Source organism: Streptomyces sp. NPDC003248 (assembly GCF_055563235.1).
On record NZ_JBVHDT010000001.1, the window covers coordinates 1037443 to 1094738 of the forward strand.

Here is a 57296-nt window from a genome sequence, read left to right on the forward strand (position 1 = left end):
GTGCTCGACCGGCTCGCCGGTATGGGCGTGGAACACGCCGTCGTGGGCGGCGACCTCAACGAGGGGCCGGGCGGCCGCGCCTTCGCCCGCCTCACCGCCGGCCTCCAGGACTGCCGGGCCGCGGCCCCCTGGGGCGGCGACCTCACCTTCCCGTCCACCGGCCCCGACCGCCGCATCGACGCGATCCTCGCGACCAAGGGGGTGGAGGTACTGGGCTGCGGGGTCCCCGTAGGACACCCCGGGGTCACGGACGCCGACCTGAGGGCGGCCACGGACCACCTCCCGGTGCTGGCCGCCCTCAGAGTGCCGGGCGTCTAGTTCCCAGCTCGTCGTCCCGGGACGACGAGCGGTCGGGGCCGGGTCAGACCACCGCTCCGCTTCCCGGATCGCCGTCGTCCTCGTCGTCCGTCCGCATCCGCGCCACCAGCGTGACGAAGCCGCCGAGGAAGCCGCCGATGCCGACCGTCGCCAGCCACCAGGTCATCTCCCAGCCGAGCAGCACCGACAGCAGGAGCAGGAGAGGGCCGCCGACCACGCCGAGCCAGGCGAATCTGGCGGTCGTGTCGGCGGCGGGCAGCGGCGGCGGCTCGGGAGGGACGAAGTGACCCTCGTCGTCCTCGTCGAAGTCGGCCTCGGACGGCTTGCCGGGCGTGAAGTCGCGCGGGCCGACGCCGGGCGCGAAGGAGACCGAACCGCCCAGCGGCTTCACGGGCTCGGCCTCGTCCCCGGAACCGGGCACGGCCTCGTCCCCGGAACCGGGCTCGGAACCGGTGCCGGAACCGGCACCGGCGCCGGAGTCGGCGCCCGGACCGGCGCCGGAAGCCGGGCCGTCGGCGGCGCCCGTGCCGGAGCCGGTGCCGACGACGGCGGGACCGGAGCCGTCGTCGTTCGGCTCCGCCTCCAGAAGTGCCAGGTCCTCGACCGACTTGAACGGCTTGGCGCCCGGCGGATCCGCGGGCTCCTCGCCGTACCCCGCGACGATCGCCGCCCACGCGGCCTCCTCGTCGAAGGGCACGCTCTGCTCCTCCGGCTCGCGGCCGCGGCCGCCCGCGCGATCGTCGCGGTGCCCGTGGCCCTCGCGGCCCTCGCGGTCCTCGCGCCTCTCGCGTTCGCGGTCCTCGCGGTCCTCGCGGTCCTCGCGGTCGGAGTCGTGCTCAGCCACCTGCCGTCGTCCCTTCCTTGCCGACACTGGGTGCGAGCCGGCCGATGAACGCGACGCTCTCCTCGAAGATCCGGTCCGCGTCGTGGTCCAACGTCGCCACGTGATGGCTCTGTTCCAGCAGCACCTCGGTCACGTCCGTCGACGACACCCGGCTCAGGATCCGGGCCGGGTCGGCGGCCGGCACGACATGGTCGCGCGCGCTGCGCAGGAGCAGCAGCGGCTGGGTGACCTGCGGCAGCTCCTTGTCGACCAGCCGCAGGAAGACCCGCAGGGAGTGCGCCGCGTGCAGCGGCACCCGGTCGTAGCCGATCTCCTCGGCGCCCTCCTTCGCGATGTCGCTCGTGATCCCCTTCACCGTCCGCACCAGGTGGCGGGCGACGGGGAGGGCGTACGCGGACAGGCCGTGCACCTTGTTCGCCGGGTTGACGAGGACGACCCCGCCGACGCCGTCGCCGTGCCGTGCGGCGAGCCGCAGGGCCAGCGCGCCGCCCATCGACAGGCCGGCCACGAACACCTTGGCGCAGCGGTCGCGCAGGACGCGCAGCTCGCGGTCCAGCTCCGCGTACCAGTCCTGCCAGCCGGTGACCGCCATGTCCTCCCAGCGGGTGCCGTGCCCCGGCAGCAGGGGCAGGGCGACGGTCAGACCGTGCCCGGCGAGGTGCTGCGCCCAGGGGCGCAGTGACTGCGGGGAACCGGTGAAGCCGTGGCAGAGGAGGACTCCGACCTCTCCGCCTTCATGGCGGTACGGCTCGGCTCCAGCAAGGACCGGCACCTTCGGTCTCCCGTCTCGTCAGGTGGTCGGGTGGTCGGGTGGTCTGCATGGCAAGGGCGTGTGCTTCACCGTACGCGACCGCACTGACACCGACCAGGGTCGTCGGGACCATTGACGCCGCGCCGGGTTAAGGTCTGATCGACAGACACAGGAGGCACTCGGTTGTTGTACGGCGCGATGAAGGTTTCCATCGGGGGGCCACTGAAGATGATCTTCAGGCCCTGGGTGGAAGGCCTGGAGAACGTTCCCGCCGAGGGCCCCGCGATCCTGGCGAGCAACCACCTGTCCTTCTCGGACTCGTTCTTCCTGCCCGCGGTCCTCGACCGCAAGGTCACGTTCATCGCCAAGGCCGAGTACTTCACCACGCCCGGCGTGAAGGGCCGGCTGACGGCGGCCTTCTTCAAGGGCGTCGGCCAGCTCCCGGTGGACCGCTCCGGCGCGCGCGGCGCGGGCGAGGCGGCGATCAGGAGCGGCATACAGGTCCTGGAGAGCGGTGAGCTGTTCGGGATCTACCCGGAGGGCACCCGCTCGCCCGACGGCCGCCTCTACCGGGGCAAGCCCGGCGGCCTGGCGCGCGTGGCGCTGGCCACGGGCGCGCCGGTGATCCCCGTCGCCATGATCGACACCGAGAAGATCCAGCCGCCCGGCCAGGTGATGCCGAAGGTGATGCGGCCCGGCATCCGCATCGGCAGGCCCCTGGACTTCAGCCGCTACCACGGCATGGACCACGACCGCTTCGTGCTCCGCGCGCTGACCGACGAGGTCATGTACGAGATCATGAAGCTCTCCGGCCAGGAGTACGTCGACATGTACGCGACCGCCGCCAAGCGGCAGATCGCGGAGGCGGCGAAGGCCGAGAAGGAGGCCGGGAAGGCCGGCCGGGAAGCCGGCAAGGCCGCGAAGGCGGCGCTCGCCCAGGCGGAGAAGGACCAGGCGGACAAGGAGAAGTCCGAGAGATCCGAGTCCTAGACGGGCAGTCCGGGACAGGGGGGTGGGGGACGTGCCGAAGCGCGAGAGAGTCATGAGGATGTCGGTCGAGCTGCCGCTGTGGCGTGCGCTCACCGCCTACCGGGTCCTGACCATGCTGTACGCGGTCGGTCTCTTCGCCACCGCCTACGACCTGTTCGTCCGTCCCGGCCTCGCCATCGGCTACTACGTCGTCCTGTGCGGCTGGACCCTCGCCACCCTGCCCCGCGTGCAGAACGCGGCCGCCTGCACCAAGCGGTTCCTCGCCGTCGACCTCACCGTCGCGCTCACCGGCATCCTGCTGACCCCGCTCGCCGACACCCACCAGCGGATCGTCGAGGGCGGGCCGACCCTGCCGTCGATATGGACCGCCGGCTCGGTCCTCGCGTTCGCCGTCAAGGGCGGCTGGCGCTGGGCCGCGTTCGCCTCCACCGCCGTCGCCGTCGCCAACCTCCTGGAGCGCGGCGCCCCCGCCCGCGACACCGTCCACAACGTGATCCTCGTCTGGGTCGCCGCCATCGCCATCGGCTACGTCGTCGAGGTGGCCCGCGCCTCCGAGCGCACCCTCGCCCGCGCCCTGGAGATCGAGGCCGCGACCCGGGAACGGGAGCGGCTCGCCCGAGACATCCACGACAGCGTCCTCCAGGTGCTGGCCATGGTGCAGCGGCGGGGCGCGGTCATCGGCGGCGAGGCGGCCGAACTGGGCAGGATGGCCGGCGAGCAGGAGGTCGCGCTGCGCACCCTGGTCTCCGGCGGGCTCGTGCCCCCGTCCCGGGTGTCGCAGGACGAGGCCGAGGGGGCCGTCGTCCGCACGGTGGAGGTCCCCGAGGCCGACGGGGACGGCGACGGGCCCGTGGACCTGCGCACGCTGCTCGCGCCCTTCGCCGCGGCCCGGGTCAGCCTCGCCGAGCCCGGCGCCCCGGTGCCGCTGCCGCCCGCCGCCGCCCGCGAACTGGCCGCGGCCGTCGGGGCCGCGCTGGACAACGTGCGCCGGCACGCGGGGGAGGGCGCCCGGGCCTGGATCCTGGTCGAGGACGAGCCCGACGCGGTGATCGTCACCGTACGGGACGACGGGCCGGGCATTCCGGAGGGGCGGCTCGCGCAGGCCGAGGGCGAGGGACGGCTCGGGGTCGCCCAGTCGATCCGGGGCCGGCTGCGGGACCTCGGCGGCAGCGCCGAGCTGGTCTCGACACCGGGACAGGGCACGGAGGTCGAACTGACCGTGCCGAAACAGGACATGACGGACGCACGGGGGAAGGCGGGCACACGATGAGCGCGGAACAGGGCGGCGGCGCGGGAGCGCAGGGCCCGATCAAGGTCATGGTGGTCGACGACCACCCCATGTGGCGCGACGCCGTCGCCCGGGACCTCGCCGAGTCCGGGTTCGAGGTGGTCGCCACCGCCGGCGACGGCGAGCAGGCCGTGCGCCGCGCCCGCGCCACCACCCCCGACGTGCTCGTACTGGACCTGAACCTGCCGGTGAAACCGGGTGTCCAGGTCTGCAAGGAGGTCGTCGGCGCCAACCCCGCCCTGCGCGTCCTCGTCCTGTCCGCGAGCGGCGAGCACGCCGACGTGCTGGAGGCGGTGAAGTCCGGCGCGACCGGCTACCTGCTGAAGTCGGCGTCCACGGAGGACCTGCTGGACGCGGTGCGCCGTACGGCCGTCGGCGACCCGGTGTTCACCCCCGGCCTCGCCGGCCTGGTCCTCGGCGAGTACCGCCGCCTCGCCTCCGAGCCCGCCCCCGCCACCGGCGCCGACGAGCCGAACGCGCCCCGGCTGACCGACCGCGAGACGGAGGTGCTGCGCCTGGTCGCCAAGGGGCTGAGCTACAAGCAGATCGCCGAACGCCTCGTCATCTCCCACCGCACGGTGCAGAACCACGTGCAGAACACCCTCGGCAAGCTCCAGCTGCACAACCGCGTCGAACTGGTCCGGTACGCGATTGAGCGCGGCCTCGACGACGAGTGACCCCCGTCGGCACCGCCGCCGGCACCCCGGCCGACCGGCCGCGCGCACACCACCGCCGAGTCCCCCGTGCGGGTGCCGGTGGGGGAGGTGATGGGCCGTCACGCGGGCTGAATCGCCCCGCACCCGGGCCCGGCCGGCGGTGCCGACGTCGTCCTCGTCCGCGTGCCGCTCGCGGAGGCGACGGCCCGGCCGACGACGGTGGACCCGAAGCCGTACGCCGAGGTGGGGGTGTTCTTCGGCTGAAGCCCCGGCACGGGTCCTATATTCGGCCCGTCAGCCGACGGAACGCAGGCCTACGGAACGGGAGCGGCCATGGAGATCCTCGCCTTCGGCGTCCAGGCGGACGAGAAGCCCCTCATCGAGCAGGCCTTCGTCGCCCCCCACGAGGTCCGCTGCCTGGACGTGTTCCTCACCGAGGACACCGCCCCCATCGCCGCCGGCCACGAGGTGATCTCCACCAGCGTCAACGCCGACCTCGGCGGGCCCGTCCTGGAGGCCCTCGCGGCCGGCGGCACCCGGATGATCGCCCAGCGCTCCACCGGCTTCAACAACATCGACCTCGACGTCGCCGAACGGCTCGGCATGACCGTCGCCCGCGTCTCGTCCTACTCGCCGTACTCCGTCGCCGAGTTCGCGTGGACCCTGGCCCTGGCGGTCAACCGCCGGGTCGTCCGGGCCTCCACCCGCACCCGCGACTTCGACTTCCGCCTCGACGGCCTGATGGGCCGCGACCTGCACGGCCGCACGGCCGGCGTGCTCGGCACGGGCAAGATCGGCGAGGCCTTCACCCGGATCGCCCATGGCTTCGGCATGCGCCTGCTGGGCTGGGACGTCGCCGAGAACCCCGCCTGCATGGAACTCGGCATGCGGTACGTCACCAAGGAGCGGCTCCTCGCCGAGTCCGACGTGGTCAGCCTGCACGTCCCCCTGATGGCGGAGACCCGGCACCTCATCGACGCCGCCGCTCTGAGGACCATGAAAGTCGACGCCATCCTGGTCAACACCAGCCGCGGCGGGCTGATCGACACCGCGGCCCTCGTCGCGGAGCTGCGCGAGGGCCGCTTCACCGGCGTCGGCCTGGACGTCTACGAGGCGGAGGCGGGCCTGTTCTTCCTCGACAAGTCCCTGGAGGCCATCTCGGACGACACCCTGGCCCGCCTGGTCACCTTCCCCAACGTCCTGGTCACCTCCCACCAGGCGTACTACACCGCGGACGCCGTCGGCGAGATCGTCGACGCCACGGTGCGCAACGTCGTGGACTACAGTGCGGGCCGCCGCTCGGAGAACGTGCTGGTGCCGCGGAACTGACCCACCAGCTCCCGGACGACGGCCGCCCCGTTCAGCGAGAGCACCGACTCCGGATGGAACTGCACACCGGCGAAGCCCGGCCCGCGCAGGGCGTGCACCTCGCCGTTCGCGGCCCGGCTCACCTCCACCCGGTGCGCCGCCAGCTCCGCCAGGGCGTCGTCGTCGCACCGCGCCACGAAGCTGTTGTAGAAGCCGACCGTCTCCGGCCGCCCGAACAGGTCGATCTCCGTCTGCGCCCCCTGGTACGGCACCTCCTTGCGGACGATGTCCAGCCCCAGCTCCGCCGCGATCAGCTCGTGCCCCAGGCAGACGCCGAGCACGCCGTGCCGGTGCTCCCGGACCACCCGCGCGGTCAGGTCCCGCAGGAAGGCCATCTTGGGGTCGCCCAGGTCGGACGGGTCACCGGGACCGGGGCCCAGGACGAGCGGCCCCCCGTGCGCGAGCACCGCCTCCCGCAGCCCCGGCTCGTCGTACCGCCGTACCGACACCTCCAGCCCGCCCGACCGCAGCACGTGCGCCAGCATCGCGGTGAAGGTGTCCTCTCCGTCGACCACGAGGGCGTGCCCGTCCAGCTCCCGGGTCCGCTCCTGCATCCGCAGCCAGAACGGCGCCAGCGCGCCCCGCCGCCCGTCCAGCGCGGCCCGCACCCGCGGGTCGTCGGCGAGCCGGGGCCGCGCGGCCTCCGTGTGCGGCCGCCCCGGCCGCACCCCCAGCGCGGCCAGCACCCCCGCCGCCTTGGCGTGCGTCTCGGCGACCTCGCCCGCCGGGTCCGAGCCGCGCACCAGCGTGGCCCCGACCGGCACCCGCAGCCGCCCGGCCGCGTCGATGTCGGCGGTGCGGATCAGGATGGGCGAGTCCAGGGTCTGGGCGCCGCCCGAGTCCCTGCCGATCAGCGCCAGCGCCCCCGCGTAGTAGCCGCGCCCGCCGGTCTCGTACCGCTCGATCACCCGGCAGGCGTTCTGCACGGGCGAGCCGGTGACGGTCGCCGCGAACATGGTCTCGCGCAGCACGTCCCGCACGTCCAGCGAGGACTTCCCGCGCAGCTCGTACTCGGTGTGCGCGAGGTGCGCCATCTCCTTCAGCCGCGGCCCGACCACCACCCCGCCCATGTCGCCGACCGTGCACATCATCTTGAGCTCCTCGTCGACGACCATCGACAGCTCCTCGATCTCCTTGCCGTCGGCGAGGAACCGCAGCAGGTGCTCGGGGGCCGGGCCCCCGTCCGGGTAGCGGTACGTCCCGCTGATCGGGTTCATCACGACCGTCCCGCCGGACATGCGCACGTGCACCTCGGGGCTGGCGCCGACCAGGGTGCGTTCCCCGGTGTGCACCACGAACGTCCAGTACGCGCCCCGCTCGCCCTCCAGCAGCCGCCGGAACAGCGCGAGCGCGTCCGCCCGGGAGAAGCCGGCGACCTCCCCCTCGTACGTGCGCCGGATGACGAAGTTCGCCCCCTCGCCCCGCCCGATCTCGTCCCGCAGCACCCGGCCGACGATCTCCGCGTACTCCTCGTCGCCGACGTCGAAGCCGCCGCCCGCGACCCGGACCTCGTGCGCGGGGAGCTGCGCCAGGGCCTCGGCGAGCGGGATCCCGTACCGCTCCTCGGGGACCAGGACGGTGAGCGGGGTGCCGTCGTCCCGGACGTCGAAGCCGCGCTCGCGGATTTGCCGGAAGGGGACCAGGGCGAGGCCCTCGTCGGGCAGGTCGGCGAGGCGGTCGTGGTCGGCGACCGGGCCGATGAGCAGGTCGACGGTGTGCTCGTCGTGGCCCGGCGTGCGGCGGCGCAGCAGGGCGAACGGGCGGGGATCGTCCAGCAGGTCGAGCAGGTGCATGGGTTCCGTGTCCTTCTCGCTGGGAGGAACGGCCCGTGCCCGGAAAGCACCGAAGGCCGCCCCTCGGGCGGCCTTCGCGAAGTCGTGCGTACGCGCAGTCAGTGGGCCGCCGGATGAGCGGTCCACCACCAGTTCTGGGTCGAAAGCGCGAACATGCGACGCACCCTACCCCACGCGCCCCGCGCCCACACGTGAGCGGTAGCCCGTCTCACCTGTCGAGCCGGGCTAAAACGACTGGACACGACCCCGTAATGTTGAGGACGTGACCGTGAACGCTAAGACCAGCGCGAGCGCTGGCAACACCTGGCGAAACCTGCCCGCGGCGCAGCAGCCCGAGTACCCCGACGCCGAGGCTCTGCGCGCAGTGATCGCGGACCTCGAGTCGTATCCGCCGCTCGTCTTCGCGGGCGAGTGCGACCAGCTGCGCGCCCGGATGGCGGCCGTCGCCAAGGGCGAGGCGTTCCTCCTCCAGGGCGGCGACTGCGCCGAGGCCTTCGACGCGGTGTCCGCCGACCACATCCGCAACAAGCTCAAGACGCTGCTCCAGATGGGCGCCGTGCTCACGTACGCCGCGTCCGTGCCGGTGGTGAAGGTCGGCCGGATCGCCGGCCAGTACTCCAAGCCGCGCTCCAAGCCGACCGAGACCCGCGACGGCGTGACCCTGCCGACCTACCGGGGCGACTCCGTCAACGGCTTCGACTTCACCGAGGCGGCCCGCGTCCCGGACCCCGAGCGGCTGAAGCGGATGTACCACACGTCGGCGTCCACGCTGAACCTGGTGCGCGCCTTCACCACCGGCGGCTACGCCGACCTGCGCCAGGTCCACGCCTGGAACCAGGACTTCGTGAAGTCCTCCCCCTCCGGCCAGCGCTACGAGCAGCTCGCCCGCGAGATCGACAACGCGCTGAACTTCATGCACGCCTGCGGGGCGGACCCGGAGGAGTTCAAGACGGTCGAGTTCTACTCCTCGCACGAGGCGCTGCTGCTCGACTACGAGTCGGCGCTCACCCGCGTCGACTCGCGCACGGGACAGCTGTACGACGTCTCCGCGCACATGGTGTGGATCGGTGAGCGCACGCGCCAGCTGGACCACGCGCACATCGAGTTCGCCTCGAAGATCCGCAACCCCATCGGCATCAAGCTCGGGCCGACGACGACGGCCGAGGAGGCGCTTCAGTACGTCGAGCGCCTCGACCCGGACCGCGAGCCGGGCCGGCTGACCTTCATCGTGCGCATGGGCGCCGACAAGGTCCGCGACAAGCTGCCCGAGCTGGTGGAGAAGGTCACGGCGTCGGGCGCGACCGTGGCCTGGGTGACCGACCCGATGCACGGCAACACCTTCGAGGCGGCCTCCGGGCACAAGACGCGCCGCTTCGACGACGTGCTGGACGAGGTCAAGGGCTTCTTCGAGGTCCACAAGGCGCTCGGCACCCACCCGGGCGGTATCCACGTCGAGCTGACCGGCGACGACGTCACCGAGTGCGTGGGCGGCGGCGACGAGATCTTCGTCGACGACCTGCACCAGCGCTACGAGACGGCGTGCGACCCGCGGCTCAACCGCAGCCAGTCGCTCGACCTGGCGTTCCTCGTCGCGGAGATGTACAGGGACCAGTAGCGGTTCGCCTGTTACCGGAGCGTGCACTGGGGCGCGGATCACATACGATCCGCGCCCCACGGCACTTTTACGCCACCTGTGGTCCGGGTAAGGTTAGGTTAGCCTCACCGATCAACGGGTTCTAGCCATATCGGTTCGGCACCACTCATGTTCCCGGCGGGAGGTGAACCGCGTGTACGTCTGCAGCTGCTTCGGTGTGACCGAAGCGCAGGTCAAGCAGCACGCGGAGAACGGCGCCTGTACGCCCCGGCAGATCGCCTCCGCCTGTAAGGCCGGCACGGACTGCGGGTCCTGTGTACGTCGGATTCAGGCCATACTCGGCCGCGGCGCATGTCCGCGCCGTGAGCTCGCGGACCAGGGCAAGCCGGTCCTCTCCGAACTCGACGAAGCGGCCTGACCCAGCTCCGCTCAGCTCTCCGGCTGCTCGATCAGCTGCGCGATGTACAGCGCCTCGCCGAGCTTCTCCAGCAGGTCCAGCTGGGTGTCGAGGTAGTCGATGTGGTGCTCCTCGTCCGCGAGGATCGACTCGAAGATGTTGGCGGACGTGATGTCGCCCTTCTCGCGCATCACCTTGATCCCGCGCCGGAGGCGGTCGATGGCCTCGACCTCCACCTGCCGGTCGGCCTCGAACATCTCCTTGACGGTCTGGCCCACGCGGACGTGGAACAGGCGCTGGTAGTTCGGCAGGCCCTCCAGGAAGAGAATCCGGTCGGTGAGCACCTCCGCGTGCTTCATCTCGTCGAACGACTCGTGCCGCGTGTACTTCGCGAGCTTCGTCCAGCCGAAGTTCTCCTGCATCTTGGCGTGGAGGAAGTACTGGTTGATCGCGGTGAGCTCGCCGGTGAGCTGCTCGTTGAGGAACTCGATGACCTCGGGGTCGCCCTGCATCGCAGAGGCTCCTTCCACGTGGGGGATTTCGGGAGGTTGCCGCCGCATGATTTCACCGGTGCGCAAGATCGTCCAGTAAGTGCGTACTTAGTAAGTAAGGGCATGCTTAGTGTGAGTTGCCCGTTTTCGGGCGGGGTCGGTCATCCCCATCGTTCCCGGTCTGTCAGGATGGAGTCATGGGTCATCCGGTGGAGCGAGAACCAGGAGAGGCAGCAGCGTCCGAGCTTCCGCCGGGACAGCGACTGCAGCGGGGCTGGCCCGTCACACACTACGGCCCCGTACCCAAATTCCGGCCCGAACGCTGGGAGTTCCGGGTCTTCGGCGTCACCGCCGACGGCGACAAGCACTGCTGGACCCACGAGGAGTTCACGGCCCTGCCGCACACCACGGTCGTGGCCGATCTGCACTGCGTGACGAAGTTCAGCATGCTCGGCGCCGAGTGGGGCGGGGTCCCCGCCCGGACGATCCTGGACATCGCGCCCCCCGCGGACGACGTCACCCATGTGATGGTGTGGGCGGAGTACGGATTCAGCTCCAACCTGCGCCTGTCGGACTTCGCCTCCGACCGCACCCTCTTCGCCACCCACAAGGACGGCGAACTGCTCACCGCCGAGCACGGCTTCCCGCTCCGCCTGATCGTCCCCCACCTGTACGCCTGGAAGGGCCCGAAGTGGGTCCGCGGTGTCGAGTACATGACGGCCGACCGCCGTGGCTTCTGGGAGGAGCGCGGCTACCACAACATCGGCGACCCCTGGCGGGAACAGCGCTACTCGTACCAGGAGGAGCCGGGGGACGGCCCGGAGCTCTGACCTGCGGGGTTCCGCACGCAGGCGACCCGCCGCCTCAGCCGTCCCGCAGCTTCTTCAGCCGTTCCACGTCCGCCGCGTGCCCCTCCTGCCCGCCCGGGGTCTCGATGATCAGCGGGACCCCCGCGGTCGCCGGGTGGGTCATCAGGGCGCGGAACGGGTCCTCGCCGATGTGTCCGGCGCCGATGTTCGCGTGCCGGTCCTTGTGGGCGCCGACGACGTCCTTGGAGTCGTTGGCGTGGATCAGCTTCAGCCGGCCCTCGCCCACCGTCTCCACCAGCAGATCGAGGGTCCGGTGCATCCCGGACGGCCCGGTCAGGTCGTGGCCGGCCGCGAAGACGTGGCAGGTGTCCAGGCACACGCCCAGCTTCGGATGGGCGTCCAGCGCCTCGAAGTACGGCCCGAAGTCCCAGGTCCGCGAGCAGAGCGAGGAGCCCTGGCCGGCGGTCGACTCCAGCAGCAGGAAGGGGTCGTCGTCGTGGGTCAGCTCGTCCAGCAGCGGGAGCAGGCGCTCACGCACCTGCCGCAGCGCCACCGACCGCTCCCGCCCGCCCGTCGCGCTCCCGGTGTGCACGACCACGCCCAGCGCGCCGATCTCCCGGCCGCGGCGCAGCGAGTGCCGCAGCGACTCCACCGACTTCTCGACCGTGGCCTCGGTGTGCGAACCGAAGTTGATCAGATACGGCGCGTGCACGTACGCCGGGATCGAGTCCGCCGCGCACGCCTCCCGGAACGCCTCGTCCTGCCGGGGGCTGCCGGCCGGGGTGGCCCAGCCGCGCGGGTTCGCCACGAAGACCTGGACCGTCTCCGCCTTGAGTTCACGGGCGTACGACAGCCCCACGGAGTGCAGTCCGCCGGCCACCGGGACATGGCCGCCGACGGGGTTGCGGGACGGGAAGGGGAAGGCGGGGGCGGCGGCGCGGGACTGCTGACGTGTCACCCGTTCAGGGTGCCATGTCCCGGGGGACGCCCGGTCACCGGATGGTGATCGTGACCGTCGACCCCTTGGGCGCCATCTCGCCGGCCTCCACGGACTGGCTCTTCACGGTGTCGCCGAACAGCCCGAGCAGCCCGCGGTCCTCCTCGACCTCGAAGCCGGACTCCTCCAGCAGCTTCGTCGCGTCGTCGACGCTCGCGCCCACCACGTCCGGCACCTCGACCATCTCCGGGCCCTTGGACAGGGTCAGCGTCACGGTGTCGCCCTCGGCGAGCTGCCGGCCCGCACCCGGCGACTGGGCGGCGACCGAGCCCTTGTCGTACTCGGAGTTGATCCGCTCGGTGGCGACCTTCACCTTCAGGCCGGCCTCCTCCAGCTCGGCCCTGGCGTCGGCCGGGTCGTCGCCGGTGACGTCCGGGACGTCGACCGGGCTGCCCTTGCTGACGACGAGGGAGACCGCCGTACCGGCCCGCCGCTCCGTGCCCGCCTCGGGGTCGCTGCTGATCACGGCCCCCTTGGCGACGTCCTCGCTGAACGCCCGTGTGACGAGGCCCGGCTCCAGGCCGTCCTCCTTCAGCTGCGCCTTGGCCTCGGCCAGCCGGGTGCCCTTCAGATAGGGCACCTTCACGGTCTCGGGGCCGTCGGAGACGACGAGGGAGACGGCGTCGTTCTTGCGGATGCGGGAGCCCGGCTCCGGGTCGGTGCTGATGACCGTGCCCCGCTCGACCGTGTCGCTGTACTCGTGCTCGATGCCGCCGACCTCCAGCCCGGCCGCCTCCAGCCGCTCCTCGGCCCGCGCCTGCGTCTGGGTCAGCACCGCCGGGACCTTGGTGAACTGCCCCGAGTTGATGTACCAGACGCCCGCGCCGACGCCGAGCACCAGCAGGACGGCGGTGAGGAGCGCGACCAGTCCGCGGCGGGGCGGTCCGGAGCGGCGGCGCGGCGGCGGGGGAGGCTCCGCCGCGAACCGTGAGGTCCGGTGGACGCCGTCCTCGGGGGCCGGCGCGTCCTCGTCGACCGGCAGCGGCCGGGGCACGGTCAGCGAGCGCGGGATCACGCTCGTGCGGTCCTCGGCATTGTCGTGCTCCGCGGAGCGGGCCTGCGGCGGCAGCGCGTCCAGCTGCTCCTCGCCGAGCGCGCCGCGCGCCCGGCGCGCCCGCGCGAGCAGCTCCACGGCGTCGTGCGGCCGGACGGCCGGGGTGCGAGCGGTGGCCGAGGCGACGAGTTCGTCCAGCTCGTACGGCAGACCGGGGACGGCGGCCGAGGGCGGGGGCACGTCCTCGTGGAGGTGCTTGTAGAGGATGATCGCGGGGGAGTCCCCCTCGTGCGGCTTCCCGCCGGTGAGCATCTCGTAGAGCACGACCCCGCACGCGTACACGTCCGCGCGCGCGTCGGTGGTGCCCTGCTCGATCTGCTCGGGCGCGAGGTAGGAGACGGTGCCGAGGACGGCGCCGGTGGTGCTGGTCACGGAGTCCACGGACCGGACGAGCCCGAAGTCGGCGACCTTGACCCGTCCGTCGTCCCCGATCAGCACGTTCTCGGGCTTCATGTCCCGGTGCACGAAGCCGGCCCGGTGCGCGGCGCCGAGCGCGGCGAGCACCGGCTCCAGGATGTCCAGCGCGGCCCGCGGCTGGAGCGCCCCGCGCTCCCGCAGCACGTCCCGCAGGGTGCAGCCGGCGACGTACTCCATGGCGAGGTAGACGTACGACCCGTCGGTCCCCTGGTCGAACACCTGGACGACGTTCGGGTGGGCCAGCCGGGCGACGGACTTCGCCTCCCGGATGAAGCGCTCGACGAAGGAGGCGTCGGCGGCGAGCGACGGATGCATCACCTTGAGCGCGAGCACGCGGTCCAGGCGGGTGTCCACGGCCCGGTAGACCGTGGCCATCCCGCCGACCGCGATCCGCGCGTCCACGCGATAACGCCCGTCGAGCAGCTGCCCGACGAGAGGGTCCTGAAGGGTCGTGTCCACGGACGCGAGTGTACGAGCCCCCACGGACATTCCCCCCTCTCCGTCCGCCGTCGGAGCACGACTGGAGCGGAGCTGTGACGCACCCCACCGGGGGAGACCGGGGCCGTGGCCGCGGTCAGAACGCGGGACGCTCGGGATCCAGCACGGCCAGCCCCTCCGCCGGGGACGACGCCTCGGCGAAGTGGCGCCGGGGGATCCGGCCCGCCAGCCGGGCCAGCCGCCCCGCCTCGACCCCGGCCCGCATCGCGTGCGCCATCCGCTCGGGGTCCTGCGCCCGCGTCACCGCCGACGCCAGCATCACCCCCGCGCACCCCAGCTCCATCGCCAGCGCGGCGTCCGAGGCCGTGCCGGCCCCCGCGTCCAGGATCACCGGCACGCGCGCGTGCTCGACGATCAGCTGGAAGTTGTGCGGGTTGCGGATGCCCAGCCCGGACCCGATCGGCGAGCCCAGCGGCATGACCGCCGCACAGCCCACGTCCTCCAGCCTCCGCGCCAGCACCGGGTCGTCGTTGGTGTACGGCAGCACCGTGAACCCGTCGTCGACCAGCGTCTCCGCCGCGTCGAGCAGCTCGACCGGGTCCGGCAGCAGCGTCCGCTCGTCGGCGATGACCTCCAGCTTGACCAGGTCGGTGCCGAGCGCCTCGCGCGCGAGGCGGGCCGTCAGGACGGCCTCTCCGGCAGTGAAGCAGCCCGCGGTGTTGGGCAGCACCTGGATGCCGAGTTTCCGGAGGACGGACAGCACCGAGCCGTGCACCGAGGGGTCCACCCGGCGCATCGCGACGGTCGTCAGCTCGGTCCCCGAGGCGACCAGCGCGCGCTCCAGCACCTCCAGGCTGGGTGCCCCGCCCGTGCCCATGATCAGACGGGACGAGAAGGCCGTCCCGCCGAGGACGAAGGGATCGTCGGCCATGGTTCAGCCTCCCTGGACGGCCGTGAGGACTTCCACGCGGTCTCCCTCGGAGAGGGCGGTGGCGGACCACCGCGCGCGCGGGACGACGGTCTCGTTGAGCGCGGCGGCCACCCCGGAGGGCGCCGCCGTCAGGGACCGTACGACGGCGTCGAGGGCGGTGCCGGCCGCCACCTGTCGCCGCTCACCGTTGACGGAGATGTTCATGCGGGCTGCTCCGAGAGTGCGGCGGCGCCGAAGCGCCGGGGGGTGAAGGGACGGGCCTCGTCGGGAAGTTCCCCGGTGGCCAGGACGTGCGCCATCGCGTCGCCGGTCACCGGCGTCAGCAGCACACCGTTGCGGTAGTGCCCGGTGGCCAGCAGCAGGCCGTCCAGTCCGGTCGGCCCGAGCAGCGGCGCGTTGTCCGGCGACCCGGGGCGCAGTCCCGCGCGCGTCTCCGTCAGCGGCAGCTCGGTGATCCCGGGGACCAGCTCGTGCGCGTCCCGCAGCAGCTGGTACACGCCCCCGGCCGTCACCGTCGTGTCCCAGCCCAGTTCCTCACTGGTCGCGCCGACGACCAGCTCGCCGTTCTCCCGCGGCACCAGGTACACCTGGCTGCCGCGCACCACGGCCCGCACCGTCCGGCTCAGGAACGGCGCGTACGCCCGCGGCACGGTCAGCCGCAGCACCTCGCCCTTCACGGGCCGCACCGGCGGCAGCACCTCGTCCGGCACCCCCGCGAGCCGTCCGCTCAGGCTGCCGGCCGCGAGCACCACCTGTTCCGCTCCCAGCGCGTCTCCCGCGCGCGTGAGGACGCCGGCGGCCCGGCCGGCCACCACGGACAGCCGCTCCGCCCACGTCCGGTGGAAGACCACCCCGGCCCGCTCGCACGCGGCCACCAGCGCTCCCGCCAGCCGCCGCGGATCGATCTGGTGGTCGCCGTCCACCCGCAGCCCGCCGCGCACGCCCGGCGCGAGCATCGGCTCCAGCCGCCGGCACTCCCGCCCGGTGAGCCACTCCGACTCCAGCCCCGTGCGCCGTTGGAGGGCGTGCAGGTCCCGCAGGTGGGCGCGGTCGTCGGCGTCGAGGGCGACCGCGAGCGTGCCGCAGCGGCGGTAGCCGAGGTCGTGACCGGTGAGGTCGCTCAGCTCGGCCGCGAAGTCGGGGTAGCGGCGGGCCGAGGCGAGGTTGAGGCCGAGCAGCGTCTGCTCGCCGTAGTGCAGCTCCGTGACGGCGGCCAGCATCCCGGCCGCCACCTGCGCGGCCCCGCCGCCCGGTTCCGGGTCGACCACCGCCGTGCCGAACCCGCGCTGCGCGGCCCGCCACGCCGTGACCAGCCCGATGATGCCGCCCCCGACGACGAGGACGTCTGACGTACGTGAGGACATGGGCGTCCAGCCCCTCCCTTCGCCGGCATGACCCGGATCAGGTTCGTACGGTCGGAGGCCGCCAGCCTCCCTCTCAGCCCGGTGCGTCCGGGCTCCCGCGAGTGCTCTACGGTGGCCACCCTAGCCCGACGCCGGACGACTCAGTAAGGGAGCCTCCGCCCGTGACCCGCCCGCCCGCCTCCCCCCGCGCCTCCGCGGCGGACGGCCCCGCCCCGCGCCACCGGTCCCTCGACGGTCTCGTCCTCGCCCCCGTCGCCGACCAGGCCCCCGGGCAGGTGGGCACCCGCACCCGGTTCACGTACCACGAGAAGGACGGCGAGATCTGGGCCGAGTACGCGGGGGGCGACGTCGTACGCGGGCATCTGGTGGGTACCCGGGAGGGGGACCGGCTCGACTTCCGCTACGTCCAGCTCAAGCGGGACGGCGCGACCTCGTCGGGGCACTGCGTGGCGACGGTCGTGGAGCTGCCGGACGGCCGGGTCCGGCTCGAGGAGACGTGGGAGTGGGAGTCCGGGCCGGGCAGCGGCACGAGCGTTGTGGAGCAGGTCACGGAGCACGGCCACTGACTGACGGATCGTCAGGTGTCTATGGTGATCAGGTGAGCGAGCGGACGCAGGACGAAGACAGGTCACCGGCGCGGCGCGTGGTCGTCGTCGGCGCGGGCATGGCCGGGGTGCAGACCGCGGTCGCGCTGCGCGAACAGGGCTTCACCGGCACGGTGAGCCTGATCGGCGCGGAGCCCCACCAGCCCTACGACCGGCCACCGCTGTCCAAGGCCGTCCTGCTCGGCAAGGCGGAGGGCTCCGCCCTCGACGTCGACTTCGAGGGCCTCGGCATCGGCCTGCGGCTGGGCAGCGAGGTCCTCGGCGTGCGCGTCGCCGACCGTGAACTGGACACCGAGGCCGGGCCCGTCCCGTACGACGTCCTGGTCCTCGCCACCGGCGCGGAACCGATCCGGCTCCCCGGCGCCGAGGGCGTGCCCGGCGTCCACCTGCTGCGCACCCTGGACGACGCCGAACGCCTGCGGCCCGTGCTCGACCGGCAGCACGACGTCGTGGTCGTCGGCGCCGGCTGGATCGGCGCGGAGTTCGCCACGGCGGCCCGGGAGGCCGGCTGCGCGGTCACCGTCGTCGAGGCCGCCGAGCGTCCGCTGGCCGGCGCCCTGCCCGCCGAGGTCGCCGCCCCGATGACCGCCTGGTACGCCGACAGCGGCACCGTGCTGCGCACCCACGCGCGCGTGGAGCGCGTCGAGCCCGGCGCCGTCGTCCTCGACGACGGGTCGCGGCTGCCCGCCGGCGCCGTCGTGGTCGGCATCGGGGCCCGCCCCGCCACGGCCTGGCTGGCCGGCTCCGGCATCGCCCTCGGCGCCGACGGCGAGGTCGTGGCCGACGCCCATCTGCGCACCTCCGCGCCGGACGTGTACGCGGTGGGCGACTGCGCCTCCTTCCCGTCGGCGCGGTACGGCGAGCGGCTCCTCGTCCACCACTGGGACAACGCCCTCCAGGGCCCGCGCACGGTGGCGGCGAACATCCTCGGCGAGGCCACCGGCGAGCCCCTGGCGGTCTACGACCCGGTCCCGTACTTCTGGTCCGAGCAGTTCGGCCGTTTCGTCCAGTACGCCGGCCACCACACCGGCGCCGACACCACCCTGTGGCGCGGCGACCCGTCCGGACCGGCCTGGACGGTCTGCTGGCTGCGCGAGGACCGCCTGGTCGCCCTCCTGGCGGTGGGCCGGCCCCGCGACCTGGCCCAGGGACGCCGGCTGATCGAGGCGGGCACGCCGATGGACCCGCGGCTGCTCCAGGACCCGGCGCGCCCGCTGAAGGCGGCCACCGCCTGACGCGTCCGGGCGGGCCGCGCGGGCGGACGGGCGGGCGGACGTGCGGTGGACATGCGGCGGAGACACGGCGGCTTCGGGGCGGGTGCGGTGACGGGCGGAAGGCCGGCGGGGCGGCGGTCCGGCCGCGGGTGCGGCGGGCGGTTGCGATACGAACGGCTCGCCGACCGGCCGTGCCGGGGCGGACCCGGCTTCCGACTGTCAGTGGCAGATGGCAGGCTTGTTCCCGTGACCGAGATTGACGCAAAGATCGATGCTCTCGTCCCCGCCTGGCTCACTCTGCCCGACATCGCCGAGCAGCTCGGCGTGGAGGTGACGCGCGTCCGGCAGCTGGTCAAGGAGGGCCAGCTGATCGCCGTACGCCGGGGTGAGAACCGCGCGCTGCACGTGCCCGCCGCCTTCATCGACGGGGACAAGGTGGTCAAGGGCCTGTCCGGGACCCTGACGCTGCTGCGGGACGACGGCTTCACGGACGAAGAGATGATCGAGTGGCTCTTCACCCCCGACGCCAGCCTGCCCGGCACCCCGGCCCAGGCCCTGAGCGAGAATCGCGGCACGGAGGTGAAGCGCCGCGCCCAGGCGCTCGCCGTCTGACCCACAGATCCGACAACCGTCCGGTGTACGACGGCGGCCGTGACCGACGCCGCCGCGGTCGTACACCACCGCCCCCGGGGGGACCCACGCATGCCCGACACCGCCCGCGCCGGCCTCGCCGACGCCCGCCTCTACCTCTGCACGGACGCCCGTAGGCGCCAGGGCGACCTCCCGGAGTTCCTCGACGCCGTCCTCGCGGGCGGTGTCGACGTCGTGCAGCTGCGCGACAAGGGCATGGAGGCGGCCGAGGAGCTGGAGCACCTGGCGGTGTTCGCCGACGCCTGCGCCCGGCACGGCAAGCTGCTGGCGGTCAACGACCGCGCGGACGTCGCCCATGCCGCCGGCTCCGACGTCCTCCACCTCGGCCAGGGGGACCTGCCGGTCCCCGCGGCCCGCGCCCTCCTCGGCGACGGCGTCCTGATAGGCCGCTCCACGCACACGGAGGCGGAAGCGGCCGCGGCGGCCGTCCAGGAGGGCGTGGACTACTTCTGCACCGGCCCCTGCTGGCCCACGCCCACCAAGCCCGGCCGCCCCGCCCCGGGCCTCGGCCTGGTCCGGTACACGGCGTCCCTCGGCACCGACCGCCCCTGGTTCGCCATCGGAGGCATCGACCTCACCACCCTCGACGAGGCGCTGGAGGCGGGCGCCCGCCGGGTCGTCGTCGTCCGGGCGATCACGGAGGCGGACGATCCCGGGGCCGCGGCGACGGAGTTCGCCAAGCGGCTGGCCCAGGCCTGAGCCGCCTCCGGCGCGGTCCGGCGTGCGCCGACAGCGCGGTCCGGCGCGCACCGATCCCCGCCGGCGCCGCCGGTCCGTCCCAAGGGATGGACAACATGGCGACAAATCGGGCAAATGACCGAGATCCGGTTGGGTGACCGCCGCCCCCTGGCTAACCTGCGGGTATGGCCCTCGGAACCGCATCCACCAGGACTGATCGCGCGCGCACTGTGCGTGACATCCTGGCCAACGGCAAGACGACGTACTCGTTCGAGTTCTACGCGCCCAAGACCCCGCAGGGTGAGCGGAGCCTGTGGAACGCCCTCCGCAGGGTCGAGGCGGTGGCCCCGGACTTCGTCTCCGTGACCTACGGTGCCGGCGGTTCCACCCGGGCCACCACGGTCAAGGAGACGCAGCAGATCGTCGCCGACACCACCCTCACCCCGGTCGCGCACCTCACGGCCGTCGACCACTCCATCGCCGAACTGCGCAACATCATCGGCCAGTACGCCGACGCCGGCATCCGCAACATGCTCGCCGTCCGCGGCGACCCGCCCGGCGACCCCATGGGCGCGTGGGTGCCGCACCCCCAGGGCCTCACCTACGCCGCCGAGCTCGTCCGGCTCATCAAGGAGGCGGGCGACTTCTGTGTCGGGGTCGCCGCCTTTCCCGAGATGCACCCGCGCTCCGAGGACTGGGACACGGACGTCCGGCACTTCGTCGACAAGTGCCGGGCCGGCGCCGACTACGCCATCACACAGATGTTCTTCCAGCCCGAGTCGTACCTGCGGCTGCGCGACCGGGTGGCGGCGGCCGGCTGCGAGACCCCGGTCATCCCCGAGGTCCTGCCGGTGACGAGCCTGCGGATGCTGGAGCGGCTGCCCAAGCTCAGCAACGCCCACTTCCCGGCGGCCCTCAAAGAGCGGATCCTCACAGCGAAAGACGATCCGGCCGCTGTACGCTCCATGGGCATCGACTTCGCCACGGAGTTCTGCGCTCGGCTGCTCGCCGAGGGGGTGCCCGGACTGCACTTCATCACGCTCAACAATTCCACGGCGACGCTGGAAATCTACGAGAACCTGGGTCTGCACCACCCGCCGCGGGCCTAGACCGGTCGCACCGGTGTACGACACACTGCGTAGCGGTCACTGGGAGAGGGGCGTACATGGGCTGGACGGTCCTCTACATCGCGTTCGGCGTCGTCGCGCTGTGGCTGCTCGGCGAGGTGCTGCTGCAGTACAAGGCGCGACTGCGCTGGCGGCTGCTGGCGTTCGGCGGCTTCGTCGGCGTCGTGCTGGGGGTGCTGATCCCGTCCGTCGTCGTCATCGCCCTGGGCGCGGTCGCCTTCGCGATCGGCCAGACCTACGTCACCCTGTCGTTCCGCCGCGGCTTCGCGGCGGGCTGGGCCGTCAACCGGCCCGGCACCGACGGCACCAAGCGCCGCCGCGGCAAGGCCGAGCGCCAGGACCCCACGCTGGAGGTCTCCGACCTGGAGACGGGTGACGGCGACCCCGCGGCCGGCTCCGACGCCCTCGGCCCGGACGGCGCCGCGCCGTTCGGGGCCGACGACCTGTCGTACGGCCCGGCAGGAACCGCCTACGACGACGACCGCGACGACGTCTTCACGCCCGCGGCGCGCACCGCCGACCCGTCGGCCGCCGAGACCACCGCCGTCTACGAGCCGCAGCCCCTGCCCGACGACACCGGCTCCTACGGCATATACGGCGACACCGCCTACGCGGCCGCCGACCAGCCCCAGGACCAGTACGCGGCGACCGCCCAGAGCACCGACCAGGGCTACGGCTACGACGGCTACTCCTCCTACGGCCAGCAGCAGTACGGCTACGACACCCCCGGCGAGCAGCAGTACGCCGCCTACTCCGACCCGTACATCGGCACCCAGACCTACGGCGGGGGCTCGTTCGACGCCGGCTACGGCCAGCAGCAGTACGGGCAACAGGGCTACGGGCAGGACCAGTACGGCACCGGCGGCTACGGCGAGACCCCGGCCGGCGGCGTCTGGGTCCCGCAGCAGCGCAGCACCGACGACCCCCTCGGCGGCGAACTCCCGGCCGAGCAGCCGTACCCCTACCAGGGCGACGGGCACCAAGGGCAGGGGACCGGACTCGACGAGCAGTACCGGTACTGACGCGTCGCCGGTGCTGACGATCGCCGTCGGTATCGACGATCGCCGTCGGTACCGGCGAGCGTCAGTACGCACGGCGATCAGCGCGGTCCCGGCATCGCGGCGGCGGAAGGACGGTCGTGCTCAGGGGCGGCGCCGTGAGCTCACTGCGAGCCCCGGAACTCCGGTCCCTCCACGATCAGTCCGGACACCAGCGCGCCCGACATGCCCGCGTGCGGCAGACCGCCGCCCGGATGGGCCCAGCCGCCCACGGTGAACAGTCCCGTGAGGCCGGTGGGGTTCCCCGGGTGCAGCAGCCGGCCCTCGGCCGCGGCCAGCGCGGGCGCCGGGACGCCCCCGCCCTCCGCGCCCGTCTCCTCCGCTACGTCGGCGGGCGTGCGCACCTCGGCCCACAGCAGACGGTCCCGCAGGTCCGGCACCGCCCGCTCGGCCACGGCGACCACCGCCTCCGTGTGCCCGGCGGACACCTCCGCCCCGGCGGGGACCACGCACCGCAGCACGACCGCCTCATGGCCGGCGTCCGGCACCAGCGCGGGGTCGTCGGGCCGCAGGACGGTGACGGTCGGGCGGGACGGCACGCCGGGTGCCGCGCCGAAGAGGCTCTCCAGCTCCCCCTCGCGGTCGTCCGTGTGCACCACCGTCCGGTGCGCGGCCCCGGCCGGGCGCCCGCCGCGCAGCGCGAGCAGCACGGTCAGCCGGCCGGGCCGCCCCCGCTGCGGCGCCGGTTCGCCGTCGCCGCGCGGCGGAACGCCCGTCCCGGCACCGCGCAGGGTGCCGGGCGCCACCACGAAGTCCGCCTCCACGACCGTGCCCCCGGCCAGCTCCACGCCCGCCGCCCGGCCGTCCTTCTCCAGGACCCGGACGACCTCGGCGCCGAAACGGAACGCGACCCGGCGGGCCAGGCACCGCTCGTACACCGCGCGGGCCAGCTCCCGCATCCCCCCGCGCACGTACCACAGGCCGAAGGCGTGCTCCATGTACGGCAGCACGGCCGCACTCGCCGGGGCGGTCCGGGGATCGAGGCCGTACGCGAGCGCGTGGCTCTCCAGCAGCGCGGCGAGCCGGGCGTCGCGCAGCTCCCAGGCGCCGACCTCGGCGAGCGTGCCGGCCCGGCGGGTGCGCAGCAGGCGCTTGTGCGGGACCGACGGATAGGGCTCACGCCCGGCCAGCACCGGCCAGTTCGGCCACAGCGGCTCCTCCAGGAGCGGGCGGCGGGTGCGGTCCCAGGCCTCGCGGGCCCGGACCAGGAAGTCGCCCCAGCGCTGCCCGGCGCCCGCGCCCAGCGCCCCCTCCAGGGCGGCGACGACGCCCGCGCGTGAGGCGTTCGGCAGGGACACGGCACCGCCGTCGGCGAACACGTGCCGTGCGCTCGGGTCGACCTGGCGCAGCTCGACGCACTCCTCCAGCGGCTCCTTGCCGGTCTTGACGAACAGATCGCGCCAGACCGCGGGCAGGGGGAGCAGGCCGGGCCCGGTGTCGAAGGAGAAGCCGTCCCGCTCGAAGCGGCGCACCGCACCGCCGTACGTCTCCGTCCGCTCGTACACCGTCACCCGGTGGCCCGCGACGGCCAGCCGGGCGGCGGCCGCGAGGGCGCCCATCCCGGCGCCGATCACCGCAATCCGTGCCATGCCCGCGACTTTATCGGCCACCACCGGCCGTGACGCCGTCGGCCCGGTGCGCACCGGACCGACGGCGTGGGTACCGGCACGGGCGCTCCCGTCCCCAGCCGGCCGCGCCCCGCCGTGGGGGTGAGGACGCAGGTCTGAGTACGGCTACTCAGGCGCGGAGATGAGTACGGTCGCGGATGGGACGCCACCTGCGCGGACGGGAGAGTGGAGGCACGGGAAGGGGCCCGGCTCCGGCACCGCCGGCACGGGGCGGCGGAACGGCGCCGGCCCTCAACCGCTCCTTCCGCCGGCCCCGTCGGCGGAAGCGAGGCACGGGGGAGCGGGGAACGACCGGACGGGGGAGGAACCGGGGGAAACCCCGGGGAATCGGGGGAACGGGGTACGGGGGAGCACGGGGAGCGCCGGTGCGCGGTGGCCCGCGGGGGACGCGGCCACGGCGCACCGGCGCTTTCATCGCGCCGGAGCCCGGAGCCCGGAGCCCGGAGCCCGGAGCCCGGAGCCCGGAGCCCGGAGCCCGGAGCCCGGAGCCCGGAGCCCGGAGCCCGGAGCCTCCCGCGTCTCTAGTTGTGGCCGCTCACGCGCCCCTGCAACAGCCGCGACAGCGCCGCGTGGACGTCGTCCAGGGAGCGCTCCGGCTGGAAGGCCTGCCAGTCCAGGGCGGCCACCAGCACCATGCCGACCAGCGCCGCCGCCGTCAGCTGCACGTCGATCTCGTCGCTGAACTCGCCCTGCTCGATGCCCTCGCGCAGGACCCCCTCCACGACGGCGACCGCCTCCTGCCGCACCACCAGCAGCGTGGACTGCCAGGCCCGGTTGGTGCGCCACAGCTCGGCCACGTAGAGCTGGGTGAACGCCGGATAGCGGTCGATGAAGACGAGGCCCGCGCGGATCATCGCGTCCAGGGCGTCGACCCGGCTGCCGCCCTCGCGCGCCGTGCGCTCGGCCGCCTCCCTCAGGGAGGCGGTGAGGAGGCCCACGCCGTGGCGCAGCAGTTCCTCGAAGAGGACCGACTTGCTCGCGAAGTTGTAGTAGACCGTGCCCTTCGCGACGCCGGCCCGCTCGGCGATCTCGTCCACCGTGGTGGCGGAGAAGCCCTGCTCGGCGATGAGGGTGACGGCCGCCTCGTAGAGCTTCTGCCGGGTGGCCTCGCGGCGGGTGCGGCCGCCCGGCGTGGTGGTGCTGTCCATGCCCCCGATTCTCACAGGTGCCCGGCCGCCCGGGAGCCCCGACCGCGTGGTCACAGCGTGAGTTCCGGGTGCAGCCGGTCCAGTGTCCACACCTGGCGGCGGCGCGCGGACAGGGCGGTCAGCGCGAGGGCGCCCGCGGTGAAGGCGGCCAGCACCACGCACGCGTGCCACACCGGTTGCAGACCACCGCCCGTGATGAGCCGGCGCAGTGCCTCGACGACGTAGCTCATCGGCAGGAAGGGGTGGAGCGCGTTGAAGAAGCCGGGGCTCGTCTGCACCGGATAGGTGCCGCCCGCCGAGGTCAGCTGGAGCATCAGCAGGGCGAGGACGAGGATGCGGCCCGCCGCGCCGAAGCGGGCGTTGAGCCACTGCACCAGGGCCGCGAAGCAGGCCGTCACCAGGAACAGGAAGCCCACCGTGCCGGCCGCCCGTGCCATGTCCAGGCCGATCGCCCAGTGCAGCACCGCCATCAGGGCCGCCGTCTGAAGCACTCCGACCGCCACCACCGGCAGCCAGCCGGCCAGCGCGATCCGCCAGGCCGAGGCGCCCGCCGCGAGCGCGCGCCGGTTCAACGGCGGGATCAGCATGTACGCCACCATCGCGCCCACCCACAGCGACAACGGGATGAAGTACGGGGCGAATCCGGTGCCGTAGTTGGGCGCCTTGTGCAGGTCCTGCGTCGCGAGCCGCACGGGGTCCGCCATGACGGCCGTGCGCGCGTCGCGGTCCTGCTCGTCGTAGTCGGGGATCTGGGCTGCGCCGTCGCGCAGCCCGCCGGCGAGCTTCACGGAGCCGTCGACCAGCTTGTACATGCCGTCGTTGAGGTCCTCGGCGCCGGTCTTGAGCTTGCCGACGCCCTTGTCCAGGTCCGCGGCCCCGGTGTCGGCGGTGCCCAGGCCGGTGTGGAGCTTCTCGGCGCCCGCGGCGACCTCGGCGGCCCCCTTGTCGAGCGCGTTGATCCGGGACACGGCGTCGGCGATGTCCTCCGAGAGGTGCGGGGCGCGGTCGGCGAGTGCCTGGGCCTGCTCCTGGAGCGTGCCGAGGTCGGTGCGGAGCGCCTCCAGATCGCCGTCCTGGTCGGTGACGAGCGTGTCGACGTCGTCGGCGACCAGCGCGACGTCGGCGGCCGCGTCCCTCGCCTTCTCCAGGTCGGCGCAGGCGGCGTCGGGCAGCACCGGGGTCTCGCACCGCGTGCGGTACACACCGGCCAGGGTGTCGGAGGCGGTGTGGGCGCTCTCGGCGGCGGCGGGGGCCGTCTTGACCAGGGTGGCGAGGTGACCGCGGATCACCTGGGCGGAGTCGGCGACCAGTTGGGCGGTGTCCCCGATGGTCTTCTCGTTGTCCTCGAGGAACGGCCCGGCCTCGGCGTAGGCCGTGTTGACCTTGTCGGCGAGGGCCTTGGTGCCGTCCGCGACCTTCTGCGCGCCGTCCTCCAGGTCGCCGGCGCCCTTGTCGAGCTTCTTCAGGCCCTTGGACAGCTTGCCGCTGCCGGTCTTGGCGTCCTTCAGCCCGTCGGCGAGGTCCTGGGAGCCCTGTTCCGCCTTGCCGAGGCCTCCTTCGAGCTGGTCGGCGCCGTCGGCCGCCTCCACCGTCCGCCCGTGGATGTCGGAGAACGAGATGAAGATCCGGTCCAGGAAGGAGCGCGACGCCTTCGTCGACGCGGCCGAGCGCACCTCGCTGAAGACCGTCCGCGAGATCTGCCCGACGATGTAGTTGTTCGCGTCGTTGGTGCGCACCCGCAGGGCGCCGGTCTCGGGGGCGTCGCCCGCGCTGGAGGCGATCCGCCGGCTGAAGTCGGCGGGCATGGTCAGCGACAGGTAGTACGTGCCGTCCTCCACACCCGCGCGTGCCCGCGCCGCGCTCACCTCGTGCCAGTCGAAGACCTCGCTGTCGCGCAGCTCCTCGGTGATGTCGTCCCCGGCGGTGATCCTGCGGCCGTCGGCGGTCGCGCCCTCGTCGTCGTTCACCAGGGCCACGGGGATGCGGTCGAGGCGGCCGTAGGGGTCCCAGAAGGACCACAGGTACAGCGCGCCGTAGAGCAGGGGCAGCAGCAGGAGCGCCACCAGCGCGGCCCGGGGGAGCTTTCCCCGGCCGAAGCGGCGCAGCTCAAGCGCGGCCAGTTTCGGCGAGCGCATCCGCCGGGTCCTCCTTGTCGTCCGTGCCGGTGGTGCCGTTCATGCCCTTCGTGCCGTTCGTTCTGGCCGTCTCGGCCGTGTCGTCGGTCTCGTCGGGCTTATTCGGCTCATCGGGCTCGTCGGGCGCGTCCCAGTCGGCGTGGTCGTCCGCCGGTTCGTGGCGGGGGCCGCGGGTGGCGACCGTGACGGCGCCCTCGGGAGCCTCACCGCAGACCGCGACCACCGTCGTGCCGGCCTCGGTGAGGGACGCGAACAGTGCGTGGACGTCGGCCCGTTCGGCCTCGGACAGCTTCAGGTCGGCGTCGTCGACACCGAGCAGCCGCGGCCGGCCGACGAGCGCCAGCGCCACGGAGAGCCGCAGGGCCTCCAGCCGTTCCAGATCCCGCACGGCGGTCCGGGAGCCCTTGGGCAGCGCCTCCGGGTCGAGCCCGGCCGCGGCCAGCGCGGCGTCCATGCACCGCTTCGTCCCGGCCGCCTTCTCCGCGCGCGGCCGCAGCAGCTCCCGTACGGACCCGGCGAACCGCCGCTCCAGCAGCGCCCGTTCGCGCAGGTGCTCGCCGACGGTCAGGGCCGGGTCGAGGTCGGTGACCCCGGCGACGTGGGCCAGGGCGCTGATCCGGCGGACCGCCGCCAGGTTCTTCGGCAGCCGTGCCGTGCCCACCGTCGCGGTGCCGTCCGTCGCCCTCATCCGGCCGGTGAGCGCCAGCAGCAGGCTGGTCCGGCCGGAGCCGGACGCGCCCTCGATCACGATCAGCGAGCCGGGCGCCGCGTCGAGACCGACGTCCCGGAACGCCCACCCGCGCGGGCCGCGCAGTCCGAAGCCCTCGGCCGTGACGCCGACTCCGTCTCCGTCCCCGGTCACGCGCTTCCCCCCTGCCGGAATCTTTGAACTGACTGGTCAGTGCAAAAACTAGCCCGAACCTTCGATCGAAGCAAAAGCCCAGGTCAGAACGGATTGTCAGTGGCATACCGCACGATGGGCACATACGGCACCCGTAGTAGGTGTGCCGTCACCCAGACGACAGGAGGTTCGTCATGGCCAGCCACCACGCAGCAGCCGCCCGTCGGCACCGCGGTACCGGCCCTGCCCCCTCACTGACCGGCCCGGCGAGCGACGTGCATCCCGTGCTGCGCCGGACCACGGCCCCGCCCGCCGCCCTCGACCTGCTCGCCCAGGCCCGCGCCGGACTGGACGAGGCGACCGTCCTCGAGACCCCCAACGAGCGGTACGCCACGGCCCACCTCGCGGCCCTGCGCACCGCCGCCGCCGTGCTCGCCGCGCGCGGACGGCCCGAGACCACACCCAGGCGCCGCGCCCGCATCCGGAGCGCCTGGGAAGTGCTCCCCGAGATCGCGCCCGAACTCACCGAGTGGAGCGCCCTGTTCGCCTCCGGCGCCGGGCGCCGCGCCCGGGCCGAGGCCGGCATCCGGGGCGCGGCCAGCCGCCGCGACGCCGACGACCTGATACGCGACGTGGCGATGTTCGTCCGCCTGGTGGAGCGCCTGCTGGTCCTCCAGCCGGTCCTGCCCCCGCCCCGCCAGGAGGGCGAGGAACCGGACACGCCGGGCGCCGGGGGCGGGCCGGGCGGACCGGAGCCGGGCCGGGGCATGCCGGACGCGGGGTGAGGAGGACGTGACCCGTGCCGTGCGGACGGCCCGCTCCGCGCGCCGGTGGACCGGGCGCCGGACCGGGGCCCGCCGGGTCCGCCCGCACCCCGCGACCCGTGCGCACCGCAGTGACCGGCCGCGGTACGGAAGGCAATAGGGTGGAAGACGCCTGAGGCCTTCCCTCCCCCCGCAGCCCGGGGCCGGGGAGGCACCCCGTTCGCTCCGCCGCGCAAGAGGCGGTGCCGCGCCGAGGAGTCAACTGCCGTGCCGGACCCGATGCGCCCCCGCGCCTCTCTCCGTACCGCCGTGGTCTGGGAAGTCCTCCGGGACGCCCTCGACCGCCGGGTCAAGGCCACGGGGCGTGAGTCGCTGGACGTCCTCGACACGGGAGGCGGCAGCGGCAACTTCGCCGTGCCCGCCGCCCGCCTCGGGCACCGGGTCACCGTCGTCGACCCCAGCCCCAACGCGCTGTTCGCCCTGGAGCGCCGCGCCGCCGAGGCCGGCGTCGCCGACCGGGTGCGCGGTGTGCAGGGCGACGCCCACGGACTCTTCGACGTCGCCGAGCGCGGCGGCTACGACGCCGTCCTGTGCCACGGCGTCCTGGAGTACGTCGACGACCCGGCCGAGGGCGTCCGCAACGCGGTGGCCGCGCTGCGCTCCGAGGGCGTCCTCAGCCTGCTCGCCGCCGGCCTCGGCGGAGCCGTCCTCGCCCGGGCCCTCGCCGGCCACTTCAAGGAGGCCCGCCAGGCCCTCGCCGACCCGGACGGCCGCTGGGGCGAGGGTGACCCCGTGCCCCACCGCTTCACCGCCGAGCAGCTCACCGGACTGGTCGAGGGCGCCGGACTCAGGGTCGCCGCCGTGCACGGCGTGCGCGTCTTCGCCGACCTCGTCCCCGGCGTGCTCGTGGACACCGAGCCCGGCGCCCTGGAAGCCCTGCTGAAGCTGGAGGAGGCGGCGGCCGAGCTGCCCGCCTTCCACTCCGTGGCCACGCAGCTCCATGTGCTCGGTGAGACGCGGGCGACGGACGGCACCTGAGCGCACTCCCGGGACCCGCCGCTGATCAGCGGCTCGGCCGCACATGGAGTACGCCACAGGCCCCCCGTTCGAGCGCTGTGCGCCGTATGATCGAGGGAGACCGCCCGGCATGACGGGTCGGCCGCTGGGGAATGGAGTTGTCAGCGGACCGGGACGTCCATGACGGGCTCCGGTTGGCCAATTGGCGCAGAGGGGCGGGTTTCACGGGGGCGATTCCCTGCCTATCCTGAAGGGACCCCCCGGGTCGCCCCGGCGACTGCACGATGAGGAGGACTCCGTGCCGCTCTCGGAGCACGAGCAGCGCATGCTCGAGCAGATGGAGCGAGCGCTGTACGCCGAAGATCCCAAGTTCGCGTCGGCGCTCGAGGGAAGCGGGCTGCGTACGTACACCCGGCGGCGGGTCTACCAGGCAGTCGCGGGCTTCCTGGTGGGTATCGCGCTCCTCATGGCCGGTATGGTCGCCAAGCAGGTCTGGCTCAGCGTGGTGGGATTCCTCGTCATGCTGGGGTGCGCGGTTCTCGCCGTGACCGGCTGGCGCAAGGCCCCCAAACCCGGTGAACAGCCCACGGGAGCCCCGCACGCTCGCGGTCAGGGACGGGCGAAGCGCTCCATGATGGACCGGATCGAGCAGCGCTGGCAGCGCCGCCGTGACGAGCAGGGTGGCCACGGCCACTGAGTTCTGCCCCGGCGTCCGGCAGGGCCGCACAGCTCGTGCCACGACTTCGCTGAGGGGGTGACCACCCGGTCGGGTGGTCACCCCCTCGCGCATGCGCCCACCCCGCCGCCAGCGCCCGGCCCAGCCGGCCTCGCCCAGCCTTGCGCGGCCCTCGTCGCCCGCCTGGCGGACCCGGACCCTGCGCCCCCAGGCGGCGGAGTCGGCCCCGCCCGCCCCGCAGCGAACGGCCTCCGGGAGCATCGCATCCCCCAGCGTCCGGGCCCCCGGCCCTGGATCACTTCCGGGACGGGGACCGAACACAGCGCTCCCGGTGGCCCCGCACCGCGAGACCACCGCCGCTCCCACCGGCCGACCGCTCGGGCCGGCCCGTGGGGCTCGGAACTCACCGCCTCCCACGGCGGCCCGCCGGGCTCTGAGCGCCCCGCCGCCCGCCGTCCCTCCCGGCACGCGCCGGGCGCTGTCAGCCGCCCTCGTGTCCGGACGGTGACGCGCGGCGGATCAGGGACGCCCACCGGGCCGCCCCGGCCGCCCGCAGGGCCGTCCACCGGTCCGTGAGCTCCCAGACCGCACGCACGGCCGAACGCGGTGCGAGCACCGCACGCAGCCGCGCGGGCCGGCCGGCCCGCGCGCGCAGGGCCGCCCACACCCCGCGCACCTCGTCGGCCAGGCCCGCCTCGGCACGTGGCTCCGGCGCGTACAGCACCTGCTCCACGGCGCCCGCGACCCGGTGCACCGAGCGGGCCGCCGCCTCGTCCAGCTCACCGAGCCGGACGATCCGCTCGGCCGCCCGGCGGGGCGTCAGCGCATCGTCCGGGGCGATGCCGTAGTCCCAGGCCGTGTCGGTGAGCTCCCGCCACACCGCCAGCACATGCCCGGCGGCCGCCTCCGCGGCCTCGTGCGACGGCACGTCCGGCAGCACCGCCGCACCGGCGCCGGGACCGTGCCCGCCGCCGGTCCCGCGGGCGCCCGGTCCCGGGCCGGTTCCGGCGGACCCGGTGTGCCGGGCCGACGTCAGCCGCACCGCGCGGCGTCTGCGCCGCCACAGCATCGGCAGCAGCGGAACCATCAGGGCCGCCGCCCCCAGCAGGGTCCAGCCGGCGGTCCGCAGCCACGGGGTGCCCCCGCCGGCCTGCTCCGCCGGGTCCTGCGGCAGCGCGCCGGCGCAGTCGTCGAGCTGCCGGTCGACCGCCGAGCAGCTCGTGCTCTCCGACGGCTCCGCCGACGGGGACGCGTCCGCCGGGGCCGACGCCTGCGGCAGCTCCGGCACGGCGTCGTCCGACACCTCCGGGACGGTGTACGAGGGCGTCGTGCCCCGCGTCGGGGTCGGCTCGAAGCGGGTCCAGCCCACCCCCTCGAAGTACAGTTCCGGCCAGGCGTGCGCGTCCTTCAGACCCACCACCACCGAACCGTCCGCCTGCGGCGAGCCGGGCGCGAAGCCCACCGCGACCCGGGCCGGGATGCCCAGCGTGCGCGCCATCGCCGCCATCGCGAACGAGAAGTGCACGCAGAAGCCCTGCTTGTCGCGGAGGAACCGGGCGATCGCGTTCGTGCCGCCGCCGACCTCCACCTCGGTGTCGTACTCGAACCCGCCCGTCACCGCGAACCAGTCCTGGAGCGCCACCGCACGCTCGTAGTCGTTCGCCGCCCCCTCGGTCACCGCGCGGGCCGTGCGCTCCACCACCGCCGGAAGCGAGTCCGGCACCTCGGTGTACTCGCCGCGGATCGCCCCGGGGGCCTCCGGCGCCGAGGCCAGCTGCTGTGCCGTCGGCCGCACGTCGAGGCTGTCGACCTGGTACGTCTTGCCGCGCGTGGTCTCGCCGTGGTCGCCGACGAGGGCCATGCCGACCGGTTCGTACCGCCAGTTGCCCTCGATCCGGACTCCGCTCGGCGGATAGGGCATCGGCAGCCAGTCCTGGGCGTACCAGCCGGCGGCCGAGACACGGGTGGTGATCTGCGAGCGCCGGACGTCCGGGCCCAGGCCGGTGGGCGTGGGCAGCTCGTCCGGCACGGCGACGATGGTCCGCTTCGACGGCTTCCACGTGGTGCCGTCGAAGTCGTCCAGGGAGACGATCCGCAGGTACAGCTCCGAGACGTCGGCGGAGTCGGTGCGCAGGGTCAGGACCGTGCGGTCCTCGTCCACGTTCAGGCTGTCGCGCAGGGACACCAGCGGGTTGACCGCGGAGATCGTGCCCCCGCCGCCGCTGCCCGCCCCCACTCCGGCGCCGGCGCCGTCCAGCAGGCCGCCGTCGATCGCGGGCAGCGGCAGCAGCGGCACCACCAGGGCCACGCCCAGGGCGGCCGCGCCGATCCGCCGCCCGGTGCGCACCGGGGCCACGGGGGCGGACGGTCCCCCCGCGGCGCGCGGGCCGCCGCCGAAGACCCGGCCCCACTGCGCGAGCCGCTCCCGGCCCTCGGCCAGCAGCAGCATCAGATATCCCGCGGCGGCGACCAGGAACCACACCCAGTCGGCCGCTCCGTCGGACAGGCCCGCGGCGATCGAGTACAGCGCGAGCAGCGGCAGGCCGGCCGGGGCCGCGTTGCGGTAGGTCACCGCGAGGGTGTCCACCGCCAGACCGATCACCAGCACCCCGCCGACCAGCATCAGCCGGATGCCGTCGGACAGCGGGGCCGGGATCGCGTACCGCCCCACGTCGTCCGCGCCGGCCCGCAGCAGCTCGGCGAAGTGCTGGAACGCCTCCGGGCCGGGGACCAGCCCGACGAGGGCGTACTCCCGGGCGAATGCCACGGTGAGCAGCACCAGTGCGACCAGCGCCTGGGCCAGGACGGTCAGCGGCCGGGCCAGCGGGACCCGCCGCGCCGCCGCGCCCGCCAGGGACTGGAGGGCCAGCAGGAACGCGGCCTGCACGACCCAGACCAGCCGGTCGACCAGGGGCAGCAGGGCGCTCGACGCCGCCAGCGTGGCCGCCGCCGAACACAGGGTGAGCCGCGTCCGCCCGCTCATGATCCCGCCCCCCTTCCGCTCGTCCCGCCGCCCGCCGTCACCACACCGGAGCGCTCGCCGTCCGCCCGGCGCCACAGCTCGCCCAGCGCGGCGCCCCGCGGCACGCTCAGGGCCGTCCACCCCGCCTCGCGCAGCATGCGCAGCCGGTCCTGTGTCCTGTTCATCGGATCGGACCCGGCATTCGGTTCACGCCCCCAGCCGTCGCCGTCCAGCAGGAAGGCGACGGCACCCCCGCTGCGCCGCCGCATCCTCGCGGCCACCGCGGCCTGCTCCTCGTCGAGCTCCCCGAGGAACGCCACCAGCAGCCCCTCGTCGCCGCCGCGCAGCACGTCGTGGGCCGGCGACAGACCGGTGCCGTCGGAGTGGTCGATCACGGCGAGGGTGTCCATCATCAGCCCGGCCGCGTCCGCCGACCCCTGGCTCGCCCCGGCGAACCCGTCGGCGCCCTCGCCGGGCACCGAGCTGCCCGTGTCGGTCAGCAGCCGCACGGAGAAGCCCCGCTCCAGCATGTGCACCAGCACGGACGCGGCGGCCGAGACCGCCCACTCGAAGGCCGAGTCGGGGCCCGCGCCCCGGAAGGCGAGCGCGCGGGTGTCGAGGAGCACGGTGCAGCGCGCGCGCCGGGGCTGCTCCTCGCGGCGCACCATCAGCTCGCCGTAGCGGGCCGTGGAACGCCAGTGCACGCGCCGCAGGTCGTCGCCGTAGCGGTAGCCGCGCGGGATCACGTCGTCCTCGCCGGCCAGCGCCAGGGAGCGCTGCCGCCCGTCGCCGTACCCCTTGGCCTCGCCGCCGAGCCGCACCGGCGGCAGCGGCTCCACGCGCGGGATCACCGTCAGGGTGTCGGACGTCGAGAAGGAGCGGGTCAGCTCGCACATGCCGAACGGGTCGCTCAGCCGCAGCTGGAGGGGGCCCAGCGGGTAGCGGCCGCGCAGGTCGGAGCGGACCCGGTAGGACACCTCGCGGCGGCCGCCCGGCTCCACCCGGTCCAGCACGAAGCGGGGGCGCGGCCCGAGCACGTAGGGCACCCGGTCCTGGAGCATCAGCAGGCCCGTGGGCAGCCGGGAGACGTTGTCCATGCGCAGGTGGACCCGCGCCTCGCTGCCGGCGGGCACCCGCGCGGGCGCCAGCCGGCGGCTGCCGGAGACCCGGTAGCGGGTGCGGTAGACCACGGCCGCGCAGACCAGGGGCAGCGCGGCCAGCAGCAGCCCCACCCGCAGCAGATCCGGCTGTCCGAGCACGTACGCGCAGACGGCGGCCGCGATGCCGGCGGCCAGGAAGGAGCGGCCGCGGGTGGTGAGGCCGGCCAGCGCGGTGCGGGCAGCGCCCCGCTCGTCGCGCCCGGCCTCGCCCCGCCCGGTTCCGCCGGAGGCCATCACAGCCTCCGCGGCTGCTGCTGGTCGAAGGCCTGCGCGCCGGCCCCGAAGCCGTGGCCGCGCTGCTGCCCGGGGGCCGCGGGCACCGGGGTGCGCTGGAGGATCTCCTCGACGACCTGCTCGGCCGTACGGCGGTTGAGCTGGGCCTGCGCGGTGGGCAGCAGACGGTGGGCCAGGACGGCCACGGCGAGCTGCTGCACGTCGTCCGGCAGCGCGTACTCCCGGCCGCAGAGCGCGGCGGACGCCTTCGCCGCGCGCAGCAGGTGCAGCGTCGCGCGCGGCGAGGCGCCGAGTCTGAGGTCGGGGTGGGTGCGGGTGGCGGCGACCAGGTCGACGGCGTACCTGCGCACCGCCTCGGCCACGTGCACCCCGCGGACGGCGTCGATCAGCTTGACGATCTCGTGCGCGTGCGCCACCGGCTGGAGGTCGTCCAGCGGGCTCACCCCGCCGTGCACGTCGAGCATCTGCAACTCGGCTTCGGGGCTCGGGTAGCCGATGGAGACGCGCGCCATGAAACGGTCGCGCTGGGCCTCGGGCAGCGGGTAGGTGCCCTCCATCTCGATCGGGTTCTGCGTGGCCACCACCATGAACGGGCTGGGCAGCTCGTAGGACTGCCCGTCGATGGTGACCTGGCGCTCCTCCAGGGACTCCAGCAGCGCGGACTGGGTCTTGGGCGAGGCGCGGTTGATCTCGTCGCCGATCACGATCTGAGCGAAGATCGCGCCCGGCTTGAACTCGAAGTCGCGGCGCTGCTGGTCCCAGATCGACACGCCGGTGATGTCCGACGGCAGCAGGTCGGGCGTGAACTGGATGCGCCGCACCGAGCAGTCGATGGAACGGGCCAGCGCCTTCGCGAGCATCGTCTTGCCCACGCCGGGGACGTCCTCGATCAGGAGATGGCCCTCGGCGAGCAGCACGGTCAGCGAAAGCCGTACGACCTCGGGCTTGCCCTCGATCACTCCCTCCACCGAACTGCGGACACGCTCCACAGTCGCGGTCAGATCAGTGAGGCTCGCTCGATCGTCATAGGTCGTCACCCGGCCCTCCTCGGCCCGTTCCTCCGGGCCGACGCTGCGCGGACCGGCCCACCCCGAAACACGGGCACCACGCGGGGAGACCCCCGCGTGACACCACTCCCGCATTCTTGCTGCCGTTACCGATTCGTGTCACTCGCCTGTGGACAACTGACAGCGATACGTCAGGTCTCAGGACGGTTGCCCCGGGTCGATCTCGCGCAGCAGGCCGGTCTTCACGTCGAACACGAAACCGCGCACGTCGTCGGTGTGCTCCAGGAACGGCGAGGTGCGCACCCGCTGCATCGACTGCCGTACGTCCTGGTCGACGTCCCGGAACGCCTCCACGGCCCAGGCGGGACGCTGACCGACCTCCATCTCCAGTTCGTTACGGAAATCCTCGGTGATCGACTCAAGGCCGCAGCCGGTGTGGTGGATGAGCACGACGCTGCGCGTGCCGAGCTTGCGCTGGCTGATGGTGAGGGAGCGGATCACGTCGTCGGTGACGACGCCGCCCGCGTTGCGGATGGTGTGGCAGTCGCCGAGTTCCAGGCCGAGGGCGGCGTGCAGGTCGAGACGGGCGTCCATGCAGGCCACGACGGCCACCCGCAGCACGGGGCGGGCGTCCATGCCGGGGTCGGTGAACTGAGCGGCGTACCGCTCGTTCGCCTCGACCAGGCGGTCGGTGACGGTGCCGCCGCCTATGGCGCCTTCGGACTCGACGGGTACGGATGCAGAAGTCGTCATAGCCATGACGTTACTGGTCACCGGCGTTCCGGGCCTGTCGTGAGAAGGGAAAAAGCCGTCATCACCTGTCACCTGTGAGGTAAGCCACAGGAGGGAGCGTGCCGCGGCCGACCGGGTGAAATCCGCCCGCGCACCGCTTGGCGCCCGGGCGGGCCCGCGACGCGCAGGCCGGTTGATTGACCGCGAGACAGGGTGGACTAAAGTGGCGCGAAGCGGGAGGCGACGATCTTCCCGCTGGTGAATTCCCCGTGAGACCCCGGCGCGGCAGCCGGAGATCTCCCCGCGTGCGCGGCGCGTACGTACGGCTCGGCCTCCTCCCGCTCCCGGCCGGCTGACGCCTGAGGCGCCGGCGGGCCTCCCGTCACCGGGGGTACCCCCGCGTCCGCCGGGGAGCGGGGGGACCCGGCGGTGCGGACGGGCCCGCCGGATCTGAGAGGGCCCAAGAGGTGGAGGGGCGCGAAGCGCATGCGAACGACGGCGAAGGCGCACGACCGGAGGGACGGACCCGGCACGTCCCGGTGATGCTCCGGCGGTGCCTGGACCTGCTGGCCCCCGCCCTGGAGCGGCCCGGAGCCGTCGTCGTCGACTGCACCCTCGGGCTCGGCGGGCACAGCGAGGCCCTGCTCACCCGGTTCCCCGGCGTCCGGCTCGTCGCCCTCGACCGCGACACCGAGGCGCTGCGCCTGTCCGGCGAACGGCTGGCGCCCTACGGCGACCGCGCCACCCTCGTGCACGCCGTGTACGACGAACTGCCCGAGGTGCTGGAGCGCCTCGGCAGCCCGCGCGTGCAGGGGGTGCTGTTCGACCTCGGGGTCTCCTCCATGCAACTCGACGAGGCCGAGCGGGGGTTCGCCTACGCCCAGGACGCCCCGCTCGACATGCGCATGGACCAGACGACCGGCATCAGCGCCGCCGAGGTCCTCAACACCTACCCGCCCGGTGAACTGGTGCGCATCCTGCGGGCGTACGGCGAGGAGAAGCAGGCCAAGCGGATCGTCTCCGCGATTGTGCGGGAACGCGAGAAGGAGCCGTTCACGCACAGCGCCCGGCTCGTCGAGCTGATCCGGGGCGCGCTGCCGCAGGCCGCCAAGCGGACCGGCGGCAACCCCGCCAAGCGCACCTTCCAGGCCCTGCGCATCGAGGTCAACGGTGAGCTCGCCGTACTGGAGCGCGCGATCCCGGCCGCGGTCGACGCCCTCGCCGTCGGCGGGCGGATCGCCGTACTGTCGTACCACTCGCTGGAGGACCGGCTGGTCAAGCAGGTGTTCGCGGCCGGAGCCGCCTCCACCGCGCCGCCCGGGCTGCCGGTCGTGCCCGAGCGCTACCAGCCGCGGCTCAAGCTGCTCACGCGCGGTGCCGAACTTCCCACCGAGGAAGAGATCGCCGAGAACCGGCGGGCGGCTCCGGCCCGGCTGCGCGGGGCCGAGCGCATCAGGGAGGCCGTTGAGTGACGGGTGTGAGGCGGGCACGCCGGGGGACACCCCGGCCCGAGTGGGTTCGTGACTCCGACCCGGGGGAGGGCGAGTGAGCGGGAAACCCGAACTGAGGGGGAGGGCCGCCCGGCTCGCGCGCCTCTTCCCGGCGGGCCCGCGCCAGGCCGCCCGCACCCCCTTCGTGCTGCTCGTCGTGCTGCTCCTCGGCGGCGGCCTCATCGGTCTGCTGGTGCTGAACTCCGCGCTCAGCGAGGGGTCGTTCCGGAAGGACGACCTGGAGAAGGAGACCAAGGCCCTCACCGACGAGGAACAGGCGCTCCAGCGGGACATCGACTCCTACTCGGCCCCGGACGCGCTCCAGCGCCGCGCCCGTGAACTGGGCATGGTGCCCGGCGGCGACCCCGCCTTCCTCGACCCGGACGGCACCGTGAAGGGCGTGCCCTCCGCCGCCCCGCGCTCCTCGGCCGACCCCGCCAGCGCCGTACGGCCCCCCGAGGTGATCGCCTCCGGCCTGTCCGCGGTGACCTCCGCCTCCGACGCCCCGTCCCCGGCGGCCGGCCCCTACCCGGCGGCCCCCGCCCCGACGGCAGTGCCCACCCCAGTCCTTCCCCCGACCCCCGGCAGGTGACGGAAGTGTCCGACAGGCAACCGCCGCGCCGGCGCGTTCCCGGCCCCGCCCGGCCCGTCCGGCCCTCGCGGCCCGCCGCGGCCCGGCGCCGCCCAGGGCCCGGTGCCCGCCCGGCCCGCCGGCCGGCCGCGCCGCGGCCCGGGGCTCCCCGTGTCATCCGGCTCGGCAGCCCGCGGCCGCGCCTGCGCTTGGTGGGCCTCGCGCTGACGCTGGTGCTGGCCGCCTTCGTCGTACGGCTGCTCCAGGTGCAGGCCGTCGACGCGAGCACGTACGCCGCCGCGGCGGAGCAGAACCGGTATGTCGGACAGGTGCTGGCCGCCGAGCGCGGTGAGATCACCGACCGCTCCGGCGTGGCCCTGGCGACCAGCGAGGACGCCTACGACATCACCGCCGACCCGACGATGTTCGCGCGCGAGCAGCTGAAGATCGACGACGGCCCCGAGCAGGCGGCCGCGCTCCTCGCGCCGATCCTCGGCCAGGAGCAGTCCGACCTCGTCGCGAAGCTGCGGCCGGAGGACGAGGACGCCCGCTACGCCAAGCTGGCCAGCCGGCAGACCCCCCAGGTCTGGAAGCAGATCAAGGACCTGAAGTCCGCGCTCGCCACCAAGGCGGAGACGGACGGCTCCACGGTCAACGTCCTCGCCGGCGTCTTCTCCGTCCCCAGCAGCAAGCGCGTGTACCCCAACGGCGACATCGCCGCCGGGATACTGGGCTGGGTCAACGCCGACGGCAAGGGCGGCGGAGGCGTCGAGCAGCAGCTGAACACGGTCCTGACCGGCAAGGACGGCAAGATCCGCTACGCCCAGTCCGGCGGCCGCCAGGTGCCCACCGCGGGCTCCACCGAGACGCCCGCCGTGCCCGGTTCCGACGTCGAGCTGACGATCGACCGGGACATCCAGTGGGCCGCCCAGAACGCCATCACCGAGCAGGTGGAGGAGTCGAAGGCCGACCGCGGCTACGTCGTCGTCCAGGACACCCGCACCGGCGAGATCCTCGCCATGGCCAACTCGCCCGGCTTCGACCCCAACGACCTGTCCGACGCCGACCCCGCGGCGCTCGGCAACGCGGCCCTCCAGGACGCCTACGAGCCCGGCTCCACCGCCAAGGTCATGTCGATGGCCGCGGTGCTGGAGGAGAACGCCGCCACCCCCCTGACGCACGTCACCGTGCCCAACCGGCTGCACCGCGGCGACCGGCTCTTCCAGGACGACATCGACCACCCGACCTGGTACCTCACGCTCAACGGCGTGCTCGCGAAGTCCAGCAACATCGGCACCATCCTGGCGACCGGCCAGCTGGGCGAGACGCAGGCCGAGGCGAACGAGGTCCTCTACTCCTACCTGCGCAAGTTCGGCATCGGCAGCTACACCGGGCTCGGCTTCCCCGGCGAGACCAAGGGCATCCTCGCGGCGCCCGACGACTGGTCCACCTCGCAGCAGTACACGATTCCTTTCGGCCAGGGCGTGTCCGTCAACGCCGTCCAGGCGGCCTCCGTCTACTCGACGATCGCCAATGGCGGGGTCCGCGTCGAGCCGACCCTGGTGCGCGGCACCAAGGGGCCCGACGGACGCTTCACCGCGGCCGAGGCCCCGCAGAAGACCCGGGTGGTCAGCGAGAAGACGGCCAAGACCCTCGCCCAGATGCTGGAGTCGGTCGTGGACGACGAGGAGGGAACCGGCGCCAAGGCGCGCATCCCCGGCTACCGCGTGGCGGGCAAGACCGGCACCGCCAACCGTGTGGATCCGGCCACCGGCAAGTACAACGGTTACACCTCGTCCTTCGCCGGGTTCGCGCCCGCCGACAACCCCCGTGTCACCGTCTACTGCGCGATCCAGAACGCCACCGAGGGCAGCTACTTCGGCGGCCAGATCTGCGGTCCCGTCTTCAAGCAGGTCATGGAGTTCACCCTGAAGTCCCTCCAGGTGCCCCCGACCGGGGCGAAGGCCGCGAACCTCCCGGTCTCCTTCACCCCCTGAGCCCTCCCGGGCGCCCCCGCCCCGCCCCCGACCCGTGAGCCCCTCAGCCCGTCCGCCCGCCCGTGTTCAGCGCCGAACCAGCCAGGAAATCAGCCCGTGACCATGATCACCCCCGATCCCGGGAACCACGCTCCGACCGGGACCCCGCCGCGGCCCTCACTTCGCCCGCAGGCGGGTACGCCCGGTACGCTCACCGCCGTGCCACACGCTGATCAGTCCCAAACCACCCAGAAGGGCGCTTCCGTGACGTATCCGGGGCCGCCGCGACCGGTTCAGGTCTCCGCCACACCCCTCGCGGAGCTCGCCGATCAGCTGGGTGCCGCCACGCCGCAGGGCGCCGCCGAGGTCACGGGCATCACCCACGACTCCCGCGCCGTCCGCCCCGGCGACCTGTACGCCGCCCTCCCGGGCGCCCGCCTGCACGGCGCCGACTTCGTCACCCAGGCCGCGGGCCTCGGCGCGGTCGCCGTCCTGACCGACCCGACCGGCGCCGAGCGCGCCGCCGCGACCGGTCTGCCGGTGCTGGTCGTCGACGACCCGCGCGGGCGCATGGGCGAACTGGCGGCCACGATCTACGGCCACCCCGGCCGTGACCTGCTCCAGATCGGCATCACCGGCACCTCCGGCAAGACCACGACGGCGTACCTCGTCGAGGGCGGCCTGAAGGCCACCCGCGCCACCGGGGAGGAAGACCGGCGCGGAGCGCCGCCGGCCGAGGGCGGTGACGGGCGACGGGTGGGACTCATCGGCACCGTCGAGATGCGCATCGGCGACGAGCGGATCAAGTCCGAGCGCACCACCCCCGAGGCCACCGACCTCCAGGCCCTCTTCGCGGTCATGCGCGAACGCGGCGTCGACGCCGTGGCGATGGAGGTCTCCAGCCACGCCCTGGTCCTCGGCCGGGTCGACGGCTGCGTCTTCGACATCGCCGTGTTCAACAACCTCAGCCCGGAGCACATGGAGTTCCACTCCGACATGGAGGACTACTTCCGGGCCAAGGCGCGGCTGTTCACCCGTGAACGCAGCAGACTCGGCGTGGTCAACCTCGACGACGAGTACGGCCGCAGGCTCGCCGCCGGTGAGGCCGAGGTCCCGGTCGTCACCTTCTCCGCCGAGGGGAACCCCGACGCCGACTGGCGCGCCGAGGACGTCCGGACCGGCCCCATGGACTCGATGTTCACCGCCGTCGGCCCCCGCGGCGAGCGCGTCGCCGCCAGATCGCCGCTGCCCGGCCCCTTCAACGTGGCCAACACCCTCGCCGCGATCGTCGCCCTCTCCGTGGCCGGCCTCGACCCGCAGGCCGCCGCCGACGGCGTCGCCGCCGTACCGGGTGTGCCGGGCCGGCTGGAGCGGGTGGACGCCGGGCAGCCCTACCTCGCGGTCGTCGACTACGCGCACAAGACGGACGCCGTCGAATCCGTCCTCCGGGCGCTGCGCAAGGTCACCAAGGGCCGGCTGCACATCGTGCTCGGCTGCGGCGGCGACCGCGACACCACCAAGCGCGCGCCGATGGGCGCCGCCGCGGCCCGGCTCGCCGACACCGCCGTACTCACCTCCGACAACCCCCGCTCCGAGGACCCCCTCGCGATCCTCGCGACCATGCTCCAGGGCGCCGCCTCCGTGCCGGCCCACGAGCGCGGCGAGGTCCAGCTCTTCGAGGACCGGGCCGCCGCGATCGCCGCCGCCGTCGGCCGCGCACGGCCCGGCGACACCGTGCTGGTCGCGGGCAAGGGCCACGAGCAGGGCCAGGACATCGCCGGTGTGGTCCGTCCCTTCGACGACCGCCAGGTGCTTCGCGAAGCTATCCAGAAGACCCAGGGATGAACTTGTGATCGCCCTCTCCCTCGCCGAGATCGCAGCAGTCGTCGGCGGGCAGACGCACGACATACCGGATCCGACCGCGCGAGTCACCGGGCCGGTCGTCCGGGACTCCCGCGAGGTGGAGCCCGGCAGCCTCTTCGTCGCCTTCGTCGGCGAACGCGTGGACGGCCACGACTTCGCCCACGCGGTCGTGGAGGCGGGCGCGGCGGCCGTCCTGGCGTCGCGCCCCGTCGGCGTGCCCGCGATCGTCGTGGACGACGTCCAGGCGGCGCTCGGCGCCCTCGCCCGGCACGTCGTGCGCACGCTCGGCACGACGCTCGTCGCCCTCACCGGCTCGGCCGGCAAGACCAGCACCAAGGACCTCATCGCGCAGGTGCTCCAGCACAAGGCGCCGACGGTGTGGACGCCCGGCTCGCTCAACAACGAGATCGGGCTGCCGCTGACCGCCCTGTCCGCCACCGAGGAGACGAAGTTCCTCGTGCTGGAGATGGGCGCCCGCGGCATCGGCCACATCCGCTACCTCACCGGCCTGACGCCCCCGAGGATCGGGCTCGTGCTCAACGTCGGCAGCGCCCACATCGGCGAGTTCGGCGGCCGTGAGCAGATCGCGCAGGCGAAGGGCGAACTGGTCGAGTCCCTCCCCGCGGCGGACGACGGCGGCATCGCCGTCCTCAACGCGGACGACCCCTTGGTCCGGGCCATGTCCTCCCGGACGGCCGCTCGGGTCGTGCTGTTCGGGGAGTCGGGCGAAGCGGACGTACGCGCCGAGAACGTACGACTCACGGACAGCGGACAGCCCTGCTTCAGGCTTCACACACCCTCCGGTGCAAGCGATGTGACCATGCGCCTGTACGGTGAGCACCACGTGTCGAACGCGCTCGCCGCGGCCGCCGTCGCCCATGAGCTGGGCATGTCCGCGGAAGAGATCGCCACCGCGCTCTCCGAGGCGGGCTCCCTCTCCCGCTGGCGGATGGAGGTCACCGAGCGCCCGGACGGCGTGACGATCGTCAACGACGCCTACAACGCGAACCCCGAGTCCATGAAGGCCGCCCTGCGTGCGCTGGCCGCCATGGGCACCGGGCGCCGCACGTGGGCGGTGCTCGGCAAGATGGCCGAGCTGGGGGACGAGGCGCTCGCCGAGCACGACGCGGTCGGACGGCTCGCCGTCCGGCTCAACGTCAGCAAGCTCGTCGCGGTCGGGGGCAGGGAAGCCGCCTGGCTGCAACTGGGCGCATATAACGAGGGTTCGTGGGGTGAGGAGTCGGTGCACGTGTCCGACGCACAGGCGGCGGTCGACCTGTTGCGCAGCGAGTTGCGCCCGGGAGACGTCGTACTCGTGAAGGCGTCCCGTTCGGTCGGCCTCGAGAGCGTCGCGCAGGCGCTGCTCGCGACCGGTGCCGAGGGTGAGGTCGCTGCCCGATGATGAAGCAGATCCTGTTCTCGGGTGTCATCGGTCTCTTCCTGACCTTGGTCGGCACGCCGCTGCTGATCAAGCTGCTCGCGCGCAAGGGATACGGCCAGTACATCCGTGACGACGGCCCGCGCGAGCACGCCAGCAAGCGCGGTACGCCGACCATGGGCGGTATCGCCTTCATCCTGGCGACCGTGGCCGCGTACTTCCTGTCCAAGGTCATCACCGGCCAGACGCCGACCTACTCGGGTCTGCTGGTGCTCGGCCTGATGGTCGGCATGGGCCTGGTCGGCTTCCTCGACGACTACATCAAGATCGTCAAGCGGCGGTCGCTGGGTCTGCGGGCCAAGGCGAAGATGGCCGGCCAGCTGATCGTCGGCATCGCCTTCGCGGTGCTCTCGCTCCAGTTCGCCGACGCCCGCGACATCACCCCCGCCTCCACCAAGCTGTCGTTCATCACGGACTTCGGCTGGACGATCGGCCCGGTGCTGTTCGTCGTCTGGGCGCTGTTCATGATCCTCGCCATGTCGAACGGCGTGAACCTCACCGACGGTCTGGACGGCCTCGCCACCGGCGCCTCCGTGCTCGTCTTCGGCGCCTACACGTTCATCGGCGTCTGGCAGTTCCAGGAGTCCTGCGCCAACGGCGAGACCCTGACCAACCCCAACGCGTGCTTCGAGGTGCGCGACCCGCTGGACCTCGCGGTCGTCTCCTCCGCGCTGATGGGCGCCTGCCTGGGCTTCCTGTGGTGGAACACGTCGCCGGCCAAGATCTTCATGGGCGACACCGGTTCGCTGGCGCTCGGCGGTGTCCTCGCGGGTCTGGCGATCTGCTCCCGCACCGAGCTGCTGCTCGCCATCCTGGGCGGTCTGTTCGTCCTCATCACCATGTCGGTGGTCATCCAGGTCGGCTCCTTCCGCCTGACCGGCAAGCGCGTCTTCCGCATGGCACCGCTCCAGCACCACTTCGAACTCAAGGGCTGGTCCGAAGTCCTTGTCGTGGTCCGCTTCTGGATCATCCAGGGCATCTGCGTCATCGTCGGACTGGGTCTCTTCTACGCGGGATGGGCAGCAGAAAAGTGACCGACTGGCAGGGCAAGCACGTCACCGTCGCCGGACTGGGCGTCTCCGGCGTCCCGGCGGCCAAGGTGCTGCACGGGCTCGGCGCGCGGGTCACCGTCGTCAACGACGGCGACGACGCACGCGCGCGCGCCCAGGCGGCCGAACTGGAGTCGCTCGGCGTCACCGTGCGCCTCGGCGACGGCGCCACCCTGCCCGAGGGCACCGAGCTGATCGTCACCGCCCCCGGCTGGAAGCCGGACAAGCCGCTCTTCGCGGCGGCGCACGAGGCCGGGGTGCCGGTCTGGGGCGACGTCGAACTCGCCTGGCGCCTGCGCGGCCCGGACGCGGCCCCCTGGCTCGCCGTCACCGGCACCAACGGCAAGACCACCACCGTCCAGATGCTCGCCTCCATCCTCCGGGCGGCGGGCCTGCGCACGGCGGCCGTCGGCAACATCGGCGTCTCGCTGCTGGAGGCCGTCCTCGGCGAGGAGGAGTACGACGTCCTCGCCGTGGAGCTCTCCAGCTACCAGCTGCACTGGGCGCCCTCCCTGCGCGCCCACTCGGCCGCCGTCCTCAACCTGGCCCCCGACCACCTCGACTGGCACGGCTCCATGGAGGCGTACGCCAGGGACAAGGGCCGGATCTACGAGGGCAACCGGATCGCCTGCGTCTACAACGCCGCCGACAAGGCCACCGAGGACCTGGTGCGCGAGGCGGACGTCGAGGAGGGCTGCCGCGCCGTCGGGTTCACGCTCGGCACGCCCGGACCCTCCCAACTCGGCGTCGTGGAGGGCATCCTGGTCGACCGCGCCTTCGTCGAGAACCGGCAGCAGAACGCCCAGGAGCTCGCCGAGGTCTCCGACGTGAACCCGCCCGCCCCGCACAACATCGCCAACGCCCTTGCGGCGGCGGCCCTCGCGCGCGCCTTCGGGGTGCCCGCCAGGGCCGTACGGGACGGCCTGCGGGCCTTCACCCCCGACGCCCACCGCATCGCCCACGTGGCGGACGTGGACGGCGTCGCCTACGTCGACGACTCCAAGGCCACCAACACCCACGCCGCGGAAGCCTCGTTGGCGGCGTACGGGTCGATCGTGTGGATCGCGGGCGGACTTGCCAAGGGCGCCGCCTTCGACGAACTGGTCGCCCGGTCCGCCGGGCGGCTGCGCGGAGTCGTCCTCATCGGTGCCGATCGTGCGCTGATCCGCGACGCCCTCGCGCGACACGCCCCGGAAGTACCCGTCGTCGACCTCGACCGGACCGACACTGGGGCGATGCTCGCGGCTGTCCAGGAGGCCCGGCGCCTCGCCGTCGAAGGCGACACGGTGCTGCTCGCCCCGGCCTGCGCCTCCATGGACATGTTCGCCAACTACAACCAGCGCGGTGACGCGTTCGCGGAAGCGGTCCGCGGACTCGGCGCGGGCGCCTGACGGCGGGTTCCGGCCGCGGCGGTTGCTCCGGGACCCTTGGAGGGACGCGTGACTCGGATGTGGCTGGGCTCTCGTCGGCGGTTCACCGCCGGTCACGGCGCCGTGCCGGACGGCGGGGCGGTGAGCGCCGATGCCCGGTAGCCGAACCGGCGGCCGGCCGCCCGTGCAGCGGGCCGCGCGGCGGCCCGCCGCCCGGGCGCCGCGCGACAACCCCGTGCTGCGGTTCACCACCCGGGCGCGCAAGGCCTGGGACCGGCCGCTGACCGCGTACTACCTGATCCTCGGCGGCAGTCTGCTGATCACCGTGCTCGGCCTGGTGATGGTCTACTCCGCCTCCCAGATCACCGCCTTGCAGATGTCGCTGCCGGGCTCGTTCTTCTTCCGCAAGCAGTTCCTGGCGGCCGCCATCGGCGGGGCGCTGCTGCTGGTCGCCTCCCGGATGCCGGCGAAACTGCTCCGGGCGCTGGCCTACCCGATCCTCGCCGGGGCCGTCTGCCTGATGGCCCTGGTGCAGGTGCCGGGGATAGGGATGGCGGTCAACGGCAACCAGAACTGGATCTCGCTCGGCGGCTCCTTCCAGATCCAGCCCAGCGAGTTCGGCAAGCTCGCGCTGGTCCTGTGGGGCGCCGACCTGCTCGCCCGCAAGCACGACAAGAGGCTGCTGACGCAGTGGAAGCACATGCTGGTGCCGCTCGTGCCGGTCGCGTTCATGCTGCTGGGGCTGATCATGCTCGGTGGCGACATGGGCACGGCGATTATCCTGACGGCGATCCTGTTCGGCCTGCTGTGGCTGGCGGGCGCCCCCACCCGGCTCTTCGTGGGCGTGCTGTCGATCGCCGCCGCGATCGGTGTGATCCTCATCAAGACCAGCCCGAACCGCATGGCCCGGCTCCAGTGCATCGGCGCGACCGACCCCGGCCCGGGCGACGCCTGCTGGCAGGCCGTGCACGGCATCTACGCCCTCGCCTCCGGCGGGATCTTCGGTTCCGGGCTCGGTGCGAGCGTGGAGAAATGGGGCCAACTCCCCGAAGCCCACACCGACTTCATCTTCGCCGTCACCGGTGAGGAACTGGGCCTCGCGGGGACGCTGTCGGTACTCGCCCTGTTCGCGGCTCTAGGCTATGCGGGTATCCGCGTGGCCGGACGCACGGAGGACCCCTTCGTGAGGTATGCCGCGGGAGGTGTGACCACCTGGATCACGGCCCAGGCCGTGATCAACATCGGTGCGGTGCTCGGCCTGCTGCCGATCGCCGGCGTCCCCCTCCCGCTGTTCTCCTACGGGGGCTCCGCCCTGCTGCCGACCATGTTCGCCATCGGGCTGCTGATCGCCTTCGCACGCGACGAGCCCGCTGCGCGGGCGGCGCTTGCGATGCGGCATCCCCGCTTTGGTAGAAAGCGGGGGGCCGGGGGTCCCACGGGGCCCCGGAGATGGAACACGATGCGACGGCGCGCCTCGGCGGCGCGCTCGTCCGGAGAGCGGTGAATTTCGGTGCATGTCGTACTCGCTGGTGGGGGGACCGCCGGCCACATCGAGCCCGCGCTCGCCCTCGCGGACGCCCTGCGCAGGCAGGACCCGACCGTGGGCATCACGGCCCTGGGCACCGAGCGCGGCCTGGAGACCACGCTCGTTCCCCAGCGGGGCTACGAGCTCGCGCTGATCCCCGCGGTGCCGCTGCCGCGCAAGCCCACACCGGAGCTGATCACCGTCCCGGGCCGGCTGCGCGGCACCATCAAGGCGACCGAGCAGATCCTGGAGCGCACCAAGGCGGACGCCGTCGTCGGCTTCGGCGGCTACGTGGCCCTGCCCGGCTACCTCGCCGCCAAGCGCCTGGGGGTGCCGATCGTCATCCACGAGGCCAACGCCCGCCCCGGCCTGGCCAACAAGATCGGCTCCCGGTACGCCGCCCAGGTCGCCGTCTCCACCCCGGACAGCAAGCTCCGCAACGCGCGGTACATCGGCATCCCGCTGCGCCGTTCCATCGCCACCCTGGACCGCGCCGCCGTGCGCCCCGAGGCCCGCGCGATGTTCGGCCTCGACCCGAACCTGCCGACGCTGCTCGTCTCCGGCGGCTCCCAGGGCGCCCGCCGCCTCAACGAGGTCGTGCAGCAGGTCGCCCCGTGGCTCCAGCAGGCCGGGATCCAGATCCTGCACGCGGTCGGCCCGAAGAACGAACTGCCGCAGGTCCAGCAGATGCCGGGAATGCCCCCCTACATCCCGGTAAGTTATGTGGACCGGATGGACCTCGCGTACGCCGCGGCCGACATGATGCTCTGCCGCGCGGGCGCGATGACCGTCGCCGAACTCTCCGCCGTCGGACTCCCGGCCGCCTACGTCCCGCTGCCCATCGGCAACGGCGAACAGCGGCTGAACGCCCAGCCGGTGGTCAAGGCCGGCGGCGGTCTGCTGGTCGACGACGCGGAACTGACCCCGGAGTGGGTGCGGGAGAACGTCCTGCCGGTGCTCGCCGACCCGCACCGGCTGTACGAAATGTCCCGCGCCGCAGGCGAGTTCGGCCGCCGGGACGCGGACGACCTGCTCGTCCGCATGGTGTACGAGGCGATCGCCGCGCGCCGTTAGGCGCGGCGGGCAAGGCTCTGGGAGCGAAGGGCAGGGAGCGTGGCCGGACCCACCACCGCCGAGCGCGGTGCACGCCAGCAGGAGACGTCCGGCCCGCCCCTGGTCCGCAGGCTGGGCCCGCGCCGGCTTCGTACGATCATCATCCTCGCGCTGGCCGTCGTGCTCGTCGGGGCGGGCGTCGTCTGGGTGTTGTACGGCTCGCGATGGCTGCGGGTGGACCACGTCTCCGTCTCGGGAACGAGTGTGCTGACCCCGCAGCAGGTGCGCGAGGCCGCCGACGTCCCCGTCGGGGACCCCCTGGTCTCCGTCGACACCGGCGCGATCGAGGTGCGGCTGCGCGCGGCGCTGCCCCGGATCGACTCGGTCGTGGCGGAGCGTTCCTGGCCGCATGGAATCGACCTGAAAGTGACCGAGCGCAAGCCGGTCCTGCTGGTGCAGAAAGGGCAGAAGTTCGTGGAGGTGGACAAGAAAGGCGTCCGCTTCGCCACCGTTTCCGAAGCCCCTCGAGGCGTGCCGCTGCTCGACGTGGAAACCTCGACGTCGGGTTCGGCCGCCGCGAGTCTGCGCCGCTTCGGGACGGACCGGCTGGTGCGCGAGGCGGTGAAGGTCGCCGGCGCCCTTCCGGCCGCCGTCGCGCGGGACACCCGGGTCGTCAAGGTGCGTTCCTACGACGACATCTCGCTGAGTCTGAGCGGTGACCGCACGGTGGTGTGGGGCAGCGCCGAGAAGGGCGCCGCGAAGGCCCGTACCCTGACCGCCCTGATGAAAGCCTCCCCGGACGCCGGGCAGTTCGACGTCAGCGTGCCCACGGCCCCCGCGTCAGCGGGGAGTTGACGCACATCAGAGCAGGCCAGCACCCTGGTTGGGCAGCGACTTGGCTGATCACATAGGGTGAAAAGAAAAACGGGAGGTTCGGCGTGTTCGTTGAACGGGCGCCACTTGTCGACTTAGTGTCCTGTTCAGAAGACTCCATGGAACAGACACACTGGTAACCCTAAACTTCAGGGTTAGGGTTCGGGTCGGCGAAACGGACCGTCCCATTCGGCATCAGTCACCGGAGCGCGGAGCACCGCGAGACGGCGACCCGTAACTCGAGGCGAGAGGCCTTCGACGTGGCAGCACCGCAGAACTACCTCGCAGTCATCAAAGTCATCGGTGTCGGCGGCGGTGGTGTCAATGCCATCAACCGGATGATCGAGGTCGGTCTCAAGGGCGTCGAGTTCATCGCCATCAACACCGACGCGCAGGCGCTGTTGATGAGCGACGCCGACGTCAAGCTCGACGTCGGCCGCGAACTCACCCGCGGACTCGGCGCCGGAGCCAACCCGGCCGTCGGCCGCAAGGCCGCCGAGGACCACCGCGAGGAGATCGAGGAGGTCCTCAAGGGGGCCGACATGGTCTTCGTGACGGCCGGTGAAGGCGGCGGCACCGGCACCGGCGGCGCGCCCGTCGTGGCCAACATCGCACGCTCCCTGGGCGCCCTCACCATCGGCGTGGTCACCCGCCCGTTCACCTTCGAGGGACGGCGCCGCGCGAACCAGGCCGAGGACGGCATCGCCGAGCTCCGCGAAGAGGTCGACACCCTCATCGTCATCCCGAACGACCGGCTGCTGTCCATCTCGGACCGCCAGGTCTCGGTCCTCGACGCCTTCAAGTCGGCCGACCAGGTCCTGCTCTCCGGTGTCCAGGGCATCACCGACCTGATCACCACCCCGGGTCTCATCAACCTCGACTTCGCCGACGTCAAGTCGGTCATGTCCGAGGCCGGCTCGGCCCTCATGGGCATCGGCTCGGCCCGCGGCGACGACCGCGCGGTGGCCGCCGCCGAGATGGCGATCTCCTCGCCGCTCCTGGAGGCCTCCATCGACGGCGCCCGCGGCGTGCTGCTCTCCATCTCCGGCGGCTCCGACCTCGGCCTGTTCGAGATCAACGAGGCCGCCCAGCTGGTCAGCGAGGCCGCCCACCCCGAGGCCAACATCATCTTCGGTGCGGTCATCGACGACGCCCTCGGCGACGAGGTCCGGGTCACCGTGATCGCGGCCGGGTTCGACGGCGGCCAGCCTCCGGCCCGCCGGGACAACGTCCTCGGCACGTCCTCCGCCCCGGCCCGCCGCGAGGAGCCGGCCCCGGTACGGCAGCCGGAGAGCCGCCCGACCTTCGGCTCGCTCGGCAGCGTCACACCGAAGGAGGAGCCGGAGCCGGCGCCCGAGCCGGTGGCCGAGCTCCCGGTCTCCCCGCCGGTCCCGCCGTCGCGGACCTACTCCGACAGCGCGGCCGAGGAACTGGACGTGCCGGACTTCCTGAAGTGATAGGACAGCGCGGACACGTGAGCGGCGCGCACTTCGCCTTCACCGACCGGTGGGGCGGGGTGAGCGCCGCTCCGTATGAGCAGCTCAACCTGGGCGGGGCGGTCGGCGACGACCCCGGCGCCGTCCGGACCAACCGCGAACTGGCCGCGAAGTCCCTCGGGCTGGACCCCGCCTCGGTCGTCTGGATGAACCAGGTGCACGGCACGGACGTGGCCGAGGCCGACGGGCCGTGGGGCGAGCGCCCGGTGCCCGAGGCCGACGCGCTCGTCACGGCCCGGCGGGGGCTCGCCCTTGCCGTCCTGACCGCCGACTGCACCCCCGTCCTGCTCGCCGACCCGGTCGCGGGCGTCGCCGCCGCGGCCCACGCGGGCCGGCCCGGCATGGTCGCCGGGGTCGTCCCCGCCGCCGTACGGGCCATGGTGGAGCTCGGCGCCGAACCGGCGCGGATCGTCGCCCGCACCGGGCCCGCCGTCTGCGGCCGGTGCTACGAGGTGCCGGAGGCGATGCGCGCCGAGGTGGCCGCCGTCGAACCGGCGGCGTACGCCGAGACGAGCTGGGGTACGCCGGCGGTCGACGTGACCGCCGGGGTGCACGCGCAGCTCGAGCGGCTCGGGGTGCACGACCGGGAGCGGTCGCCGGTGTGCACACGGGAGTCGCAGGACCACTTCTCGTACCGCCGCGACCGCGCCACAGGGCGACTCGCGGGATATGTCTGGTTGGACTGATGAGGGATGACGCACCGTAAGACCGAACTCGCCGCCAACCTGGCGAAGGTGGAGGAGCGCATCGCCGCCGCGTGCGCGGCCGCCGGCCGTGGGCGGGAGGAGGTGACCCTGATCGTGGTCACCAAGACCTATCCGGCGCAGGACGTGCGACTGCTGTCGGAACTCGGCGTGCGCCACGTCGCCGAGAACCGTGACCAGGACGCGGCGCCGAAGGCCGCGGCCTGCTCGGATCTGCCTCTTTCCTGGCATTTCGTGGGCCAGTTGCAGACCAACAAGGTCCGCTCGGTGGTCGATTACGCCGCTGTCGTGCAGTCCGTCGACCGGTCCCGGCTGGTGACCGCCCTGTCGAAGGAGGCCGTACGGGCCGGACGCGAGCTCGGCTGCCTCATCCAGGTCGCGCTCGACGCCGGCGAGAGCGCGCGCGGCGAGCGGGGCGGCGTCGCCCCGGCGGGCATCGAGGAGTTGGCCGGACTCGTCGCCGCCTCCCCGGGGCTGCGGCTCGACGGACTGATGACCGTCGCACCCCTGACCGGGGAGTACGCCGGACGGCAACGGGCGGCGTTCGAGCGGTTGATGGATTTGTCGACCGACCTGCGCAGAGCCCATCCGGCTGCGAACATGGTCTCGGCAGGGATGAGTGCGGACCTCGAGGAGGCCGTGGCGGCCGGGGCGACACATGTGCGCGTCGGCACCGCGGTACTCGGAGTCCGCCCCAGGCTCGGGTAACGTCGCCAAGAAGTCGGACCACAGCAGAAAATATGGTCATTACCGCCGAAAGGCGGGCACAAGGGCCACGTGGATCGCGGGACTTGGCAGTCGGAAGCCGATCCACCACAGAGCGGAGGACTCAGAGCATGGCCGGCGCGATGCGCAAGATGGCGGTCTACCTCGGCCTCGTGGAGGACGATGGGTACGACGGCCGGGGCTTCGACCCCGATGACGACTTCGAACCCGAGCTCGACCCGGAGCCCGAGCGTGACCACCGGCGGCACGAGCCGTCGCATGCGTCACACGGCGCACATCAGTCCCAAAGGGATGAAGAGGTGCGTATCGTGCAACCGCCCGCGCCGCGCGAACCGGTCGCCCGGGCCGCTTCGCCGGTCGCGGAATCCGGGCGCCCGGCGCGCATCGCGCCCGTGGCATCCATCACACAAGAACGCCAGTCCCTGGAGAAGAACGCACCGGTGATCATGCCCAAGGTCGTGTCGGAACGAGAGCCGTACCGGATCACCACACTCCACCCCCGGACCTACAACGAGGCCCGTACCATCGGGGAACACTTCCGTGAGGGAACCCCGGTGATCATGAATCTGACCGAGATGGACGACACGGACGCGAAGCGACTTGTCGACTTCGCGGCCGGTCTGGTGTTCGGCCTCCACGGCAGCATCGAGCGGGTGACGCAGAAGGTGTTCCTGTTGTCTCCTGCTAACGTCGATGTCACGGCGGAGGACAAGGCCCGCATCGCAGAGGGCGGGTTCTTCAACCAGAGCTGAGACGCACCACCGGAAAACAGCGGTACACGAAGAGCACGCAAGCAGGGGAGAGGGAAGCACCGAACATGAGCGTGGTCCTTGATGTCGTCTACATCGCGCTGATGGTCTTCCTCATCGTGCTCATCTTCCGGTTGGTCATGGACTACGTCTTCCAGTTCGCCCGCTCATGGCAGCCCGGCAAGGCGATGGTGGTCGTTCTGGAGGCCACCTACACTGTCACCGATCCACCGCTCAAGCTTCTGCGGCGGGTGATCCCGCCGCTGCGTCTCGGGGGCGTGGCGCTCGACCTGTCCTTCTTCGTACTGATGATCATCGTCTACATCCTGATCTCGATCGTGAGCCGGCTGTGAGCGATGTGAACTACCGTCTTGCCGAATGCCGACGACTACGTTGAGGTGAAGAGATGCCGTTGACCCCCGAGGACGTGCGGAACAAGCAGTTCACGACCGTCCGCCTCCGAGAAGGCTATGACGAGGACGAGGTCGATGCCTTCCTCGACGAGGTCGAAGCCGAGCTGACCCGTCTGCTGCGCGAGAACGAGGACCTGCGCGCCAAACTGGCCGCGGCCACGCGCGCCGCTGCCCAGAACCAGCAGAACATGCGCAAGCCTCCGGAGCAGCAGGACCAGCAGCAGGGCGGTATGCCGCCGCAGCAGCAGGGGATGCCGCAGCAGGGGATGCCGCCGCAGCAGCAGGGGATGCCCCAGCAGCAGGGAATGCCCCAGCAGCAGGGGATGCCGCAGCAGGGCATGCGAGGTCCGGGCGCACCGGTACCCGCCGGGATATCGGGCCCGCCGCAGCAGCAGATGGGTGGCCCCATGGGTGGTCCGCCCCAGCTGCCGAGCGGTGCCCCGCAGCTGCCTGCCGGTCCCGGCGGCCAGGGTCCGCAGGGCCCCGGTCCGATGGGCCAGGGTCCCATGGGGCAGGGCCCGATGGGTGGTCAGCCTCCCATGCAGCAGCAGATGGGCGGTCCGATGGGCGGCCCCATGGGCGGTCCGATGGGCGGCCCCGGTCAGGGTCCCGGTGGCGACAGCGCCGCCCGTGTCCTTTCGCTGGCCCAGCAGACCGCCGACCAGGCGATCGCGGAGGCCCGTTCCGAGGCCAACAAGATCGTCGGCGAGGCGCGTTCGCGGGCCGAGGGCCTCGAGCGTGACGCCCGTGCCAAGGCCGACGCCCTGGAGCGGGACGCGCAGGAGAAGCACCGTGTCGCGATGGGCTCCCTGGAGTCCGCCCGCGCCACGCTGGAGCGCAAGGTCGAGGACCTGCGCGGCTTCGAGCGCGAGTACCGCACGCGTCTGAAGTCGTACCTGGAGTCGCAGCTGCGCCAGCTGGAGACCCAGGCCGATGACTCCCTCGCCCCGCCGCGCACCCCGGCCGCTGCCTCCCTCCCGCCGTCCCCGGCGCCTTCCATGGCCCCGGCCGGCGCGAGCGCCCCGGCCTACGGTGGCAACCAGGGCATGGGCGCGCCGAGCCCGGCTGCTCCGTCCTACGGCGGCCAGCAGCAGATGTCCCCGGCGATGACCCAGCCGATGGCTCCGGTCCGGCCGCAGGGTCCGTCGCCGATGGGCCAGGCTCCCTCGCCGATGCGTGGCTTCCTGATCGACGAGGACGACAACTGACGGCCAGTAGTACGCCTTAGGCGTCGGCAGCGTTCAACAGGGCGGGGCCCCGGATTTCCGATCCGGGGCCCCGCCCTGTTCCTGCTGTTCTTGCTCCCCGGTCGACGAGGCTACCGACGCCGGCGGTGCCGACCCCCAGCGGCGCGGGGAACTGCGCGCCCAGCCGTCGGCGGCTCGCGGCCGGGCGAAGACCTGGTGGTGGCACGGCGGTGGCCCGCCGGGACGGTACGGCGACTGCCCCCGCCGGGACGGAGCGGCGACTGCCTGCCGGGGCGGTACGGCGACCGCCCGCCGGGACGGAGCGGCGGCTGTCCGCCGGGCGGATCCCGGGAGCAGCCGCCGATGTCCGGGAGGGCTTACGCCTTGCGGAGCCGGAACGTCAGGGTCAGGCCCTCGTCCGTGAACGGGGTGCCGTAGGTGTCGTCCGCCTCGCCCTGGGCGAAGTCCGTGGCGAGGACCTCGTCGGCGATCAGTCCGGTGTGACCGGTCAGGGCGTCGACGGTGGCCGGGTCGGTCGCGGTCCAGCGGAGCGCGATCCGGTCGGCGACGTCGAGGCCGCTGTTCTTGCGGGCCTCCTGGATCAGGCGGATCGCGTCACGGGCCAGGCCGGCGCGGCGCAGCTCCTCCGTGATCTCCAGGTCGAGGGCGACCGTCGCGCCGGAGTCGGACGCCACCGACCAGCCCTCGCGCGGGGTCTCCGTGATGATCACCTCGTCCGGGGCGAGGGTGATCGTCTCGCCGTCGACCTCGACCGACGCCGTGCCGTCGCGCAGGGCGAGGGAGAGCGCGGCCGCGTCGGCGTTCGCGACGGCCTTCGCCACGTCCTGGACCCGCTTGCCGAACCGCTTGCCCAGGGCCCGGAAGTTGGCCTTGGCGGTGGTGTCGACCAGGCTCCCGCCGACCTCGGAGAGGGAGGCCAGGGACTCGACGTTCAGCTCCTCCGTGATCTGCGTGTGCAGTTCGGGGGAGAGGGCGTCGAACCCGGTCGCCGCGATCAGGGCGCGCCGCAGCGGCTGGCGGGTCTTCACGCCCGACTCCGCGCGGGTGGCGCGGCCCAGCTCGACCAGGCGGCGGACCAGGACCATCTGCCGCGACAGCTCGGGGTCGATGGCGGAGAGGTCCGCCTCCGGCCAGGCGGCCAGGTGGACGGAGTCCGGGGCGCCCGGGGTGACCGGGACCACCAGGTCCTGCCAGACCCGCTCGGTGATGAACGGGGTCAGCGGGGCCATCAGCTTGGTGACCGTCTCCACGACCTCGTGCAGGGTGCGCAGCGCGGCCTTGTCGCCCTGCCAGAAGCGGCGGCGGGAACGGCGGACGTACCAGTTGGACAGGTCGTCGACGAACGCCGAGAGCAGCTTGCCGGCGCGCTGGGTGTCGTAGGCCTCCAGGGACTGGGTCACCTGGTCGGTGAGCGCGTGGAGTTCGGACAGCAGCCACCGGTCCAGGACCGGGCGGTCGGCGGGGGCCGGGTCGGCCCCGGACGGCGCCCAGCCGGCCGTACGGGCGTACAGGGCCTGGAAGGCGACCGTGTTCCAGTACGTGAGGAGCGTCTTGCGGACGACCTCCTGGATGGTGCCGTGGCCGACGCGGCGGGCCGCCCACGGGGAGCCGCCGGCCGCCATGAACCAGCGGACCGCGTCCGCGCCGTGCTGGTCCATGAGCGGGATCGGCTGGAGGATGTTGCCGAGGTGCTTGGACATCTTGCGGCCGTCCTCGGCGAGGATGTGGCCGAGGCAGACGACGTTCTCGTACGACGACTTGTCGAAGACCAGCGTGCCGACCGCCATCAGCGTGTAGAACCAGCCGCGGGTCTGGTCGATGGCCTCGCTGATGAACTGCGCCGGGTAGCGGGACTCGAACAGCTCCTTGTTCTTGTACGGGTAGCCCCACTGCGCGAACGGCATCGATCCCGAGTCGTACCAGGCGTCGATGACCTCGGGCACGCGCGTGGCAGTCTTCTCGCACTGGGGGCAGGCGAACGTGACGGCGTCGATGTACGGGCGGTGCGGGTCCAGCCCGGACTGGTCGGTGCCGGTGAGCTCGGTGAGCTCGGCGCGGGAGCCGACGACGGTGAGGTGGTCGTCCTCGCAGCGCCAGATCGGCAGCGGGGTGCCCCAGTAGCGGCTGCGGGACAGGGCCCAGTCGATGTTGTTGTTCAGCCAGTCGCCGAAGCGGCCGTGCTTGACCGTCTCGGGGAACCAGTTGGTCTTCTCGTTCTCCTGGAGGAGGCGGTCCTTGACGGCCGTGGTGCGGATGTACCAGGACGGCTGCGCGTAGTAGAGGAGCGCGGTGTGGCAGCGCCAGCAGTGCGGGTAGCTGTGCTCGTACGGGATGTGCCGGAAGAGGAGGCCGCGCTGCTGGAGGTCCTCGGTGAGCTTTTCGTCCGCCTTCTTGAAGAAGACGCCGCCGACCAGGGGGACGTCCTCGGCGAAGGTGCCGTCCTGGCGGACCGGGTTCACCAGCGGCAGGCCGTAGGAGCGGCAGACCTTGAGGTCGTCCTCACCGAAGGCGGGGGACTGGTGGACCAGGCCCGTGCCGTCCTCGGTGGTGACGTAGTCGGCGTTCACGACGAAGTGGGCCTCGGCGGGGAACTCCACCAGCTCGAAGGGGCGCTGGTACGTCCAGCGCTCCATGTCGGCGCCGGTGAAGGTCTCG

The 57296-nt window shown here is 73.0% G+C and carries 52 protein-coding genes and 1 riboswitch (2 of these 53 only partly in view); of the genes, 33 read left to right on the forward strand and 19 right to left on the reverse strand.

Annotation, left to right across the window (positions count from 1 at the left end):
• On the forward strand, nt 1–318 hold the final stretch of the coding sequence (locus tag ACZ3KJ_RS04400; RefSeq protein WP_467524475.1) for an endonuclease/exonuclease/phosphatase family protein. The gene continues 435 nt to the left of window position 1, outside the view; the window shows 318 of its 753 coding nt (coding positions 436–753); its start codon lies off the left edge, out of view; its stop codon occupies nt 316–318.
• A gap of 43 nt (nt 319–361) precedes the next feature.
• Here the strand turns inward: ACZ3KJ_RS04400 and ACZ3KJ_RS04405 are convergent, their stop codons facing one another.
• Nucleotides 362–1162 (reverse strand): hypothetical protein, encoded by an 801-nt coding sequence (locus ACZ3KJ_RS04405; protein ID WP_467524477.1) that lies wholly within the window; start codon nt 1160–1162, stop codon nt 362–364.
• A complete protein-coding gene (locus tag ACZ3KJ_RS04410) occupies nt 1155–1934 on the reverse strand; it encodes an alpha/beta hydrolase (RefSeq protein ID WP_467524479.1) in 780 nt (259 codons plus the stop codon). Before ACZ3KJ_RS04410 ends, ACZ3KJ_RS04405 begins: the two co-directional genes overlap by 8 nt.
• A 177-nt stretch (nt 1935–2111) precedes the next feature.
• On the opposite strand from ACZ3KJ_RS04410, the gene ACZ3KJ_RS04415 reads away from it, so the two are divergent.
• The 4 genes from ACZ3KJ_RS04415 to ACZ3KJ_RS04430 all read left to right on the forward strand — a co-directional run bounded on the left by ACZ3KJ_RS04415 (nt 2112) and on the right by ACZ3KJ_RS04430 (nt 6176).
• Nucleotides 2112–2903 (forward strand): lysophospholipid acyltransferase family protein, encoded by a 792-nt coding sequence (locus ACZ3KJ_RS04415; RefSeq protein WP_467524481.1) that lies wholly within the window; start codon nt 2112–2114, stop codon nt 2901–2903.
• Nucleotides 2904–2934: 31 nt separating this feature from the next.
• A complete protein-coding gene (gene macS / locus ACZ3KJ_RS04420; protein WP_467524483.1) occupies nt 2935–4173 on the forward strand; it encodes a MacS family sensor histidine kinase in 1239 nt (412 codons plus the stop codon).
• Nucleotides 4170–4868, forward strand: a complete 699-nt coding sequence (locus ACZ3KJ_RS04425; RefSeq protein WP_467524485.1) for a response regulator — start codon at nt 4170–4172, stop codon at nt 4866–4868. Before macS ends, ACZ3KJ_RS04425 begins: the two co-directional genes overlap by 4 nt.
• Before the next feature lie 312 nt (nt 4869–5180).
• Nucleotides 5181–6176 (forward strand): 2-hydroxyacid dehydrogenase, encoded by a 996-nt coding sequence (locus ACZ3KJ_RS04430; RefSeq protein WP_467524487.1) that lies wholly within the window; start codon nt 5181–5183, stop codon nt 6174–6176.
• Here ACZ3KJ_RS04430 and ACZ3KJ_RS04435 read toward each other — a convergent pair.
• Nucleotides 6128–8008: an anthranilate synthase family protein gene (locus ACZ3KJ_RS04435; protein WP_467524489.1), complete on the reverse strand. Its 1881-nt coding sequence runs from the start codon at nt 8006–8008 to the stop codon at nt 6128–6130. The two genes, ACZ3KJ_RS04430 and ACZ3KJ_RS04435, sit on opposite strands and share 49 nt — an antisense overlap.
• A 98-nt stretch (nt 8009–8106) precedes the next feature.
• On the reverse strand, nt 8107–8163 hold the full coding sequence (locus ACZ3KJ_RS04440; protein WP_078912442.1) for a trp operon leader peptide: 57 nt from the start codon (nt 8161–8163) through the stop codon (nt 8107–8109).
• Nucleotides 8164–8270: 107 nt separating this feature from the next.
• Here ACZ3KJ_RS04440 and ACZ3KJ_RS04445 point away from each other — a divergent pair, with 107 nt between their 5' ends.
• Together ACZ3KJ_RS04445 and ACZ3KJ_RS04450 are read left to right on the forward strand one after the other, a co-directional pair.
• Nucleotides 8271–9623: a class II 3-deoxy-7-phosphoheptulonate synthase gene (locus ACZ3KJ_RS04445; RefSeq protein WP_389511611.1), complete on the forward strand. Its 1353-nt coding sequence runs from the start codon at nt 8271–8273 to the stop codon at nt 9621–9623.
• Between the two features lie 172 nt (nt 9624–9795).
• Entirely contained in the window at nt 9796–10020 is a 225-nt protein-coding gene (locus ACZ3KJ_RS04450; RefSeq protein WP_467524491.1) for a (2Fe-2S)-binding protein, read from the forward strand.
• Nucleotides 10021–10031: 11 nt separating this feature from the next.
• On the opposite strand, the gene bfr is transcribed toward ACZ3KJ_RS04450, so the two are convergent.
• Nucleotides 10032–10511 (reverse strand): bacterioferritin, encoded by a 480-nt coding sequence (bfr, locus tag ACZ3KJ_RS04455; RefSeq protein ID WP_385076113.1) that lies wholly within the window; start codon nt 10509–10511, stop codon nt 10032–10034.
• 176 nt (nt 10512–10687) lie between these two features.
• Here bfr and ACZ3KJ_RS04460 point away from each other — a divergent pair, with 176 nt between their 5' ends.
• Nucleotides 10688–11320, forward strand: a complete 633-nt coding sequence (locus ACZ3KJ_RS04460; RefSeq protein WP_467524493.1) for a sulfite oxidase-like oxidoreductase — start codon at nt 10688–10690, stop codon at nt 11318–11320.
• A gap of 34 nt (nt 11321–11354) precedes the next feature.
• Here ACZ3KJ_RS04460 and ACZ3KJ_RS04465 read toward each other — a convergent pair whose 3' ends face one another.
• The 5 genes from ACZ3KJ_RS04465 to thiO all read right to left on the reverse strand — a co-directional run bounded on the left by ACZ3KJ_RS04465 (nt 11355) and on the right by thiO (nt 16500).
• A complete protein-coding gene (locus ACZ3KJ_RS04465) occupies nt 11355–12257 on the reverse strand; it encodes a deoxyribonuclease IV (RefSeq protein ID WP_467524495.1) in 903 nt (300 codons plus the stop codon).
• Between the two features lie 34 nt (nt 12258–12291).
• On the reverse strand, nt 12292–14226 hold the full coding sequence (gene pknB, locus ACZ3KJ_RS04470; protein WP_467524496.1) for a Stk1 family PASTA domain-containing Ser/Thr kinase: 1935 nt from the start codon (nt 14224–14226) through the stop codon (nt 12292–12294).
• Nucleotides 14227–14341: 115 nt separating this feature from the next.
• A complete protein-coding gene (locus tag ACZ3KJ_RS04475) occupies nt 14342–15136 on the reverse strand; it encodes a thiazole synthase (protein ID WP_467524498.1) in 795 nt (264 codons plus the stop codon).
• A gap of 3 nt (nt 15137–15139) precedes the next feature.
• Nucleotides 15140–15340 (reverse strand): sulfur carrier protein ThiS, encoded by a 201-nt coding sequence (gene thiS, locus ACZ3KJ_RS04480; protein WP_264931349.1) that lies wholly within the window; start codon nt 15338–15340, stop codon nt 15140–15142.
• Nucleotides 15337–16500 carry a glycine oxidase ThiO gene (gene thiO, locus ACZ3KJ_RS04485; protein WP_467524500.1) on the reverse strand — a complete coding sequence of 388 codons (1164 nt, stop codon included), beginning with the start codon at nt 16498–16500 and terminating at the stop codon, nt 15337–15339. Before thiO ends, thiS begins: the two co-directional genes overlap by 4 nt.
• Nucleotides 16498–16609: riboswitch (TPP riboswitch) on the reverse strand. (Overlaps the previous gene by 3 nt.)
• 52 nt (nt 16610–16661) lie before the next feature.
• On the opposite strand from thiO, the gene ACZ3KJ_RS04490 reads away from it, so the two are divergent.
• The 6 genes from ACZ3KJ_RS04490 to ACZ3KJ_RS04515 all read left to right on the forward strand — a co-directional run bounded on the left by ACZ3KJ_RS04490 (nt 16662) and on the right by ACZ3KJ_RS04515 (nt 21797).
• Nucleotides 16662–17066: an avidin-fold protein gene (locus ACZ3KJ_RS04490; protein ID WP_467524502.1), complete on the forward strand. Its 405-nt coding sequence runs from the start codon at nt 16662–16664 to the stop codon at nt 17064–17066.
• 98 nt (nt 17067–17164) lie between these two features.
• Nucleotides 17165–18340 (forward strand): NAD(P)/FAD-dependent oxidoreductase, encoded by a 1176-nt coding sequence (locus ACZ3KJ_RS04495; protein WP_467524811.1) that lies wholly within the window; start codon nt 17165–17167, stop codon nt 18338–18340.
• 225 nt (nt 18341–18565) lie between these two features.
• On the forward strand, nt 18566–18931 hold the full coding sequence (locus tag ACZ3KJ_RS04500; RefSeq protein WP_389511602.1) for an Rv2175c family DNA-binding protein: 366 nt from the start codon (nt 18566–18568) through the stop codon (nt 18929–18931).
• Between the two features lie 90 nt (nt 18932–19021).
• Entirely contained in the window at nt 19022–19669 is a 648-nt protein-coding gene (gene thiE, locus ACZ3KJ_RS04505; RefSeq protein ID WP_467524504.1) for a thiamine phosphate synthase, read from the forward strand.
• Between the two features lie 164 nt (nt 19670–19833).
• Entirely contained in the window at nt 19834–20757 is a 924-nt protein-coding gene (gene metF, locus ACZ3KJ_RS04510) for a methylenetetrahydrofolate reductase [NAD(P)H] (RefSeq protein WP_467524505.1), read from the forward strand.
• 56 nt (nt 20758–20813) lie between these two features.
• Nucleotides 20814–21797, forward strand: coding sequence for an SCO2102 family sporulation regulator (locus ACZ3KJ_RS04515; RefSeq protein ID WP_467524507.1), 984 nt, complete (start codon nt 20814–20816; stop codon nt 21795–21797).
• 140 nt (nt 21798–21937) lie between these two features.
• Here the strand turns inward: ACZ3KJ_RS04515 and ACZ3KJ_RS04520 are convergent, their stop codons facing one another.
• The 4 genes from ACZ3KJ_RS04520 to ACZ3KJ_RS04535 form a co-directional block, all read right to left on the reverse strand.
• On the reverse strand, nt 21938–23422 hold the full coding sequence (locus ACZ3KJ_RS04520; protein ID WP_467524508.1) for a phytoene desaturase family protein: 1485 nt from the start codon (nt 23420–23422) through the stop codon (nt 21938–21940).
• 560 nt (nt 23423–23982) lie between these two features.
• The gene (locus ACZ3KJ_RS04525; RefSeq protein ID WP_467524509.1) at nt 23983–24609 is read right to left on the reverse strand and encodes a TetR/AcrR family transcriptional regulator; all 627 of its coding nucleotides are present in this window, start codon (nt 24607–24609) and stop codon (nt 23983–23985) included.
• A 50-nt stretch (nt 24610–24659) separates the two neighbouring features.
• Nucleotides 24660–26744, reverse strand: a complete 2085-nt coding sequence (locus ACZ3KJ_RS04530; protein WP_467524511.1) for a YhgE/Pip family protein — start codon at nt 26742–26744, stop codon at nt 24660–24662.
• A complete protein-coding gene (locus ACZ3KJ_RS04535; protein ID WP_467524513.1) occupies nt 26716–27606 on the reverse strand; it encodes an ATP-binding cassette domain-containing protein in 891 nt (296 codons plus the stop codon). Before ACZ3KJ_RS04535 ends, ACZ3KJ_RS04530 begins: the two co-directional genes overlap by 29 nt.
• A gap of 173 nt (nt 27607–27779) precedes the next feature.
• Between ACZ3KJ_RS04535 and ACZ3KJ_RS04540 the strand changes: the two genes are divergently transcribed.
• From ACZ3KJ_RS04540 to ACZ3KJ_RS04550, 3 genes are all read left to right on the forward strand, one after another.
• Nucleotides 27780–28370 carry an SAV_6107 family HEPN domain-containing protein gene (locus tag ACZ3KJ_RS04540; protein ID WP_467524515.1) on the forward strand — a complete coding sequence of 197 codons (591 nt, stop codon included), beginning with the start codon at nt 27780–27782 and terminating at the stop codon, nt 28368–28370.
• 246 nt (nt 28371–28616) lie between these two features.
• A complete protein-coding gene (locus tag ACZ3KJ_RS04545; protein WP_401696480.1) occupies nt 28617–29387 on the forward strand; it encodes a methyltransferase in 771 nt (256 codons plus the stop codon).
• A gap of 277 nt (nt 29388–29664) precedes the next feature.
• Entirely contained in the window at nt 29665–30063 is a 399-nt protein-coding gene (locus ACZ3KJ_RS04550) for a DUF3040 domain-containing protein (RefSeq protein WP_385076169.1), read from the forward strand.
• A 460-nt stretch (nt 30064–30523) separates the two neighbouring features.
• Here the strand turns inward: ACZ3KJ_RS04550 and ACZ3KJ_RS04555 are convergent, their stop codons facing one another.
• From ACZ3KJ_RS04555 to ACZ3KJ_RS04570, 4 genes are all read right to left on the reverse strand, one after another.
• Nucleotides 30524–33025 carry a transglutaminase TgpA family protein gene (locus ACZ3KJ_RS04555; RefSeq protein WP_467524517.1) on the reverse strand — a complete coding sequence of 834 codons (2502 nt, stop codon included), beginning with the start codon at nt 33023–33025 and terminating at the stop codon, nt 30524–30526.
• Nucleotides 33022–34398 carry a DUF58 domain-containing protein gene (locus tag ACZ3KJ_RS04560; RefSeq protein WP_467524519.1) on the reverse strand — a complete coding sequence of 459 codons (1377 nt, stop codon included), beginning with the start codon at nt 34396–34398 and terminating at the stop codon, nt 33022–33024. The genes ACZ3KJ_RS04555 and ACZ3KJ_RS04560 overlap by 4 nt, the downstream gene beginning before the upstream one ends.
• Nucleotides 34398–35435, reverse strand: a complete 1038-nt coding sequence (locus ACZ3KJ_RS04565; protein ID WP_467524521.1) for an AAA family ATPase — start codon at nt 35433–35435, stop codon at nt 34398–34400. The genes ACZ3KJ_RS04560 and ACZ3KJ_RS04565 overlap by 1 nt, the downstream gene beginning before the upstream one ends.
• Before the next feature lie 168 nt (nt 35436–35603).
• Complete coding sequence (locus ACZ3KJ_RS04570; protein ID WP_467524522.1) at nt 35604–36158, reverse strand: beta-class carbonic anhydrase; 555 nt, start codon at nt 36156–36158, stop codon at nt 35604–35606.
• Nucleotides 36159–36604: 446 nt separating this feature from the next.
• Here ACZ3KJ_RS04570 and rsmH point away from each other — a divergent pair, with 446 nt between their 5' ends.
• The 16 genes from rsmH (at nt 36605) to ACZ3KJ_RS04650 (ending at nt 54641) form a co-directional block, all read left to right on the forward strand.
• Nucleotides 36605–37609 (forward strand): 16S rRNA (cytosine(1402)-N(4))-methyltransferase RsmH, encoded by a 1005-nt coding sequence (gene rsmH / locus ACZ3KJ_RS04575; RefSeq protein ID WP_467524523.1) that lies wholly within the window; start codon nt 36605–36607, stop codon nt 37607–37609.
• A gap of 73 nt (nt 37610–37682) precedes the next feature.
• Nucleotides 37683–38219 (forward strand): cell division protein FtsL, encoded by a 537-nt coding sequence (ftsL, locus tag ACZ3KJ_RS04580; RefSeq protein ID WP_467524525.1) that lies wholly within the window; start codon nt 37683–37685, stop codon nt 38217–38219.
• A gap of 5 nt (nt 38220–38224) precedes the next feature.
• Nucleotides 38225–40195, forward strand: a complete 1971-nt coding sequence (locus ACZ3KJ_RS04585; RefSeq protein ID WP_467524527.1) for a peptidoglycan D,D-transpeptidase FtsI family protein — start codon at nt 38225–38227, stop codon at nt 40193–40195.
• Nucleotides 40196–40291: 96 nt separating this feature from the next.
• Nucleotides 40292–42019: a UDP-N-acetylmuramoyl-L-alanyl-D-glutamate--2,6-diaminopimelate ligase gene (locus tag ACZ3KJ_RS04590; RefSeq protein WP_467524528.1), complete on the forward strand. Its 1728-nt coding sequence runs from the start codon at nt 40292–40294 to the stop codon at nt 42017–42019.
• Between the two features lie 4 nt (nt 42020–42023).
• On the forward strand, nt 42024–43439 hold the full coding sequence (locus tag ACZ3KJ_RS04595) for a UDP-N-acetylmuramoyl-tripeptide--D-alanyl-D-alanine ligase (RefSeq protein WP_467524530.1): 1416 nt from the start codon (nt 42024–42026) through the stop codon (nt 43437–43439).
• Nucleotides 43436–44509 (forward strand): phospho-N-acetylmuramoyl-pentapeptide-transferase, encoded by a 1074-nt coding sequence (gene mraY, locus ACZ3KJ_RS04600; protein WP_385078426.1) that lies wholly within the window; start codon nt 43436–43438, stop codon nt 44507–44509. The genes ACZ3KJ_RS04595 and mraY overlap by 4 nt, the downstream gene beginning before the upstream one ends.
• Nucleotides 44491–45915, forward strand: a complete 1425-nt coding sequence (gene murD, locus ACZ3KJ_RS04605; RefSeq protein ID WP_467524532.1) for a UDP-N-acetylmuramoyl-L-alanine--D-glutamate ligase — start codon at nt 44491–44493, stop codon at nt 45913–45915. The genes mraY and murD overlap by 19 nt, the downstream gene beginning before the upstream one ends.
• Nucleotides 45916–46045: 130 nt before the next feature.
• Nucleotides 46046–47398: a putative lipid II flippase FtsW gene (gene ftsW / locus ACZ3KJ_RS04610; RefSeq protein WP_467524533.1), complete on the forward strand. Its 1353-nt coding sequence runs from the start codon at nt 46046–46048 to the stop codon at nt 47396–47398.
• Nucleotides 47399–47404: 6 nt separating this feature from the next.
• Complete coding sequence (murG, locus tag ACZ3KJ_RS04615) at nt 47405–48493, forward strand: undecaprenyldiphospho-muramoylpentapeptide beta-N-acetylglucosaminyltransferase (protein ID WP_467524534.1); 1089 nt, start codon at nt 47405–47407, stop codon at nt 48491–48493.
• 39 nt (nt 48494–48532) lie between these two features.
• Nucleotides 48533–49327 carry a cell division protein FtsQ/DivIB gene (locus tag ACZ3KJ_RS04620; protein ID WP_467524536.1) on the forward strand — a complete coding sequence of 265 codons (795 nt, stop codon included), beginning with the start codon at nt 48533–48535 and terminating at the stop codon, nt 49325–49327.
• 278 nt (nt 49328–49605) lie between these two features.
• Nucleotides 49606–50802: a cell division protein FtsZ gene (gene ftsZ, locus ACZ3KJ_RS04625; RefSeq protein ID WP_467524538.1), complete on the forward strand. Its 1197-nt coding sequence runs from the start codon at nt 49606–49608 to the stop codon at nt 50800–50802.
• Nucleotides 50799–51527, forward strand: a complete 729-nt coding sequence (gene pgeF / locus ACZ3KJ_RS04630) for a peptidoglycan editing factor PgeF (protein ID WP_385078414.1) — start codon at nt 50799–50801, stop codon at nt 51525–51527. Before ftsZ ends, pgeF begins: the two co-directional genes overlap by 4 nt.
• A 6-nt stretch (nt 51528–51533) precedes the next feature.
• On the forward strand, nt 51534–52253 hold the full coding sequence (locus ACZ3KJ_RS04635; protein ID WP_467524540.1) for a YggS family pyridoxal phosphate-dependent enzyme: 720 nt from the start codon (nt 51534–51536) through the stop codon (nt 52251–52253).
• Between the two features lie 128 nt (nt 52254–52381).
• Nucleotides 52382–53023, forward strand: coding sequence for a cell division protein SepF (locus tag ACZ3KJ_RS04640; RefSeq protein WP_467524542.1), 642 nt, complete (start codon nt 52382–52384; stop codon nt 53021–53023).
• Nucleotides 53024–53088: 65 nt separating this feature from the next.
• On the forward strand, nt 53089–53373 hold the full coding sequence (locus tag ACZ3KJ_RS04645) for a YggT family protein (protein ID WP_020129925.1): 285 nt from the start codon (nt 53089–53091) through the stop codon (nt 53371–53373).
• A 53-nt stretch (nt 53374–53426) separates the two neighbouring features.
• On the forward strand, nt 53427–54641 hold the full coding sequence (locus tag ACZ3KJ_RS04650) for a DivIVA domain-containing protein (RefSeq protein ID WP_467524544.1): 1215 nt from the start codon (nt 53427–53429) through the stop codon (nt 54639–54641).
• A 356-nt stretch (nt 54642–54997) separates the two neighbouring features.
• On the opposite strand, the gene ileS is transcribed toward ACZ3KJ_RS04650, so the two are convergent.
• A protein-coding gene (ileS, locus tag ACZ3KJ_RS04655; protein WP_467524545.1) for an isoleucine--tRNA ligase crosses the window boundary here: on the reverse strand, nt 54998–57296 show its 3' portion. Its footprint extends 833 nt past the window's final position; only the last 2299 of its 3132 coding nucleotides appear in the window; the start codon falls outside the window, past its right edge; its stop codon occupies nt 54998–55000.

Bases quoted from the DNA above. Each gene is read 5' to 3' on its own strand.
- ACZ3KJ_RS04515 (WP_467524507.1), top strand. From the start codon at position 20,814: ATGGGCTGGACGGTCCTCTACATCGCGTTCGGCGTCGTCGCGCTGTGG.
- ACZ3KJ_RS04520 (WP_467524508.1), bottom strand. From the start codon at position 23,422: ATGGCACGGATTGCGGTGATCGGCGCCGGGATGGGCGCCCTCGCGGCC.
- murD (WP_467524532.1), top strand. From the start codon at position 44,491: ATGGGCAGCAGAAAAGTGACCGACTGGCAGGGCAAGCACGTCACCGTC.
- ACZ3KJ_RS04650 (WP_467524544.1), top strand. From the start codon at position 53,427: ATGCCGTTGACCCCCGAGGACGTGCGGAACAAGCAGTTCACGACCGTC.
- ACZ3KJ_RS04560 (WP_467524519.1), bottom strand. From the start codon at position 34,398: ATGGCCTCCGGCGGAACCGGGCGGGGCGAGGCCGGGCGCGACGAGCGG.
- bfr (WP_385076113.1), bottom strand. From the start codon at position 10,511: ATGCAGGGCGACCCCGAGGTCATCGAGTTCCTCAACGAGCAGCTCACC.
- ACZ3KJ_RS04540 (WP_467524515.1), top strand. From the start codon at position 27,780: ATGGCCAGCCACCACGCAGCAGCCGCCCGTCGGCACCGCGGTACCGGC.
- ACZ3KJ_RS04495 (WP_467524811.1), top strand. From the start codon at position 17,165: ATGGCCGGGGTGCAGACCGCGGTCGCGCTGCGCGAACAGGGCTTCACC.
- ACZ3KJ_RS04475 (WP_467524498.1), bottom strand. From the start codon at position 15,136: ATGGCCGACGATCCCTTCGTCCTCGGCGGGACGGCCTTCTCGTCCCGT.
- ACZ3KJ_RS04635 (WP_467524540.1), top strand. From the start codon at position 51,534: ATGACGCACCGTAAGACCGAACTCGCCGCCAACCTGGCGAAGGTGGAG.
- ACZ3KJ_RS04645 (WP_020129925.1), top strand. From the start codon at position 53,089: ATGAGCGTGGTCCTTGATGTCGTCTACATCGCGCTGATGGTCTTCCTC.
- ACZ3KJ_RS04460 (WP_467524493.1), top strand. From the start codon at position 10,688: ATGGGTCATCCGGTGGAGCGAGAACCAGGAGAGGCAGCAGCGTCCGAG.
- thiO (WP_467524500.1), bottom strand. From the start codon at position 16,500: ATGTCCTCACGTACGTCAGACGTCCTCGTCGTCGGGGGCGGCATCATC.
- ACZ3KJ_RS04525 (WP_467524509.1), bottom strand. From the start codon at position 24,609: ATGGACAGCACCACCACGCCGGGCGGCCGCACCCGCCGCGAGGCCACC.
- thiS (WP_264931349.1), bottom strand. From the start codon at position 15,340: ATGAACATCTCCGTCAACGGTGAGCGGCGACAGGTGGCGGCCGGCACC.
- ACZ3KJ_RS04570 (WP_467524522.1), bottom strand. From the start codon at position 36,158: ATGACGACTTCTGCATCCGTACCCGTCGAGTCCGAAGGCGCCATAGGC.
- metF (WP_467524505.1), top strand. From the start codon at position 19,834: ATGGCCCTCGGAACCGCATCCACCAGGACTGATCGCGCGCGCACTGTG.
- ACZ3KJ_RS04425 (WP_467524485.1), top strand. From the start codon at position 4,170: ATGAGCGCGGAACAGGGCGGCGGCGCGGGAGCGCAGGGCCCGATCAAG.
- thiE (WP_467524504.1), top strand. From the start codon at position 19,022: ATGCCCGACACCGCCCGCGCCGGCCTCGCCGACGCCCGCCTCTACCTC.
- ACZ3KJ_RS04555 (WP_467524517.1), bottom strand. From the start codon at position 33,025: ATGAGCGGGCGGACGCGGCTCACCCTGTGTTCGGCGGCGGCCACGCTG.
- ftsW (WP_467524533.1), top strand. From the start codon at position 46,046: ATGCCCGGTAGCCGAACCGGCGGCCGGCCGCCCGTGCAGCGGGCCGCG.
- ACZ3KJ_RS04430 (WP_467524487.1), top strand. From the start codon at position 5,181: ATGGAGATCCTCGCCTTCGGCGTCCAGGCGGACGAGAAGCCCCTCATC.
- ACZ3KJ_RS04415 (WP_467524481.1), top strand. From the start codon at position 2,112: ATGAAGGTTTCCATCGGGGGGCCACTGAAGATGATCTTCAGGCCCTGG.
- ACZ3KJ_RS04640 (WP_467524542.1), top strand. From the start codon at position 52,382: ATGGCCGGCGCGATGCGCAAGATGGCGGTCTACCTCGGCCTCGTGGAG.
- mraY (WP_385078426.1), top strand. From the start codon at position 43,436: ATGATGAAGCAGATCCTGTTCTCGGGTGTCATCGGTCTCTTCCTGACC.
- ACZ3KJ_RS04530 (WP_467524511.1), bottom strand. From the start codon at position 26,744: ATGCGCTCGCCGAAACTGGCCGCGCTTGAGCTGCGCCGCTTCGGCCGG.
- ACZ3KJ_RS04435 (WP_467524489.1), bottom strand. From the start codon at position 8,008: ATGCACCTGCTCGACCTGCTGGACGATCCCCGCCCGTTCGCCCTGCTG.